We start from the raw sequence: 57671 nt of genomic DNA, 5'->3' as shown, positions 1-57671 counted from the left end.
TAGTACAAAAACGGAGGAGACGTTATTTAAGGACGTAAACCCAGTTGGACAAATTATTGAGATGAAGGGACAGCCAATGCAAATTATTGGTGTGTATACATCTGATAATGAGTTTATGGGATTTGAAATGGAAGAAGCGTTAATCCCTCTTACATTATGGCCTGTTTTATACGGAACAGATGATATTCAAAATATCGCCATTCAAGCTAAAAATGTAGACAATTTAGAAGCAGCAGGGAAACGAGCTGTTGATGTATTAAATAGTCGTAAGCCAAGTGAAATCCCAGGTAAATATGAACTGGTGAATTTAAAAGAACTCCAAGAAAATGTTTCTAAAGTAACTAGCATCATGACGATGATTATCGGTGGTATCGCTGGTATTTCATTAGTCGTTGGTGGTATTGGTGTTATGAATATCATGCTTGTATCTGTAACGGAGCGTACGCGCGAAATTGGGATACGTAAAGCGCTTGGAGCAACGCGTAGTAAAATTTTATTACAGTTTTTAATTGAAGCAGTTATGTTAACACTTCTAGGTGGTTTGATCGGAATTGGCCTTGGGTATGGCGGAGCATATATCGTTTCTACATTCGCAAAATGGCCACCACTCGTTTCATGGGAAGTTGTCGTTGGAGGCGTACTGTTCTCAATGACACTTGGTATTATTTTCGGATTAATTCCAGCAAATAAAGCTGCGAAATTAGATCCAATTGAAGCATTGCGTTATGAGTAATTAATAGTGTAGTAGAACTACACATTACCGTTCTAGTGGGCGGTTCGTAGCCTCTTGCATGAGGAAGTGAACCGCCCGTTAGAACGGGTTATATAAATAGAAGGAGGCGTTATAATGGAAGCTAATTTGAATACGCAAAAAGTTGGTGGAGAAAAGCCATCATTGTTCGGAATGATCACTTCTCCTGGAGTGCAGTTCGAAAGAATGAAAACGAGTAATGCAGTTTGGGGAGCGTTTTGGCTACTTGTTTTATTAGGTGGACTTATTGGGGGATTTGCTGCTTATGTATATTCTCTAACACCTGAAGCAATTGAGCTCAATAAGGAGTTAGGTGTTACTGTTTCAGCTGGAATGACATATGGTATGGGATTCGGTGTAGGTGCTCTTGGTATGGGATTTAGTTTCTTACTAAGTGCTGTAGTGTATAAAGTATTAATGGTGTTTATGAGCAATGATACTTCTTATAAAAAATTATTGGCGATTACTGTATATTCAAGTGTTATTTCATTAATTGGTGTATTAATAAATATAATTTTAGCTTATATTTTAGGTGGATCGGGTCAAGAAATGTACACTGGCCTAGGACCACTTTTCGCCTCGAGTAGTGGTGTTGTAAAAGGTATTGTAAGTAAATTTGAAGTGTTTACAATTTGGGGATATGTAGTTACATGGCTAGGTCTTCAAATTACAGCAGGTTTGACTAAAAAGCAGGCAACAATTATTACTATTGTTTTCTTTGTTTTAACTCTTGGAATCGGAGCTTTACAAGGTATGTTCCAATAAGGAAATAAGATAGAAAAGGTGGCTCTTCCAAGAGTCACCTTTTTTATTTTTACCCCTATTTCAAATACCACCAACAAAATTTCAAATACTATCTAGTGTAATTTCAAATTCCGTCGGTAGTATTTGAAATTACTCACAGTGAAATCTTTTCTTTATTTTTATATTGTGAAGGTACCGCGGAATACTAGAAAGGTATACCTTTTAGAAACGGGTACTGTGTGAAGCCAGCGACTTTTAAAGAGGCAGTTGTTTTGTATGAAGGGATGATTGTAAATCAAATAAAGAAATTAGGTATTCGTAAAGATTATGAAGAGTATTATCAATGTGGTTTAATCGGTCTTTGGCATGCGTATGAAAGATTTGATGAAAAGAAGGGGTATTTCCCTGCATATGCAGTTGTCACGGTGCGAGGTTATATATTAGAGAGATTGAAGAAAGAGTTCGCAGTGCAGGAGAGATGTGTATGTGTAGGAGAGTATGAGGATATCTTTCATTTTGAGGACGTTGAAATAAGAGTGAAGGATTTTATGAGCGTGTTAGATGAGAAGGAGAAGTATATTATTTTTGAACGTTTTTTTGTAGGGAAGACGATGGGAGAAATCGCTTTAGAGACGGAAATGACATATTATCAAGTAAGATGGATGTATCGGCAAGCACTCGAGAAAATGCGAGATAGTGTAAAAGGATAAAAATAGAAAATAGAATGGAAGGTAAGGAAATACTACCTTCCATTCTATTTGTTATTAAGGTGATGAATCTTGCATGTTCATTTGGGATAATACATATCCAGCTTTCCATAATTGCTGGCTTAACTTATGGGGACTAATTTGTATCGTTACGGTAGCTCCGTTTGAAAAATGAATTTTAGCTCGTTTAGCTTTTTTGAAAAACTCTATTGTATGAACATGTTTGAAGAAAAGCCAAATACAATTTGGAGAAGCAGGAGATTCTGTTGGGAAAGCACAAATATATTCTCTATGATTGATCGGAATTGGAACGTTTTGTTTAAATTTAAATTTTGTTTTTACAGCATTACGTCTCCCTTGATAAGTAGAATGAATATTTGTTAGACAAGATTTCTGTATAAGTTGGAGAGCAGTTTGACAGGAGTAAAGATGGTTTCCGCTACTGTCGATAAGTTTTGTACGATAATAAGGGTGATTGTATGGAACAAGCATCATAGTAGAACTAGAAATAATAATGTTATTTTCATCATTCATGATTTTAAGTCCTCCCTTGTGAAATTAATATTTCGAATATAATTATATACGGAATAAGTAAACTTGGTGTTAATATTTTGTTTTGTATTGTAAATTTTGGCTATTCGTTTACAATCAATAGGTGATAGTCTTTCTAATTTGCATCGCTTGTACATATATATGAAAATAGAAAAGAGTAGGCGGTGATATAGTATGAAGAAAAAGTATATTATTATGGCTTTAGTTGTCGTTCTCCTAGTATATTTAGCAAACAGTAATCCGAGTAAGGGCGAATATACAGAATGGGCAGCGAAGCAGTTTATGAAGCGTAATGATGTGAGTAAGAAGCTAGATGAAGTTCAAAAAGAGAATGAAGAGGGTCTCCTTGGCGACTTGGCATCGGCCGGTAAAAAGTTAGCGAAAAAGTATGTTGAGCCACAAGTTGGGTTATTAATTGATCATTATACGAAGCGAAATGATTATATATTCTTCTCAACATATACGACTGAGTTTGATATAGGTGAAGAACATTATAAGTACGTATGCGTCGGTTTCTCAAAGATTTTTATTCCGATTGAAATGCCGAAGAAAAAAGACGAATCTGCAAAATGATGCAGATTCGCCTTTTTCATTTTATAGAGTAATTGGAACTTCAGATACATTTTTTTCTACAAGGCGAGCTCCCTTTTTTCGTGTATTTTCATCAATGGATGAAAATACAGATGAGGCGAGGATTGTATCCATTACTTGATTTACGACTTGTGCATCGATTGGTGTGATGGGCGTATCGATAGAAAAAACGACTGTTTTTCCATCTTCTTTTGCGAAAATCAACTCTAGTACTTGCATGTGTTATTCCCTCCTTTGTATTTATCAAGCTATTTATGGGATTTAGGTCTGCCGGTTAAATTGCGGTCTAATACTCAGCGGGGATGAATAAAATCCCCACTGATCCGAGTTTTACTTTATAGTTTAGAAAGATCTGATGTGCTTACAAGTTGTACAGCGTGAAGTGGTGATGCTTGTAAGGAAGCTAGAGCATGAGCTACGTTGTGTACTTGATCTAAGCTCGCATTTGTTTTAACACGTTTAAATTGTTTGCTCTTGAAAACTGTTTTGCCGTTCTTATCTAATCCGTTGTTTAAGACAAGACGTAAAGTCAAATCCATTACGATTGTTTCAATTGCCATGTGTATCACCTCCTTTCACTTTATAAATAGGGTACAAATGTCATGTTTTGGCGTGAAATTTTTTCTTTTTTTTGGTACCCTTAAAAGATTAAGAGAGGAGAATTCTGGATAATGAATCGTAAATGGTTATTTTGGATTCCTGTATTACTATGGATGGGGCTGATTTTCTATTCTTCGGCACAACCATATAAAAAGCAGGATATGCGTTCAGATATTGAACAATATGTAAATGTTGAATTTGTGAAAGAGCATTTTTCATGGGTATCTATTGATTATGGTGGAGGAACCCCTGTTAGTATTGCGAATAAAGGTGTAGGCGGATTTATTGAGTTTTTCCTTCGTAAAGGTGCTCATTTTATGGTGTTCTTTATGCTAGGTTCATTGATTTATTACGCTTTTCATCGATCAGGTCATTCGAGGAAAAGATGTTTTATATATGCCCTTCTTTTCGTTGCGGGTTATGCAACATTTGATGAAATTCACCAATGGTATACGGGAGACCGCACACCAATGTGGCAAGATTCATTGCTTGATACGTGCGGCGGATTAACGGGAATTATAATAAGTAATTGGTTTTGGAATAGAAAAAAGCGCTAATCTCATTTCGAGATTAGCGCTTTTTTTGCGGGGAGTAAAACCTCCACTGATTAAAGTTTCACTTTATACACCAAGTAATTCTTTTAGTTCGTCTGTTGATAGTTCAGTCATCCAGCTATCGCTTGTGATGACCGCATTGTTTAGAGATTGTTTTCTTTCTAGCATTTCATCAATTTTTTCTTCTAATGTTCCTGTTGTAATGAGTTTGTGAACATGAACAAATCGTTTTTGACCAATGCGATATGCGCGGTCTGTTGCTTGATTTTCCACAGCTGGGTTCCACCAACGATCGTAGTGAATGACATGGTTGGCAGCGGTTAAGTTTAATCCTGTTCCGCCAGCTTTTAAGGATAAGATAAAAATGTCATACGTTCCGTTTTGGAACTCCTCAATCATCTTGTCGCGATCTTTTTTCGGTACACTACCGTTTAAGAAGAGGACACGCTGGCCGAATTTTTCTTCTAGCACACGTTTTAGCATGTTCCCCATGCCGATATATTGAGTGAAGATGAGGCAACTTTCATTTTGATCTTTTATATTTTCGATGAGCTCCATTAACGTTTTTGTTTTCATAGAGCGTTCAACGACATTTTGTGGCTCTTCTTCTTTTAAATAAAGAGCTGGATGATTACAAATTTGTTTTAGCTTGTTCAGCATAAGTAATATAAAGCCGCGTCTTTCAATTCCACTTAATCCTTCGACATTTTGCAGTGTATCTTGAACAAGTTGTTCATATAAGGAAGCTTGTTCACCAGTAAGAGGACAGTAAGCTTTTTGTTCTTGTTTATCTGGTAAATTTAATGCGACTGTTTGATCTTTCTTCGTTCGGCGCAGTAAAAATGGTGAGATAAACCGTTGAACTTGCTGGATTTTTCCTTCATCACGATCTTTTTCAATCGGTGTGACGAAGCGACGTTGGAATTGCCCTAAGCTTCCGAGATATCCATGATTAATAAAGTCGAAAATGGACCAAAGTTCAGCGAGGCGATTTTCCATCGGCGTACCAGTTAAAGCGATTTTGTGATTTGCTTGTAAGTTTCGTACTGCTTTTGACTGTTTCGTATGTGGGTTCTTAATATTTTGTGCTTCATCCAAAATAACAGCATCCCAGCATAATGAAGTTAGTTCTTCCTCATCGAGTTGAGCCAATGCATAAGATGTTAATACAACATCTGCCGATTGAAGGAAATCTTCAAAAGAATTGCCCTTATTTCTATTACTTCCGTAATGTAATTGAACACGTAAATTCGGTGCGAAACGCTCAAATTCTTTTTGCCAATTTCCAAGAACAGATGTCGGCGCTACGATTAATGCAGGGCCTGTTTTGAGATTATTTTCTTTTATATATAGTAAGTAAGAGATTGTTTGAATACTTTTCCCGAGTCCCATATCGTCAGCTAGCAATGCTCCAAATCCAAGCTTTCGTAAATATAATAACCATTCAATGCCGTGTTGTTGATATGGACGAAGTGTTGCGTTTAGTGAAGTAGGGACATCTACTTTTGGAATATCTCCAATATGAAGCAGCTTTTGGAATAGTTCCTCATAATATCCATCTAGTTCAATTTCAATATCAGTAAACGGACTATCATCTTCTACAATTTCTGTTTCAGCCGTATTTGATAAATGTTGCTGCAGGACATCTTTCATCTCTAGTCCGTATTTATCGGCACGGTTCATGAGTTTCCTTACTTCTTCGATAAAGGCTGGATCTAGTCGCATCCATTGACCGTTTATATTAAATAGACGTTTGTTTTGTTCAACAAGTTCAAAAAATTCGCTTTCTGATAAATCAATGCCGTTCGTCGAAATTCGCCAGTCAAAATTAACGAGCGTATTCATACCGAAGAACGATTGTGTTTGTACTGTATTTTGCTTCAGCTGGACACGTAATTTCGGTTTTGTTGCTTTTAAATTTTGCCACCATGATGGTAGTAAAATTGTAATGCCGGCTGCAAGTAATTCATCGCTTGCTTCTGTTAAGAAGTTCCAAGCTTCTGTTTCAAAGAGCTCATTTCGGAATGTATCTCCTTCTTTTAACCACGGTATGAGCTTACTAAAACCTTCTTGTGTTTCTGTAATCCGTTCTTCGTAATCGTGCCATCTTTTCGGTAAGGAATCGATGTTTTCATATACATATATGCGATGCGCCCCGCGCTTTGGTGTCACGATTGTTTCAAGTTTCCACATTTCAAATTCTTCTTGTGGTTCTTGCAGTCTTAGCCCGATTGTAAACGGAAGATCATCTTCAATATAACCAATTTTTCGAAGCCAATCTTCTTCATGTAGTGCTGTTTCCAATTGTCTTTTCGTAAAGTCGTAATGTTCATATAGTCTTTTAGCATCTTCCCAGCCGTCATTTGAACGATTATCTTGTAATATGCTTTCATTAACTGCTGCTGAGAAAAGAGATGCTAATGTGTCATCTTCAATTGGCGTATTTTGAACTTTCCAAGATGGTTGTTTGGGCCAGTGCTCCATATCTGGTACGAAGCTACCACTCGTAAAGGCATCCCATAATTCATTTGCATCTTTTGTAAGTGCTGTAATAGGGCCGTTCAGTTGAATATGTGCAAAGGAATTCATCGGTTTGTTTGCAATGTATTCAAAGGCTTGTGCATTTGTTAGCAGCACACCTTGTTTTCCTTCGAAGGTTGCTTCTTTTAGAAACGTACCGTAGAAAGAAGTGGAGTGCCATGTGAATGCATTTCGTTTCCAACTTGTTACGGATAATGGAGTACCGCTGTCATCTTCTCCCCAAAGGAACCAACCTTGACTAACATGCTGGAGCCTAATTGTTACTTCAGTTTGATTGATCATCGATTAATTTTCCTTTCCGTAATTCCTCTTGTAGTGCACGCAGACGTGAATGGAGATTGGCGATGTGAATAATGAAAGCATCCCATTCATCGGTGCGTTTTAATCGTTTATATAATGTACGTAATTTCTTTAAGTAACGAACTGCGCGTCTATATGATTTACGATTTCGTTCTTCAATTGCTTCTACAGCAGCAAGATGATAAAGAGGAAGTGCTGCTTCTGGCGCTTCTTTTTCAATATCTTTCAGTGGTTCTTTTAACAGTTCAATTGCTTCAAACCCATATAAGAGATGAAGCTCTGCCCATGTACGATACTGTTTTTTCGCGAGTACGTACTGTTCATAGTTTGTGAAACTATACGGTAATAGTTCCTGCAAGATCATTTCAAAACCAGCTTGTTCATTTGTATGTGTTGCATATGTTTCATACATGATTACAAATAGCCGAACGATATCTTTTATAAAAATCGTATTTTCGTGATCTTGGATTGTTTTCTTTACTTGTTTATACGTAAAGGAAAGCCAGTTTTTCGCACGATCCCACTGCATGGCACTTAATAGTTCTTCTAACCAATAGAAGTATAGACTCACAACAGAAGCAGGCTGTTTTTTTAGTAAGTCCATCGCTAGTAGATCTTCTTCATTTAAAAAGAGAAGGTGAGAAGACGCTAACGCTTTAGATAGTGGATTAATTTTCGTATCGATTCGTTTTTCTTCCTCTTGTATTTTCTCTTTATTGTTTAAAAGTTCACTCCATATGTGGCGATAAATGAAAAATCGCTCTTGCGTATAAGCGTCGGTAGAGAAGAATACTTCATGAACGAGACGAGCTGTTTCTTGCAAAATTATTTCAGACTCTGAAGGAATCGCTTCTGATTGTAAGTCCCGAACGATGGATTCCACTTTGTCTACAAATAGGCGAACGACATTAACAGGTTGGTGATAAGAATATGTTTTGTTTGCTTCGAATGCCTGGATTTCTTCTAATAATTTTTGAAAGCAGTAAAGTGCTGCATGTAACCTGAATAATTCATGTATGGCGATTACGCGCGGAGCTTTCCGCTCAAGTTTCGTATAGAAATCTGTAAAGATACTCATAAGAAAATACATTTGTTTATAAGTAAGGCGAGCTTGTTCTTTTTTAAATGATTCATATTCTTTTTCAAAATACGATTCCCAACTTTTATAATCCGTTTCTTCAAAAGCTGATGATTGCAATACTTGTCTTGCAGTTCGAATAGGAGGAAGGGAAGGTTTCGTATTATTTTTAAATAAAGTTAATACATCTCCTACTTGCCCGAAACTAGACGCTGCAGATAGTAATACAGCGAGCATATGCTCACATTGTGTTGGTGCGAAGCAATCACAATAACTTTCAGCGACATTACGAATCGGAATATGAACGCTATATACGTTGCCTTCCGCATCTACAGTTCCTGATAGTGTATAACCATCAAAGTCAACGTTGTAGACAACACCACTACGATATAGGTGCCGAGCTGTAGCGACATGTTCCTGATCAGCTGTTTGCTGTGGATCTAGTCCTTGAACGAACTCATTCGCAATCATCATAATTTCATCTTTCGTAATTGAGTGTTGCAGCATAATATTCCTCCGTACACATATTTCTTTCCTTTACCATTATAAACAAAAAATGCTCAAAACAGAAAAAATGAAATTTGGATTACATAACTTGAAAATCATGGTAATATATAAAATGTTAATTTCATATATGAATATATATGTATAGGAGGAGAAATGATTTGTCAGATTTACAGACGAAGTTAGGTAGTGGAATGAATAAGTTACAAGAAGGAATAGAACAAGGGAAAATGAAGTTGCAAGTTGCACAAGAAATTGCTCAATTGAAAAAGGGAATGCAAGTGCAAATGCAGAAAAAAGCAGAGGTTCTATTAGAGGTTGGACAGCAAGTGTATGTTCAATTAAGAGGAAGTGGAGTAAATGAAGCGAGCTTAAAAGAAATGATTGCTCCAGTTCAAGAATTTGATGTAGCTATTTATCAAGCAAGAAAGCGCATTGTTGAATTGCAAAAACAACAAGGTGAAAAAGCTACATGTGAATGTGGTGGACCTTTATCAATAAATGATAAGTTTTGTGGTTCGTGTGGAAAGCCTAACCCGATGTTAACAGTAGAAAATGAAGGTGAAACGGTAAATTGTATTTCATGTAATGAGCATATCGATAAAAACTCTACTTACTGTCCAGTTTGTGGAATTAAGCAAAGTGGGGAGTGAATTAAATGTATTGTCGCACATGTGGAAAACAACATGGTGAAGAAGTAAATTATTGCCCAAATGAAGGTAGTATGGAGATTGCAGGAGCTATAGATGCAGTAACATTAGAAAAAGATACTGCAAAATACTGCAGAGGTTGTGGCAGTGAAAATGCTCAAAAAAATTTATATTGTCAAAAGTGTGGGTATTCTTTATCTGTTGTGAAGAAAAAAGAACAAACTGTAAAATTGCCTACAATGGATGGTGCTCCTAAAGTTGAATTTAAAGCAGATAAAGCCGTTTTACAAAAAGGTTTTATTGGTGGGGCTGTTGCAAGTATTCTCATGTTAATTGCTGGTTGGATTGGTAGTTTATTATTCGCCTCTATGTTAAGTGAGATGTTTAGCAAATTTGCGAAAGAATTAGAAATGTTGCCAAGTTTTTATTCGAGTGCAACTTCTACGATGTTAAGTTACCATTTACTTGGTTTTACAGCTAACGATGATAGTGGATTGATATTTTCTTTATCTTGGCATACTCCATTTACATTATTATTAATCATTCCATTTATTATTTTCGCTGGTACAGGAATTTGGTTAGGGAAACAGCATGTTGCGAAAACGATTAAAGATCAAATCTTTATGGCAGCAACAGTTGGTATTATTTATGGAGTCTTTTTATTCATTATAAGTTTTATAGCATCACAATCTTTTGCAATCCCATTCTCAGAAGCAGGTAAGATTACGGTTGGCTATTCAGCGATGAAGAGTTTATTGAGTGGTTTTGTATGTGGGACATTATTTACCTTATTAGGATTTATTGCTCATACAAGCAAAAACAATATGGCAGCAGCATTTCAAGAGTTAATGCCATATGGAGCGTCTGTTTATTACGGTGTTTCGGCTATGATAAAAGGACTTTTAGTAACAGCAGTAGCGGTTTGTATTATGGCGTTAGTAAGTAAGGAAGACGGTATTGAACCATTAAAAGAAATAACAACTTTAAAATCTGAAAGTACATTATTAGCATTAGAGTTAACACCTCAATTATGGAGTATGGCTCATTTTGCGCCGTTAGAAGTATCAAGTCCAGCACTTAGTAAGGAATTTACTAGAATTGGTAAGAAATCAAATGCATATGAGAGCACACTATCGTTTTCATTTATATCAGGCGTCTCTGTAAATGGCGTAGAGCTTAGAGAGATATTGATTTCAAAAGGAGCAAATGAGGAAAGCCTTGCAGAATTTGATAGAGTGAATAACGTATTCCATTATGGTTTATTACTGCTTATTATTCCATTGTTCTTTATGTTTAGAGCGGGAAGAAAGTTAGCTAAATTACCGACTGCCAATATATATATTACATTAGCGGTATGCAGTGGTTCTTACACAATTATGATGATTGTAATGAATATGATTTCTAAGTTCCAAATTAATGTTTCAGGAACTGTAACAAGTTTATTTGGAACAAGCGGAACAGTACTATCTATGCAAAATTCATTTACATATTTAATTTTGTTTAGTTTTATTGTGACATATGTAGCGGCATTTGCGGGAATGAAATTAGCTGAAAAATAGGAGGAGAGCACGTTGAAGTTTTGTGGAACATGTAAAAAGAATGTTGCAGACCATTTGAACTTTTGTCCTGAGTGTGGGAGTAAAGTAGAAGTAATCGTTGATAACACTGCTGCTTCATATACAGAATTACAAAGCGAGACAAAACCAGTGAAAAGTAAGAAAAATTTATTTTTAATCATTGGTTTTGCCATTATTGCTGCATTATTATTTGGGGCATATAAATTTGGAGCATATAAGTTTTCAAAAGAAAAGCAAGTAAATGTAATGATTGAAGCATTCCAAAAGAAAGATATTAATGCAATTGATGAGTTTGTAAAAGCAAATGATTCAAGCTTAAAGATTAAGACAGAGGATATTAAAGCGTACATGCGTTATTTAAAAGAGAATCCTTCTTACAACAAACAATTACTGTCTTATTTACAGAAAGAGACAGTAGATCAAAAGTTACCAAAAGATAAACCTGCATTTAAAGACGGGGAAATAGTAGAAGAGGGAAAAGAGTGGTTCTTATATCCAAAGTATAAGTTCAGCATGAAATCTTATTATATGAATGTAAGTACAACTGCAAAGAATGCAGAAATATATGTGAATGACAAAAAAGAAACAGAGCTTTCTAGTGATAAAAATTCGAAAGAGTTGGGGCCATACTTCCCAGGTACATATGTTGTAAAGGCAACAGCGAAGACAGAACTTACTGAATTAGAAACAGAGAAAGAAGTAGATTTAGCGGATGAACAGAGCGAGAAGGTGAAAGTGGATTTATCGCTTGAAGGCAAGTATGTAAGCATTTCTTCTGATGAAAGTGATGCAACTGTATTTGTGAATGGGAAAAAACGTGGAAAATTAAATTATGGAAGTTATAAGCTTGGCCCTGTATCCACAGATGAAACAGTAGAAGTACATCTAGAGAAAACTACTGATTTTGGTGTGATGAAATCTGAAAGTGTTAAAATTGGAGACCAAAGCACATATTACTTAAAATTCCCGAAAGAAACATCAAGTTCAGCAGTGGGCGAATTTGTAAGAAATCATATTTATGATAACGTACGTGCAATTTCATTAAATGATTTTAGTTTAATTGAAAATAATTATGATAAGAGCGGGAAATCGTATAAGGAAGACCGTGATTATATACAGTATTTACACAAAAAAGGAATTACAGAAGACTTATTAACAATGGAAGTTCGTAATGTAGAGCGTCAAAGTGCTACGAAATATAAAGTAACGACATATGAAGAGTATCATATTCGTTACGGTGATGGATCTGTGAAGTTCAAAAGTTTTAATAACGAACATATTGTAACTGTGAATGGAAATGGAAAGATGTTGTATCATTCTCTTGGTGCAAATAATACGTTGAAATCAGAAGATGTATCTGGTCCAACTCGTTAATATGTGAGAAGCTGTTCAATATTTGAACAGCTTCTTTTTTGTAGCTAAATCGATATTTCATGTCGAACCGTTGATATATCGTAAGTTATGATAGATATAATCAAAAAATCGTTGATATATTGCGATTTATGATAGATATAATTGAAAAATCGTTGATATATTTTTTTACAATTATGAGTGTGTTTCCTTTAGTATCGCTTGTACATACGGATCATGTAATATTTGCTCTATAATTGGTAACATGTTTTGTTCAAATGGAATGTCGATAGGAAATGGCTTTTGAGAGCCTGGTTTTATTCCATATTGCACAATTTTGTAATGTGTATTGTTTTCAGACTTGAGCACAATTAACTTATAGCGGTTATCATCGCCAGCGAGTGAAAAATCAATAGAAGTAGCGTTATATGTCACTTCATCTTTATATATGTACGGTTTTGGCGTACCAATCCAGTCTACTTTTGCTTGTACATTCATGGGCATAGCCTCCTTATATGTATTATAAATAAATAAAAGCCAGCTCTCAATAAAGAGAACCGGCTTGTAATTTAGCAGTCATTGGTTATTTTAAAATTTTCACTTTAACAGTTTTGCGTCCCCATTTTTGAGCAGCGCTATCTGATCCAAGTAAGATATCGATACGGTTACCTTTAATTGCACCACCAGTATCTCCAGCGATAGCTTCTCCGTAACCTTCTACCCATACTTTAGATCCTAATGGGATTACTTTCGGGTCAACAGCGATCATTTTCATATTTGGATTCGCAGTTAAATCATGACCCATTGCAGTTAATACACGGCCGCCATATGTTCCACCGTTTTCGCTCGGATGAGCTGTATATGCTGTAGCTACCACTGTTAACTCACGACCACCAGAAGGTGTGTTAGTTTCAGCAGCTTTCACAGCAGGCTTAGCAGCTGGTTTTGCTTGTGCTACAGGTGCTTGAGCCTTAGCTGGTGCTGCAGCTTTAGCAGGAGCAGTTGTTTCTTGTTTCTCAATTACAGGTGCTGTACCTGTTAAGAAAGGAACATGAACATAAGCTGTTTTCCCGTTATATTCAAATTGTAACCACTCATTTTGTACTTGGTTCGTTGTTTCGATTACATCGTCTTTCTTCAACTTTCCAAGAACCTCTGAGTTTGTGTTCGCTTCAGCACGTACGTTTAATACGTTAGCTGTTACGTAGTAGATGCTTTTTGTGAACTCTGCACTTACGAATGCGTCTTTACCGTCTAAAGTAATTTTTGACCATCCGTTCTCTGTATTTTGAACATCTATTTTATTACCGTTTAGTAATTTACCGACAACTTTTGATTCAGTAGTAGGGTTTTCGCGTACGTTTAGTACGTCTGTTGTTACAACAGTTTCTGCATTAGCAGATGATGTGAAAATCCCAAGACCAAAAACTGCTGCTGTTGCTATACCAATTAATTTTTTCATGATAGCCTCCATTGCGTTTGTTTTCGTGTCCTCATTATAGCAACAGATTTTTTCGGATTTGGGGAAAACACACAATTACAAACCATTCGTAATAAGTCGTTAACATCCTGTAATATAACAAAAAATATAGGAAAGCGTTTTTCATTCTATATGACTCATAGGTTTCTAGTTATATTCAAAATATTTAATACAACATGTTTTTTTCGACGTAAATAAAAATATTACAGCAATGTTACATGATGTTTACTAAACGATTACATTCCTTGAGTATTTTACCGTTTTATGGGTAATATAGTTATATAAACATAAACATTTTGTTTGTGAAGCTATAAACACGTGCTATATACTAGCAAAAAAACCGCATAATTGTTACAAAACGAAAGGGTTGCAAGGAAGAACTTTGCCCTTTTTTACATATGTAACACATCCTTTTTTAGGAAAATACATTCCTATCCGCGTTTTTCTCACACAATTTGACAGCAGTATTTCTAACTTGTAGCTCTTGCAGAGTGAAAAGGTTATACGAAAGGTAAGGCTGTCCATAAGAATTCGAATTGGTGAAGGTGAAAGTAAGAAAATCACCGCAAAATTATAGTTTTCTATCCGATTTTACATATCGGAATTTATGTTTTTTACAAAAACGAAACCTACGAAGGGGGATTTGATGAGGAAACTGACAAAAACATTCATCGTTTCATTAACATTATGTATTGCATTTACAATTTGGGGGATTATTCCCGAATCTATTATTGGAAAAGGTAGCTTAGGAAATGTAACAACCGCAATTCAAACTGCATTAGTTAGTAAGTTCGGGTGGTTTTATATTATTTCCGTGTCTATTATTTTAGGTGTGTCTATCTTTTTAATTGTTTCGAAATACGGTTCTATTCGTTTAGGTAAAGATGATGACGAACCTGATTATAGTTATATGACATGGTTTGCTATGTTATTTAGTGCTGGTATGGGTATCGGCTTAGTTTTCTGGGGCGTTGCTGAACCATTAAACCATTTATACGCACCTCCGTTTGGAGATAGTGCAACTGAGGAAAGTGCGCGCCTTGCACTGCGTTTTTCATTTTTCCATTGGGGATTACATCCTTGGGGACTATATGCGTTTGTAGCGTTATGTATTGCTTACTTCACCTTTAGAAAAGGAAAAGCAAGTACGATTAGTGCGACAGTAGGACCGTTATTTAAAGGTGGGGACCACGGACGTATTGCTCATTTATTTGACGTGTTAGCTGTTTTCGCGACTGTGTTTGGTGTTGCAACGTCATTAGGTCTTGGTGCGAAACAAATTGCAGGTGGTGTTAGTTATTTAACATCTATCCCGAACTCATTAACCACTCAGTTAGTTATTATTGCAATCGTAACAGTATTATTTATGTTATCTGCGCAAACAGGTCTTGATAAAGGAATTAAATATTTAAGTAATACGAACATTATTTTTGCGTTTGCACTTATGATTATTGTATTATTTGCGGGTCCAACAAACTTTATTATGAATTACTTCACTTCAACAATCGGTTCTTACATTCAAGAATTGCCAAGCATGAGCTTCCGTTTAAGTCCATTAGACGAAGGTGGAAACCAATGGATTCAATCGTGGACAATCTTCTATTGGGCATGGTGGATTGCATGGTCACCGTTCGTAGGTACGTTTATTGCTCGTGTTTCACGAGGTCGTACGATTCGTGAGTTTGTTATCGGTGTGTTACTTGTGCCGACCGTAATTGGTGCACTTTGGTTCTCTGTTTTCGGCGGAACAGGTATTCATATGGAGCTGTTTGGTGATGCACATATCTTTGAAAAAATTAAAGAGATGGGAACAGAAGTAGGATTATTTGCTATGTTTGATCAGATGGGAAGCTTTGGATCAGCTTTATCTGTTCTAGCGATTCTTCTTATTTCTACATTCTTTATTACATCTGCAGATTCTGCGACATTCGTTTTAGGGATGTTAACGACACATGGTAGTTTAAACCCACCAAATCGTATTAAAATGATTTGGGGTATCGTTCTAGCCGCGCTAGCTTCTATCTTATTATATGTTGGTGGATTAGAAGCCTTACAAACGGCAGCTATCATTGCAGCATTCCCATTCGTCTTTGTTATTTTCTTTATGATGGCAGCATTATTTAAAGAGTTACAAAAAGAAGGACGTAGGAAGAGTCATTAACAATAGAAGGAAAAGAGCTGATTTCATATCAGCTCTTTTTTATTTCTCTATTTGCCTGTAAAAGTACGATTGGTGATGGCTAATGAAAGTTTCACTTTATATAGAAGGAATTTGAAATGCGGGTAGGGGAAATAAAATACTTTACCATATAAGTAGTATGCCTTTTATACGAAGAAAAAACGATAGGTTTCGACAATATTCGATATCTTACGAATTCTATTCGTATTTTTGTCAAAAATATGTCGGAAATGTGTTGTCACGTTTATATATATGTGCTATATTATTTCCTGTAAGCGATTTCAAATAGTTTTAAAGCGCATTCAAGGGGGACATCTAGAATAATGAAACGTTACGAAAGAAAGTGGAAGCATATTTGTTTGAAACGTGTGGCACATCGTAGTGTCCAAGAAAGCACGGAACCTAAGACTGAAACGCGCAAAGAACAGCAAGAGAAGCAATTGGTTCTACAAAAATAGCAATCACTTTTTCGTATATAAATGAAGGTCGATCGTTCGTTGGGGGATGGACGTGAAATTACTTTCAGCTAAGGGGTATTGTCTGATATATAATTTATACGGCAATAAATAAGCACAGAGCATACGGCGCTCTGTGCTTATTGTTATTATTTATCTTTTTTGAATCGAACTGTCTTATCCCAGCCAATGACTTGTTTCTTGCTCTTTGCACGTAAGTATAAGATTAAGCTACGAATAAATAAGTACGTAAAGAGCTGTGCGTACGTAAAGTACATAATAACGCTAATGAAAATATTAGTCGGTGTAAAGGTTCGTTCAACACTCTGGGCACTAAATAATTGAGAAACATATGTAATATATGCGACATACCACATAAATAGTAGCGGAATGCTATATTGAATTTGGAATATCCCGAGTAGCCCAATTACAAACCAAACGTTTGAAATGATTAGGAATAGCCAAAATACAACATACACTAGAACTTGTTGTAAGGAATGAACAAGCAGCTTTCCTTTAAAGAAACTTAATGATGAGAACATTTTTTCTAAAATGTATAAATTCCCTTGTAGCCAACGTGTACGTTGTTTAATAAGAATTTTTAAATGCTCTGGTTCTTGTTCCCAAGTAACTGATTCTGGGACGATTGGTAAGAGGTAACCTTTTTGTGTAATTCGTAATGTTAATTCAGCATCTTCTGCAATTGCGTAAGGGTCATAGCCACCAAGCTCTTCTAGTGCGGAGCGACGAAGAAGCATATTTGTTCCTGTCAGTGAGCCTGTTTGGAATAGTAACCAGCGTCCAGATTGCATAAGGAGCTGGAAGATTTGGAATTCCAGTGAAATCATTCGCGTCAGCCAGTTTCGCTTTTCGTTTACTGTACGAACATGTCCAACAGCTCCAACAGCATCTTCAGTTGTTTCAGCGTGCTCTACAAGCATTCGCAGTGCGTGTGGTTCAGGCTGGTTATCTGCATCGTAAACACAGAAGTATTCACCATCTGAAATACTAAGCCCATAGTTTAGTACACGTGATTTACCCTTCGGTTCACCGGGTGGAACACGAATATGGCGAATATGAGCATAAGCTTTGTCGAAATCATCGCCGATTTCAGGTGTTTCATCTTGAGAGTTATCATTTAATAAATAAATAGTTAGCTTTCCTGGATATTCAATCTTCGCCATCGCCTCTAAAGTATCTTTAATAACGACGCCTTCATTATGGGCAGGTATGAAAATATCGACGCTCGGATAATGTTCTAGCGTACGATCTTTTCGTTTGCTATTTCGGTGAATTAAGCCCGCAATTGTTAAGAAAGAGTAGTAAACGAGTAAGCCAGAGAATAGAAAGGCCGTAAAAATAAGTACATATTTAATTGAAAATGTGATACTAATCCAAAAAACGAGTACGCAAAACAGAAGGAATAAAAGAAGTATAACGAGAGTCATCATAACAGTGTCTGTCCTTTGTTTCCAATGTGCTCGCGTGAAATTTTTATATCTCGGATTGCTTCAGCAGCAAGCCATTGCTCCATTTTTGGCTTTAGGCGGTTCATTACAATGTCAGCACCAGCTTCATTTGTATTTTGTAATAAAATAACTAGCGTATTATTATCATATTCAGCAGCAAGGTCAAAATCATTCCTTACCGTTTCAACTAATAAGGAAGCTACACGGTCCATAACACTTTCCTTCGTATATTTACTAAAGGAAGTGAAATCAAAGTAAATGATAACGCCTGTTTCATTACGACGATTCATTGCAGTCGTTAATAACGCTTGGCGTCTCTCGAATTCTTGTCTTGTTAGTAATTTGGATTCTCCAATATATTGTTCCAATGTTCTCACACGCTCAGTTAAAGTTTTATTTTCATGAATCACTTTTTTCAATAGGTGAGTTGTTATATATACAATGAAGAAGTTAGCTGCCATCAGGAAGTGGGTAATCATATATTGCCATTGATCTGATGTACTCCATAAGTGAAGCCATGCTTGATAGAACAAATAAAATACGGAAATAGTGGTTCCTAGTATGAAGAAAACAAATGCTGTTTTGTCAGCTAAAAATAAGAATAGTACATTTACGATTACGTATATTATTGTAAAAATGAGAGCATGCTCATATTTCGTCACATGTACAGTAGTAAAATAAAATACAATTTGTAAAATCCACATAGAGAGGATTTTATAGAACTTATCTTTCACAAAACTTTCCTCCTTAAAGCTATTTCATCAATAGATACTTGTAGTATGCGCAATTATTAAGAAATTGACTATGTCGTTACATTCTTTTGAAGGGCAACAACAAGTAGTATCTCTATTTTCATAAGAAAAATAAAAAGACTTAAACATTATTGTATCATAATGTACTTATATTTAGGATAAATTGATTAATAGATACATAAAAGACGCTTGGATTGCATGAAAAAAGTCTCCTCTTGTAGAAAGAGAAGACTCTATATAAGTTTATAGGAACATCATACCTGCAACTGCTGCATTTAAGAAGTTCGCTAATGTACCAGCGATAACTGCTTTAATCCCTAATTGTGCAATTTGTTTACGGCGAGTAGGAGCTAGCGTTCCTGTTACACCTAATTGAATTGCGATAGAAGAGAAGTTTGCGAATCCACAGATTGCGAATGTTAAAATTAGATTTGTTTTGTCAGAGAACTCTGCCATGTGTGGTCCTAAGTTTGCGTATGCAACGAATTCGTTGATTGCAAGTTTTTGACCAATAAAGCTTGCTGCTTGTACAGCTTCACCAGGAGAAACCCCGATTAAGATTGCAAATGGTGATAATAAGTAACCGAAGATTAAATCAAGGCTAAGTTTAATATCGAACAGAGAACCAATCAATCCTAATAATCCATTTAATAAAGCGATTAATGCGATGAAAGCCATTAACATTGCTGCTACGTTAATAACAAGTTGCATACCTTCAGATGCACCGCGTGCAGCTGCGTCGATAACGTTTGCGTCTTCACGTTCTGTAGAAAGTTCAACGTTATTATCTACTTTTTCTGTCTCAGGCATAATCAGTTTCGCAATTAATAAGCTTGATGGAGCTGCCATTATTGCAGCCGCTAATAAGTGCTCTAACGGAATACCCATTGCTGCATAACCGACGAGAACAGATCCAGCAACAGCTGTCATACCGCTTACCATAATAGCGAAGAATTCACTATTTGTTAAACGTGCTAAGTAAGGTTTAATTAAAATTGGAGCTTCAGTTTGTCCTAAAAATACAGTCGTTACTGAGTTTAAGCTTTCTGCTTTAGAAGTTCCAAGAAGTTTACTTAATGCGCCACCAACGACGCTAACAAATTTCTGCATAATACCAAAATGATATAAGATTGCTACTAATGAACTAATAAATACGATTGGAAGTAGTGCTTGAATAAAGAATACAAATCCCCAAGGTCCTTTTGCGTTGACTAAATCCCCAGTAACGAACTTAATTCCCTCGTAAGAAAAATTAATTAATCCTTGAACACCGTCAGCAGCGTGTTTTAAACCTGCTTTACCAGCATCCCATCGTAATACGATAAATGAAAATGACATTTGTAATGCTAGCGCGATTAAAATTGTGCGCCAATTAATAGCTTTGCGGTTGGAAGATAGTAAGAATGCAATTGCTAATACTCCAATCACGCCGCCAATTCCCCATAAAAGATTCATGCAGTGTATGCTCCTTCCTCATAGTAAAAACAGTGTATAAACCAGTTGTCTATACGTTTACGAATATAACATCTTAAGTAACTTATCATAATGGACATCGGAGGTCAAACGTCTAATGAAAAGTTTAAATAAAAAGAAAATTCTTCAAAAAAACACATATGAAATAAATAGACATGAAATAGGTTATGTTTTTTATGGGAATATATACATTATGATAACGTTATGCATTGTTTTTGCAGAATAAAGTGTATGAAATAGAAGAATATATACATTATTTTTGTAGAGGGAAGCTAGGGGAAAGGGAGTAATATGTTGAACTCATAGCAAAAAGCCTTCTAGTAAACTAGAAGGCTTTGAAACTATTAATTAAGGTGCTTTCGTGTATCCTAAGAAGTGGCTCTTCCAATAAGAGTTACTTAATGAAGCGATTGCTACACCTTTATCTCCAGCTTGGATAAATGATCCGCCCCCAAGGTAAATACCCATGTGAGAAGGGCCAGATTTATAAGTGTTTTGGAAATAAATTAAGTCACCAGGTTGTGGACTTGAAGTTTTTGGTAGGCTACTCCAATATCCTGCAACACTTTGGCGGCTAATGTTATGACCAAATTTCTTAAATACGTGGTAGATGTAACCACTGCAGTCAACACCGTTAGCAGAAGTTCCGCCCCAAACGTATGGTACACCTTGCATTGATTTTGCGTATGCAAGTACGGAAGAACTGTCGCCGCTATTATTACCTGTATTATTATTGTTGTTGTTATTGTTTTGATTGTTATTTTGGTTATTGTTAGGCTTATTATCTACTGCGCCTCCAACTGGTGTTTTAGATAGGTAACGTGTTCCGATATAACCAGTTTGACCGTTGTAGTTAATTTTGCTCCATCCAGAGTTTTCAGAGATTACTTGAACCTTCTGACCTTGTGGAAGTGCGCCTATGATTCTATAGTTTGTACCTTCGCCGCTACGTACATTTAGTGCAGAAGCATTAATGTAGTAGTCACCAATTGCACCTTGGTTAGGTTTTTCAGGTTGTTTTGGTTGCTCAGGAGTAGTAGTGCCACCTTTAACGAATTTTACAAATTCGCTACTAACAAAGCCTGTTTTTCCTTGGTAATTTACTTTAAACCAACCGTTTTCAGATCCAACTACGTTTAATGTTGTACCGTTTAAAACGCCACCAATTACACTATGGTAAGCGGCAGGGCCTGTACGAACACGTAAAGATGTAGCGTTAACTACGTAAGAACCACCAGTTTGAATAGTTCCATTATTGTTTTGCTCTTGTTTGTTGCCTTCTGTAACGTTTTCGTTAGAACCGCCTTTTGTTACGTAGTCTTTGCTTATATAAGCAGTTTGTCCTGCGTAATTGATTTTGAACCAATCTTGAACTTCGCCAACAACTTGTACTACTTGTCCTTTTTTGACAGAACCTACAGTTGTGTGAGAAGTGCTAGGACCTGTACGAACGCGAAGGGAAGATACATTTACTGTATAATTTCCGCTTGCTGGTTTTACTTCTTGGTTGTTATTATTCGTATTGTTGTTTGAAGAACCCGCATTAGAAGAAATGCCAGATACGAATTCGCCACTTACATAACCTACTTGTCCATTATGGTTAATTTTCACCCAACCATTTTCTTGTCCAATTACGTTTAATGTTTGTCCTGCATATACACGTCCAGAAACAGAACTAGAAGTGTTAGGAGCTGTACGTACACGTAATACATCAGCGGTAACTTTATTGTTTCCACCTGTGCTTACATTGTTGTTTGCTGCTCCACTTTTTGATACAAATTCGCCACTAACAAAGCCTGTTTTTCCGTTAATGTTAATTTTGAACCAACCATTTTCTTCGCCAATCACGTTTAGTGATTGACCGTTATAAACACGTGAGATGATGTCGTGAGAAGTGCTTGATCCCGCACGAACATGTAAGACGCTCGCGTTTACCGTATAAGATGAGTTGTTTGACGCAGAAGCTTGGACAGTTGTAGCAGCTTTTTGTGTATTTTGTTCAGGTGCAGCTTGAACACTATCAAGTGTAGGTGCTGCTCCTCCTGCTACAGACACTGCCGCAAGACCGGCAAGATACTTTTTCATAATTTGTCGATTCCTTTCTGTCTGTAATGTAGTGAAGAAATATTTACCAACTGTTAAAAATTCTAAAGAGCATGTCGATTACTGTCAAGGCTTATGTGGGAATCTGAATATGACAAAAAGATTACAAGAAAAAATCAAGGCATAAATTTACACCTTGATTTCCATTTAAATGCATATATTGAATATAAAAGGACAGAAATTATTCGTGTTTAAGAAGATGACATATTGGATTGTAACAAGATTTTATTAAAAGATTTTTGCAGTTTTTTGGTGATAGGTCCAACTTGCCCATCTTGAATCGCGGTTCCATCAAGGTGGGTCATTGGTAAAATTTCAATTGTTGTGCCTGTAAAAAAGCATTCATCTGCTTGATAAACGTCACGAACGCTGAAAAGTTCTTCCTGTACAGGTATGTGAAGAGTATTCGCTAAAGAAAGGACATATTGACGAATAATGCCATTTAAAATAAGGTGATTGGCTGGATGTGTGTAAAGAGTTCCATTTTTAATTAAAAAGAAGTTGGAATGGCTTCCTTCCGTTACAATACCATTCCTTACGAGAAGTGCCTCTTTACAACCTTTCCGTTCAGCTTTCGTAGCAGCTAGTACGTTTGGTAATAAATTTAATGATTTAATGTCACAGCGTAGCCATCGAGTATCGGGTTCTGATATAGCGCGTATACCATATTCAATCCATAAGGCTGGTCTTTCTTTTTTTGTAATATAGGCATAAATTGTCGGAGGGGTGTCATATGAAAATACATGTGTGCGAGCTTGTACACCGCGAGATACTTGCAAATAAATTGTGCCATCTTCGTGGAAATGGTTTCGTTCAATTAATTTGTAAAGTAAAGTGATGAGCTCAGCTTTTGAGAAAGGGAGCGATAATTCTACTTCTTCCATGGATCGATATAATCTCGTTATGTGCGGATCTAATAAGTGAAAGTTCCCTTTATATAGGCGAATAACCTCGTAGACACCATCTCCAAACTGCAAACCTCTCTCTTCAAGTTCTATGTACGTTTGTTGTTTTGTTGTATCAATAACTTCATCATTCCAAAGTACAAATTTTTCGTATGCCAATTTCCGTCCCATCCTTTCGTAAGTACGTAAGTAACGTGAAACTTTCATTCATGCGAGATAAAAATCACTATAGTAATTTTTATGTAAGCAATTCTCTACATATGACCGTATATGTATTTGTAAATCATAGAGAAGTAAGGATGGTTTACCCCGCATTAACGGGCAGTAAAACTCCTACTTAAAAATTCGGGTGGAGCAAAGAAGTGAATTGGGCGAATAACTGCCCGTAGCTGCCCGATTGGTGAGGGCTGATTAAAGTTTCACTTTACAGCATTTTGTATATACAAATTCGAAAATAAGAATGAGAATCCTGCTTTTAAATAAAAAAAAGCAACATTCTTATGGAATGCTGCACAAGGAGGGTAGCTATCTTTCATAGGGACATTGTCTCGTTGAATGTTTTGTGTATGGAAACAAAACATGTTGAAAGACAATTATAAGAAAGTAGAAACAAAAGATTTACACACTTCTTTAAGGGATCTTACGAAAGATGAGAGATAAGAAATATGTAGAACCTCGTTTACATATTTTATTATAGAGATTCTTCATTAACACTATGTGAATATTTGGTAAAGGTTATGTAATTTTAAAGTTAATGAATATAAGTAGTTGTATGAAAGAAAATAAAAAAAGAGGCTGAGATTACTCAGCGCTCTTCTTTTCTTCTTTAATAACTGTTTTTACTTCACCAGTTTTGATCTTATTACTTTCAGAGAAGCGAAGTAAGTCACCTTCAATGATTTTATCAGACATGTTCAATTCATTTTGGGCGCGATCAATTAGTGGTTGAGATTCTTCTTTCGGTAATTGTACAACTTCGCCAGTAGCACGGTCATAGAATGTACTGTTTGTGTACATGTATTTATCTGTAACGAAGCTACCGTCACGAAGAACAACGAATCCTTTATTATCAGGTGAGAATACATCATGACCGAATCGAACGTCATTTGTAGAATCTACACCAAGTAAGTTTAGAATAGTTGGTTTAATGTCAATTTCACCAGTTGGTTTCGAAATTGTTTTACCTTCTTTTTGACCTGGAACGTGAATAAACATCGGTGTTTTTTGTAAGTTCATATGGTCAAATGCAGTGATTTCTTCTTTTCCTAAGAACTGTGCCATTGCACGGTTATGGTTTTCAGAAATACCGTAGTGGTCACCGTAGAATACGATTACTGAGTTGTCGTAAATACCTTCTGCTTTTAGACGCTCAATAAAGTGTTTCATTGCTTCGTCTAAGTAACGAGCAGTTACCATGTAACGGTCAAATACTCCATCACCAGAATTGTATTCGTCGATTAATTTTGTACTGTCATCGTAAGTGAATGGGTAGTGATTCGTTAAAGTAAGGAAGCGAGTATAGAATGGTTGCTTCACTTGTTTTAACATATCAATAGATTGATCGAAGTACTCGATATCTTTTAATCCCCAGTTTAATTTTGTTTCTGGCGTAATCTTGTAGTCAAGTTCGTTGTAGTAACGATCATAACCAAGTGCTGGATACATAATGTTACGGTTCCAGAATGTTGCGTTGTTTGCGTGGAATACCGACGTGTGATACCCTTGCTGACGTAAAATTTCTGGAGTTGCTGTATATTCATTGTTACCGTGTGTGAAGAATACAGCACCGCGGTCTAGTGGATATAACGAAGTATCTACTAGGAATTCAGCATCAGATGTTTTACCTTGACCAGTTTGATGGAAGAAGTTATCAAAGTAATAACTTTCTTTCGTAAATTGGTTTAAGAATGGTGTAACTTCTTGTCCGTTAACTGTTGCACCAATTAAGAATGTTTGTAATGACTCAAGAGAGACAACAATTACGTTTTTCCCTTTTGCAGTACCGAACATATTTGGATCTGGTTTACTTTGTGTTGTTTTTACGTAGTTTTCTGTTTCTTGTAATTTACTACCGTCAGCGAACGCTTTTTGTGAACTTGATTTTGCTTGTAAGCCAAGATCGTATACTTGGTGTACATATAATCCTAAGTTTTTAACAAGCATAACGCGGTCGAATGAACGTGTTAATAGTTCTGGGCGTTCAGCTTCTGCAAGTCCTAAGTTTGCGAAGAAAATAGCAACTGTTGATACGAAGTATAGAGAACGCATCGGGCGTGCTACACGCTCTGTAGGTGCAAAGTTCTTCATTTTCTTTAATAGAACGAAGAAAACGATAATGTCTGCAAATGCAAGGATAATTTTGTAGTTAAATAATTCTTTCACACTAGAACCTAAACTTCCGAAGTTAGATGTTTGTCCTAGCACCGGTAATGTAACGAAGTCATTGTAGAATCCGTAGAACATTACGTTACCAACAAGAACGATTGTTAAGACAAAATTAATTCCAAGTGCTATATAGTTACGTTTTTTCCCTTTTGCAAATAATGCAAGACCAACAAGCAGTAATGATGCTGCTAATGGGCTAAGGAATAAAATGAATTCTTGCATGAAAGATTCAAGTTTTAAGTCAAAGCTTGTGCGTGTAATAAGGTAAGTTTTTAGCCATAAGGCTAAAGCTACGAATACAGTGAAACGCACATTTTGAAATTGTGATTTCAAGGTTTCTTTCATTCATTTCCACCCTTTCTCTATCAGGCTTGGTCGATTTTGGAGCGAAAAATGCTAAAATAAAAAATACATAGTTTTCTTGGCCATAATTAAAGGTTCTATATTCACCCATATACGACTATAACTATGCATACCCTTTTGGTTTCTTTTGTTGCTCATAAGCATAACGTCATTTCTGTATTATACAACAAAATTCATTTCTGAGAAACACTATAACATTTTACATTTTTTGTATAAGATTTGTCACTACCAGAGAAAACTTTAACATTCGTTTATATGTCCGTCAACTAGAAAATATAACAAAGGTAGAGCAGAATGTTAAGTAGAAGTGAAAATTTTCTTTGTTGAGAAATAAGAAACGAAGATGGGTAAGGGTTATCTAGAAATCTATTATATGAAGGAAATCGTGTGAAAATTAACGAACACTTGTTCTTTTTTAGTTTGTTTGTTACAATAAAAGTTCATTGATAGGTTTTGTGTAATTTCCATGAACTTTTACTGATAACATATTGTAGCTTATTTCTTTTTAAAAATAGGGAGGCTTTTTACATGAAACAAAAATTTTCAGTTGAAGCGTTTTGGAAGAAAGTAAAACATGTTGCAAAGCAAGCTGGGCAGTCGGTCATTTATGCAAGTTTATTACTGTTTTACGTTTTGCAAAGACCAGATGTTCCAAAACGAGTGAAAATTATTGTAATTGGAGCACTTGCTTATTTTATTGCACCGATTGATGCGATTCCAGATTTCATTGCTGGAATTGGCTATACGGATGATTTAGGGGCGTTAACGGCCGCACTAATACAGGTGTCGTTATACGTCAATGAAGATGTGAAAGATAAGGCACGAGTGAAGTTGGCAGAATGGTTTGGTTCGGATATAGACACAACATTTATCGATCAGAAATTAGGTCAATAGGTGAAACCTGTCTGTTATAAGGTGACAGGACGAACGTAAGCGAGGAAGTGCATTATGCCATCAGGAAGAACGCATACGAAAATAAACTTAATATCCCTTCCGGTTGTTTTGTTTTTTCTCTTTTCGTATGGATTAACAAATTTTGATTTTTTATTAACTTTTGCAATTGGTTTTTTAGTAGGTACTTCATTTTTAACACCAGATTTAGATACGTACAGTAATGCTTATAACAAATGGGGTTTCTTACGTATATTTTGGTATCCTTATAAGAAAGTAATGCCACATCGATCTTTCTTTACGCATACGATTATACTTGGTGATGTGATTCGTATTGCGTACATGTTAATTGTCTTTTCTCCATTTTTATTACTATTAAATGTAATCGCACTGGATGGTAATTTAATAGAAATTGCGAAGAAACATGAGGTTGAAATTGTAACGTTCTTAATGGGAATTGTTGTGGCAAGTACGCTCCACATTATAGCGGATAAAGTGAATACACGCCGAAAGAAAATGATGAGAAAAAAGAAGAAACGCAGAAGATAAAGTGAACGAATTAGGAAAAGGGCCCCTTGCAATTTGCAAGGGGCCCTTTTTAAACAAACATTTGTTTAAAATTAAGCTTTCAGCACTTTAATTCCTTTTACAATGTTCCAGATGAAGTAGTATAAGCTGATGATTCCGCAAATAGCTAAGACAATCATTGATCCAATTCCAAGTGTTACATCTGGTTGATCAGATCCAAGACCCATAATTCCTAAAATAGTTACGCCAATGAATGTAGCGATACTTGGAATGATGTGTGTCCATAGAGCACGTTTTGCATGTGGTTTTGTTTCAGCGTCTCCTACAATCCAAACGATAATAGGGAATAAGATAGGGGCAAATAGTACACTAAAGTATGATAAAGCTGCTAATATTTTATTTCCGTTCATATATATCACCTCATAAATAATTTCTGTTGTTATACTATTATTATGCAATAATTTTGGCAAACTTCCTATCGATGAATATTACAAGAACATGACGATTTTGTAAGATTTTCTGTTAAATAATAAAATTTTCAAAAAAATCTTTTTTAATAGAAATTGTTATGGTACAGTATAAATGAAAGTTGTTGAAAACGTTTTCTTAAACGTTTTTTTATTTTAGACTTAAAGGTATGATGACCTGATAGTCTATTGATGAGGTTATTGTATTTAAAAGGGGATTCTTTAGGGGGAGAGAACAATGAACACATGGACACAAGTTTATGATCCATTCGGAAACATTTGGATTTCGGCAGCGGTCGCACTTATTCCGATTATCTTTTTTTTCTTAGCTTTAGCAGTTTTCCGCATGAAGGGGTATGTAGCAGGATTTATTACAGTTGTACTTACAATTTTAGTAGCGTTATTCGCTTATAAAATGCCGTTCACGATGGCAATGGCAGCGACCGGATATGGTTTCTTATACGGATTATGGCCAATTGCTTGGATTATCATTATGTCGGTATTTTTATATAAAATTTCTGTGAAAACAGGTCAATTCGATGTGATTCGTGCATCGGTATTATCGATTACGAACGATCATCGTCTACTCGTTATTTTAATTGGATTTTCATTTGGAGCATTTTTAGAAGGAGCGGCAGGATTTGGGGCACCAGTAGCGATTACAGCAGCACTTCTTGCGGGGCTTGGCTTAAATCCTTTATACGCAGCAGGTCTTTGTTTGATTGCAAATACTGCACCAGTGGCGTTCGGAGCGATGGGAATTCCGATTACAGTTGCTGGACAAGTAACAGGTATTGATCCACATAAAATTGGACAAATGGCTGGGCATCAATTACCGTTCCTATCATTATTTGTGCCATTCTTTATCGTATTTTTAATGGATGGATTTAAGGGGATACGACAAACGTGGCCTGCGTTATTTGTAGCGGGTAGTTCATTTGCGATTACGCAGTTCATTACAGCGACATTTTTAGGACCAGAACTTCCGGATATTACATCGGCACTTGTAAGTTTAATTAGTTTAGCGCTGTTCTTAAAAGTTTGGCAGCCGAAAGAAACTTATCAATCTGGGCAAGCAAATAGTGAAGTAGCAACAACGACAGCGGCATCGATGCCGAAATTAACGTTTGGAAAAGTAGTGAAGGCATGGTCCCCATTTATCGTATTAACGGTTATGGTAGTCATTTGGAGCCAAAGTTTCTTTAAGGCATTATTCACTCCAGGAGGGGCTTTAGAAAGTCTTGTATTTAAGTTTGAAATTCCAGGTCTGCATAATCTAGTAATGAAAGCAGAGCCAATTGTAAATAAACCAACGCCTTACGAAGCGATTCTGAAGTTTGATGTATTATCGGCAACCGGAACAGCGATTTTAATTGCGTGTATCATTTCCATGTTTATTTTGAAAATGAATGTAAAAGATGCAGTAGTGACATTTAAAGAAACGTTAAGCGAATTAAAAATGCCAATTCTATCTATCGGATTCGTACTAGGGTTTGCATTTATCGCAAACTATTCTGGTCTATCTTCTACGTTAGCGTTAGCATTAGCCGGAACTGGCGGACTATTCCCGTTCTTCTCACCATTCTTAGGCTGGATTGGCGTATTTTTAACAGGGTCTGATACGTCTGCGAATGCACTGTTCTCAAATTTACAAGCCATTACAGCGCAGCAAGTCGGCGTATCTGAAGTGCTTCTCGTTGCAGCAAATACAACAGGCGGTGTAACAGGTAAAATGATTTCCCCACAGTCGATTGCGATCGCTTGTGCAGCGGTTGGTCTTGCTGGAAAAGAATCGGATTTGTTCCGTTTTACAGTGAAGCATAGCTTATTCTTCATAATTATTGTTGGTATTATGACGTATGTACAGGCGTATTATTTAACGTGGATGATTCCATAAAGAGCGAAAGAAATAAACTTTGAATTTTTCAGATTATGGTGTATGATGGGAAAGTATTGAAAATTAAATCAGTGATAAACTAGGGGTGCCTAACGTATGCGTAGGCTGAGAGAGAAGCGCGTGAACTTCTTAACCCTTTGGACCTGATCTGGCTCGTACCAGCGTAGGGAAGTTAACGGCTTTACATAATGATGTCTTTATGAGCCAGGTCCTTATTTTTTTATGGACCTGGCTCTTTTTATTTTGGCATGCGCTGGCCATATCTCGTCCTTGTCACGAACAGGGGGGCAATAAAATTTATGAAACAATCTGTTTCAGCTGAGCAAATTGAATTGAAATCGAGTTTACCAGGGAGTAAGAAAGTATATGTGGATGGACCACGAGAAGGCATGAAAGTACCGATGCGTGAGATTGAACAAAGCGAAACGAATGGCGTTCCAAATCCGCCAATTCGTGTGTATGATACGAGCGGCCCTTATACGGATCCTGAGTATAAAGTGGAGTTAGAAAAGGGGATTCCAACGCCGCGCCACTCTTGGATTATGGGGCGTGGTGATGTAGAAGCATACGAAGGGCGTGAAGTGAAACCAGAGGATGACGGTGTGAAAGTGGCTTCGAAACATACACCTGTTTTCCCGCAGATGGATCGCAAGCCACTTAGAGCAAAGCAAGGTGCAAACGTTACGCAAATGCACTATGCACGTAATGGCATTATTACTTCTGAGATGGAATATGTTGCGATTCGTGAAGGGGTAGAGCCGGAGTTTGTTCGTAAGGAAATCGCAGAAGGCCGCGCTATTTTACCCGCGAATATTAATCATCCAGAAGCTGAACCGATGATCATCGGGCGTAACTTCCATGTGAAGGTAAACGCGAATATCGGAAACTCAGCTGTATCTTCTTCGATTGCAGAAGAAGTAGAGAAGATGACGTGGGCTACTCGCTGGGGTGCAGATACGATTATGGATTTATCTACAGGTAAAAACATTCATACGACGCGTGAGTGGATTATTCGTAACGCGCCTGTACCAGTTGGAACTGTACCGATCTATCAAGCGCTGGAAAAGGTAAACGGAATTGCAGAAGATTTAACGTGGGAAGTATATCGTGATACGTTAATTGAGCAGGCGGAGCAAGGCGTTGATTACTTTACGATTCACGCTGGTGTATTGCTTCGATACATTCCAATCACGGCAAAGCGTACGACAGGTATCGTTTCGCGCGGTGGTTCGATTATGGCGCAGTGGTGTCTATTCCATCATAAAGAAAATTTCCTATATACTCACTTTGAAGAGATTTGTGAAATTATGAAGCAGTACGATGTTTCGTTCTCTCTTGGAGATGGATTACGTCCAGGTTCGATTGCAGATGCAAATGACGAAGCACAGTTTTCTGAGCTTGAAACACTTGGTGAATTAACGAAGATTGCTTGGAAACATGATGTGCAAGTTATGATTGAAGGGCCTGGGCATGTACCGATGCATTTAATTAAAGAAAATATGGAGAAAGAGCTTGATATTTGTCAGGGCGCGCCGTTTTACACACTTGGGCCGCTAACGACAGATATTGCACCAGGTTATGATCATATTACATCTGCAATTGGAGCTGCTATGATTGGCTGGTTTGGAACAGCGATGCTTTGTTATGTAACGCCGAAAGAACATTTAGGTTTGCCAAACAAAGATGATGTACGCACGGGTGTTATTACGTATAAAATTGCAGCGCATGCGGCTGATCTTGCGAAAGGACATAAAACGGCTCATCAGCGTGATGATGCACTTTCAAAAGCACGCTTCGAATTCCGTTGGCGCGATCAATTTAATTTATCTTTAGATCCTGAACGTGCGATGGAATATCATGATGAAACGTTGCCTGCAGAAGGGGCAAAGACAGCTCACTTCTGTTCAATGTGTGGACCGAAGTTTTGTAGTATGAGAATTTCGCATGATATTCGTGAGTATGCAAAAGAAAATGATTTAGAAACGACAGAAGCAATTGAAAAAGGAATGAAAGAGAAAGCAGAAGAATTTAAAGAAGCTGGTAGTCATTTATATCAATAATATGTTACACCTCTTTACTTGATTGATCACACTGTAGTACCTAACTTTATTATAGAAGAAGCCCCATTTGCTAAGACGGCAGCAAATGGGGCTTCTGTTGTTTATAAGGCAAAGAAGAGATGTACCCAGTAGAATAAGAGGAATAGTGTGACGACTGTTGTGAGCGGGATAACGATAAGGGATACACTTAAATAGTCTTTCCATTTTACTTTAATTTTGTTTTGTTTCAGAATATACATCCAAATGAGTGAGGCTAGTGTACCAATTGGTAGTAATAGTGAACCGATGTCACTACCAATGATGTTTGCAAGATAGATTGTTTTTAATGTGACTGGATCTAGTCCCATTTCTGTTAATGTGATTGTACCAATCATAAGGGCAGGATGGTTATTGAAGACGTTAGAGAGGATGGATACAAGTCCGCCCATTGCAAAGCTAGCATAGAGTAGATGCTGATTCACAATTGGCTCGAGCCATTGTACAAGTGCAGCTGTTAATCCTGCGTTGTGGAGTCCGTAAATAATGACGTACATAGAGAAGGCGAAAATTAAAATGTGCCACGGTGTCTTTTTCAAAATGTCGACAGGATTTGTTCGTAAGTAGTACCATCTCCAAATGAGAAGAACGAGTGAACCAAGTACTGCAACGATTTCAATTGGGATGGATAAGAAGGATGCAACGAATAGAAGACAGCGCATCAGGAAGACGAAACCTAATACTTTTAACATGAATCTTGTCCGTTTTTGTTTCGTATCAACAGAATTATTTCCTTTTAGTGGATGGAAGTTTTTCGTGAAGAAAATTTCTTCAATATCATATGAAGAAACAGGTAATTTTTTCGGAAGTTTTTTCTTCAAAACTGTATACATGAGCCATGACATAAATAATAAGCCTAATGTTGCAGGTACAAACATCATAGCAGTATGCATATAAAGAGTCATATTAACGATATTTAATGCAATTAAGTTTACGATATTACTTACACCAATTGGTGCACTAGATGCGGTAGCGATTAAAGCTCCGCTTAATAAATAAGGAATTTGTTGATGTGGTTTTAATTGAAGGTTTTTTAGAAGAAGAATTAAAATGGGAGTTGTAATTAAAATACTACCGTCGTTATTAAATAAAAGAGTCATAAGAAAACACAATAATTGAATATACCAGTATAGACGGCGTCCAGAACCTTTCGCTAGATTTGCCAGTTTCGCTGCCGACCAATGGAAGAAGCCGAAGCTTTCTAATATAACTGCCATAACAATAGTGGCTAATATTGTTATGGAGGCTCCTCCTATTTTACTAACAATATCTATGACGTCTGGTTTTGACACAAGTCCAGTAATTAGGATAATGCCAGCACCGATTGCTGCTGGCCATGCCTCATTTAAGCCGTGGGGTCGCCAAAAGATAACGATCATCGTTAAGAAAAATACAATAATAGTAATCCATATTTCAATGCTCATATTTTGCCTACCTTTCTATTTTCCCTTGAACAGATGTAGCTTGTCTCAAGTTTATATTGGTAGTATATTCAGCAAAAATAAGAAGAACTAGACGTATAACGAGATGAAGCGAATATGTGTTTTTCATGCTAAAGGACAAGTGTCACGAATAGTGAAATAACTATTATGAGAGGAGTCTATAAATTATTGGGGCAGTAAGATAGTAAATGAAATTTATATGGGCGATTATGGAGATATATCAGCGCAACTTAAAATATATCAGCGATTTTTAAAATATATCGACTTATCGACAAAACATGAAAAAAGGAGCCCATGCCAAAATGCCTTTTGGAATAGACCCCAATGCTATATTATTTTTCCTTCAAAAAAGTACGATCCTTCAAGAATAAATTCCAGAAGAAAATAAATCCTGGTAATAAAATTGCAATCCCAATTGCGTATAGAATGAGCAGTGCATAGAACGTTTCTTTCGTTGTAAAGCTTGTAAATACAGTTACGTCAGGATAAATAATATAAGGTAAATGCGCGACGCCGTAAGCGTAGCTTGCAAATGCATATTGAGCGACGACAGCTAAAACGGCAATGCGAGGGTATCCTAGTGTATTGTATTTTTTGTTTGTCCACCAAAGGGATGAGTATCCGATAACGAATAAAACAATAGAAACTGTAAACCACGGGAATTGCTTTATTAATCCTTGCATAAGCCAATGTGTTTCTGGATCCATTACAACGAGAGCGATGATCGCTGTAACGAGTGTTGCAGGACCAAGGATGATGGCATTTCTTCTATAAATTCTATACGTATCTTCTGAACTTTGTTCTCTCGCAAAATCAGCGAGAAAGAGAGAGGAGAGAAACAGTTCAGACGTTAGTCCGAAGAGCATATAACAATAGATAACCGGGCTAGAAAGAAGTTTTCCATACAAGAGTACTTCTTTTCCTTCAGACATTGTAATATAGGCCCCCTCTGTAACGGGTAAAACGGTAATTAATAGTGCTGGAATTAAGAGACCAGTAATGCCTGAAATAACCCGAAGAAGGTACTGATATTTTGGTAAGGAGTAAGCAAATACCATAAACGTACTACGTACTGCAACGAGCACTAAAATTAACATAACTGGTACGAACATTACTGTCGCAAGAGTAAAGGCCGCTTTCGGAAAGAAGCCGAGAAATGCGACAACGACGAAAACAAGAAACGTATTTGTTACTTCCCAAGTGGGTGATAAGTACCGATTCGCAAGTTTGGCAGCGAGAGTTGGATGTTTGGCGTATACCATGCCCCAAAAACCAGCTCCAAAATCGATGGACCCTAATATACTGTATACGAAAATAAGGGCCCATAAGATGATGATTGCAATACTTTCCTCATGCATGAGAATCGCCTCCTTGGTGTTGTAAATCATTCTTTAATGGATGTCTTCTAAAGAATGTCCGTAGAACAATGACTGTTAAAATAGCGAGTCCAATATATAAAATGATGAACAAAACAAATAAAGGACCGACGAAATCGGCGCGTGTAGATGCATCGACGGTACGTTGCATACCATAAATTGTCCATGGTTGACGACCGCTACAACTGAAAATCCATCCGAATTCAATACCGAGCATCATAATTGGTCCGCATGCGGCAGCCCCCCAAAGTAGCCACTTCGGTAGTTCTGTTCCCTTTTTTCGGTAAACGAAGTACCAATATAAGAGTGCAATTGCTGCAACTGCAAAGGTAAACGCAGCAGTGCCTACCATTAAGTTGAATAGTGTATGTGTATAAAATGGTGGCCATGTTTCTTGTGGGAATTCATTTAGACCTTTTACGACAGTGCTAGGGTCTAGCCCCACTAGTAGGCTAAGCATGTTCGGAATTTCAAGTGCATAGTTTAGCTCAAGTGTATTAGGATCCACAACGCCGCCAATGGATAGCGGTGCGTGTGATGTCGTTTCAAATAAAGCTTCAGCAGATGCAAGTTTTTCAGGTGAGTGTTTATGTAAGGCAATCGCTGATTCATGTCCTGAAAGCCACATCGTAGCGCCTGTAATAAATGTAACGACAAGCCCTAATAGTAGCCCTTTTTTATGATAAGCAATTTCACGTGTACTTAAATTTTTCTTCAATAATTTAAATCCAGCGATAGAAGCAATGACAGCCGCACCAGTTGCATAAGCTGTAATAACGACATGGAATGCACTTGTGCCAAAGCTTGGATTGAAGAAAGCTTTCCACGGATCAACGTTAAAAACAGATCCATCTGGATTCATTGAAAATCCTGCTGGTGTATTCATCCATGTATTTGCTGATGTAATAAGTACGGCGGATGCAGTGGCACCAAGCATGACGAAAAATAGCGAGATTAATCTCATAAATGGAGGAAGTTTATCGGCTGCATATACGTAAATCGACATGAATAAAGCCTCCAAAAAGAAGGCGAAAATCTCAATTTGGAAGGGAACAGAGATAACTTGCCCAACAATTTTGGCGAAACCAGGCCAAAGAAGTGAGATTTGCACACCAACAATTGTTCCAGTTGGAATTGCTACACCAAGAAGAATAGCAAACGCCTTTGTCCATCTTTTCGCCATAATGGCATAGTCGGAGTCTTTCTTCCAGTGATAGAGTATTTCGCTTATAAAAATCATCAATGAAAGACCGACACCAAGTGTTGCAAAGATAATGTGGAATGCTAATGAAGAACCAAAAAATGCTCTTGCTAATGTTACCGTATCCATATGTAAACTCCTCTTCTTTTTTGCCATTATTTTCTGATTGAATTGGAAGATTTATTCAAAAAAACTACCAAAAATATATATGTATTTAAAAAGTGAATATGATAATATAATGTTGTAATATTTTGAATAGAAAGAAATAAATGGTTGGTCATGTTTTGTTTGTTTTTTGCTCAGGAATCTTTTATAATCTTTTATGCGAACATAAGTTCTGTTTTCGGAATCAAGAAGTTTATGTGAAATGGAGAGGGTGTTTTATGTATCCTGAAGTCATTAAAAAGATGGCATTTTCAAAAGAGCATAGAGATTTATTATTGAAGCTATATAATAAAGAAATTACACGTCGTGAATATGATCGACTTGTACAATCGCTATATAAACCTTCTAAAGAGGTTTGCGGGGGATAGAAATGCGGGAGACAATCTAATAGATTGTCTTTTTTAAATTTATGTATGTTCTGATAAAATTAAGGTTAGCCTTACTAGGGAGGTGAAAAGATTGCGGAAACGTTTATATATAGGGATTGGAGTTATCTTCTTAATCGCTTTAGGTGGAATTGTATTTTGGTCAGCTTTACAAGGAAACCGTACAGAAAATTTTATTTTAAGACATATGGTGAATGACAATGGAACACTTGCCACGTATCGTTTAGTAGATACTAAGGCAGGTACGGGTGAAGCTAAGGGACGTGAAGCTTTATCAGAATCGGCGGGATTATGGTTACAGTATACACTTGATAAAGATGATCAGGCGTTATTTGATGAGCAAGTAAAGGTTATTCAAGATAATTTTATATATAAGAATCATATCGTTTTATGGAAACTCTCTGAAAAGGGAGAGAGGCAGTCAGCTACAAATGCACTTATAGATGATCTTCGTATTATAGAACAATTATATCGTGCTTATGAAATGTATAAGGAAGAGCGTTATAAAAACCTTGCCGATCAATTAAGTGATGCTGTACTTCGTTATAATAAAAAAGATAATTATTATGTTGATTATTATGATGCAGATGCAGGAAAACAAAATAATTTTGTAACAACATCATACATAAATCCGCGTGCATTTTCCTATATGAAGAAGTACGGAAAAGTTTCTGCTCAGCAATATCAGGAAGTCGTTCAATTTTTAGCAGATTATCCAAGGCATGGCTGGGCATTCCCAAAAGAGTATAAAGAAGATGGTACATTTACGTACGATAAAGAAGTGAATCTTATTGACCAATCATACGTTGCATATCATCGAAGTTTAGGTGGTCTTTCATCAGCTGCTTATTTGGAATTTATAAAGAAGAAGTTTCAGGAGGATGGAAAGCTATACGGTCGTTACAATTTAGAAACGGGAAAACAAACTGTGAATTATGAATCGCCGGCCGCGTACGGACTAACGATTTTGTACGTACTACAAACAGGTGATACAAAGTTTGCGAAGGAATTGTATGATCATATGGCCACATTCCGAAATGACAACGTATTTAGTAGATATTACGGTGGATATGTAACAGGTGAAAATAATAATACGCATATTTTTGATAACGTATTGCCGCTTTTAGCTGAAATGGAATTAAAAAAGAGTGAACAATAAAAGGTGCCACCATATGAGGGTGGCACCTTTTATTTGTTCATATAATTTTATGTCCTAATATTAGAGAAGTAGTCAATCACGAATTCACGGAATTGCCGAGCTGTTTTTGATAAGTAGCGTTTTTTTGACCAACTTAATCCGATGGTTCGCTGACAAGTGGGTTCAATAATACGCAACTTGCTTGATGCTAAAGTAGAGTTTTTTAATAAAGTTAAACTTGGAACAAAAGCGATGCCGAGACCTTGCTTAATGAGGTCGCTAATCACGGTCGGTTCATCTACTTCAAAAGCAATATGCGGAGTGAAACCAGCTTCTTTACAAAATTCATCCGTTAAGTGTCGAAATCCATAGCCAGTGTTCATACTAATAAACGGTTCGTCTTTTACTTCATACAGGTGGATATTTTCTCGGCCTGATAAACGGTGGCCTGAAGGGACGACTAAGAAAATTTCTTCTGTAATAAGTGGTTCCCAAACAATTTCTTCTCCTTCAATTGGCACAGAGGAGATACAAAAGTCAATTTCTATATTATCTAGTTGTCGTTTCATAGAAGGAGTGGATGCCAGAAATTGTTGGAACCGAACGTTAGGATGTTCTAGTAAAAAAGAGCCAAGTAATTCTGGCAATATTCTCGGAATAGAAACGGCTAGTGTAATAGAGCTTTGTTGTAATTCGGCTAAATCTTTAATTTCTCGTTCCCCTTCGCTTAATTCATGAAAAATACGCTCTACTCGTTTCAAAAATACTTTTCCGGAAGAATTTAAAGTAATCTGTCGACCTTGGCGATCAAATAAAGGGACGCCTAAATCCTTTTCGAGTCTAGCGATTGTTTTGCTGAGTGAAGGTTGTGCGATATGCAATTCTTCAGCTGCCTTTGTCATATGTTCTAGTCGTGCCACTGTCTGAAAGTATTTTAACTGGAGCAGTTCCATTTCGAGTCTCCTTTCTATAGACCAAAAGGAATGAATTAATAATTAAAGATGTATTATACAGTATGGAAAGTGACGTGTATAGTAAATCTGTTAAACCATTTTAATGGTGTTAAATTCGGAGAAGGAGTATGTTTCATGAAGGGAATTCAACTTGTATTTAAAGATTGGAAAGCGATGTGGCACCATAAACATGGACGTATCGCTTTAATTTTTTTATTAATCGTTCCGTTAATTTATTCAGGATTCTTTTTAGCCGGATATTGGGATCCGTACGGAAAATTAGATAAATTACCTGTTGCGGTTGTGAATTTAGATAAAGGTGCTGCGATGGATGAGAAAACAATTCATGCAGGAGACGATTTTGTAAAAAATTTAAAGGAGAATAAGGAACTAGCTTTTCATTTCGTATCAGAAAAAAATGCAGATGAAGGGTTAAAAGAAGATAAATATTATATGGTTGTTACGATTCCAGAGAATTTCTCTAAAAAGGTAAGTACACTTATGGATGAGAAACCAGAGCCGGCAAAGTTGCAGTACAAAGTAAATCCAGGTAAAAACTTTGTAGCAGCTCAAATTGGAACGACAGCTGTTGAAAATATGAAAACAAAAATCTCGAATAGTATTACGAAATCTTATACAGAAGGTGTGTTTTCAAAGTTTCAAGACTTAGCACAAGGGTTGAGTGATGCAAGTAATGGTGCTGGGAAGTTACATGAAGGAACGACAGATGCAAGAAATGGGGCAAATCAGCTTGCAGATGGTATTCATCGTTTAAGTGACGGGACATCAAAAGTGAAAGAGGGAAGTGAAAAACTTGCTTCTAGCAAATCAGCCTTAACTGACGGAGCGAATGAGCTAAGTCAAGGAGCAACTTCACTTCATAGCGGTATGGAGTTATTAGCACAAGGTGAAAAAACGTTACAATCTGGGGTTAGTGAATTAAGTGCTGGTACAAATGAATGGATGAGCGGAAGTGAGAAGCTTGCTGAAGGCCAAGTAAAAGCGGATGGTGCAGCTAATAGTATAAAACAACAATTAGAAGAGTACGTGAAAAATCATCCAGAAGTGCAGCAAGATCCCGCTTTTCAAAAACTTGTTGCTACATCTAACGGACTAGCTAAAGCAACAAGTACTTTAAATAATAGCCAACAACAATTGACACAAGGTGCGAAGAAGCTTACTGACGGTCAACATAAGATTGAAGAAGGCATGAATACATTCGGAGTTAAGTTAAATGAAGCTACTGCTGGAACGAAAAAGATAGCAGATGGTGCATCGAATTTGGCTGATGGATTTACGAAGTGGGGAAATGGATTTACATCATTGCAAGAAGGTGTAAACCAGCTTGCGAGTGGTGGAACGGAGCTGAATAACGGTGCTAGTAAATTAACAAATGGACTTGTTAAACTGGATGATGGTGCGAAAGAACTTTCTGCGAAATTGGGAGAGGGTGCAGAGAAGATAGCGAATGTTCGTAATGATGATGCACGTAATACGATGTTCTCAGAGCCAGTTCAGTTAGTGAAGTCAACAGTTTCTGACGTTCCTAACTACGGTTCAGGCATTGCACCATATTTCCTATCGCTTGCATTTTATGTTGGCGGAATTATGGCATCGAATATTTTACCGCTTGGCCGCAGACAAAATATGAAGGTAAGCGGAACGGTACATTTTATTAATAAACTAGGATTGGTATATTTAATTGGACTTATTCAAGCGCTACTCGTAGATGTAGTTGTGCTAGGTGTTATGAAATTAGAAGTCGCAAGTGTGCCACTCTTTGTTTTATCAAGTATTGTTATTTCCTTTACGTTCATGACATTTATTCTTATGCTAGTAACAGTATTTGGTCTTGTTGGAAAGTTCTTAGCGGTAACCCTTCTTGTCCTGCAATTAGCGACGAGCGGAGGTACTTTCCCAGGAGAATTAAACATAACTGTTCTTAGCAAAATTGGACAATTTCTCCCAATGTCTCATTCTCTTAGAGGATTACAAGATGTTATCTCTTTAGGAGATTGGACACAATTACAAATGCAAATTTTAATATTGTTATGTTACCTCGTTGTTGCCGGTGGAATTGCTTGGATCACGAGTCATATACAGCATAGAGAAACGAATGCAGAACAAGTTTCTTAAAATGAAATAAGCTATCCGATTTTTTCGGATAGCTTATTTTTTATTTACGTTCCATTACTGCAAAGTAATTATTTTCATTATCAGCAAAGTTGAATGCTCTACCAGTAGGTAAATCTACAACCTGTCCAACTGTGACATTTTTCTCAGAAAGATCTTTATATAGACGGTCTAAGTCATTTGAGAAGAACATAAGTGAAGGTGTATTTAGGTTTAGTTCAGGTTGCAACTTCGCGATTAACGCTTTATCGTGAAGGACGATGCTTGTTCCTGCTTCTTTCGCCGGTGCAATTTCAATCCAGCGGAATCCGTTTCCGTTATTTTCTTCCCCAATGATTTGGAACCCTACTTTTTCTGTCCAAAATTGTACTGTTTCGTCTTGGTTATTTACATATAGCATAATTTGTCCAACTTGATTAATCATAGGTGTCTCTCGCTTTCTTTTTATATGCGTATCATTATATCAAATATATGGCTTGAATAGTTTTTTATGATTTTTTCGGAATACAACCTTCGTCCATTTCATCTTTGTTGTAGGAGAAGGACCTGTAATCCAAGTATGAAATGGTATTGTGCTACAAATGACCATTGTTGAAATAGAGATAATAGCCGTTAACACAAATAGTAATAGGCTATATAATATAGTATTTTCTTGCAGTGTGAATAAAGAAAGAAACTTTGTGCATAGTTGCAAGAAGAATAAATGAGCTAAATAAGCACCATACGTGTAATTTCCAATGAAACGTAACGTTTTATATAAGAAACCACGACGCTGTACTATCATAATAGATAACACATACAGTATGATAATTTCGCATACGATATATAAAAACATAGATGGTTTTAAATAGGTAGAAACAGTTAAATGAATAGAGTTTGCTCCGTAAAAACTAAACAACTCATAATTGATGAATAAAAATAAGATGAAAAATAATATTGTTATAAGCGGGATATGTTTCATGACGAATAGCCGCCAAGTTTTTAGTGCTACAGCGGCAATGCCGCCCATAACGAAATAGAATGAGTAGAATAGAAATGATCGATCTGTATAATATAAAATTGTTGAACTTGTTAATTTTTCTCCATTAAAAATATAGTGAGAAGAGAACCACATTAATAGAAAATATAGGCAAGCGAAAAAGGTCATATATTTATATATATCTTTTTTATTTTCTGTTCGTTTTTGAAACCAATAAAAAAGTGTGCATAGTAAAGGGAACAATAAGTGAATTTGGAACATCATAATAACGTACCAAAGATGGGGCGCGGCTGTTCCGAGTAATAAACTTTTTATTCCGCCTTGTAATGTAATAAGATCGTTTGTTGTTAATAAGTAAAGAATAGACCAAAAGAAATAAGGAATGAGTAAGTGTGTCGCTTTTTCAGAAATATATTCTTTATATACTAATTGCTTCGTATAGTGACGAATTAAGTGAAATCCAACGATAAATATGAATGCTGGTGCTGAGAATTTTGCAAGATTAAATAGCATACCCATAATGAGGGATTGCTCAAGTAAGACATTTCCTTGATTCATTGTATATAATAACGAACTTTGCAAAACGACAGCGAGAAATGCAATGCTTTGCAAAACTTTAAATTCAGGTGCGCTTTGTGTCATCGTGTTCATCTCCTTTTCCATACATGATTATAGTACGGAGAATGGATAATGGATGTGGAATATTTGTGAAGATTGTAACAAATTTGTGGCGAGAGGAAATATCAACTTATCAACAAATAAAGAAAGAGGATGCTCTAAACGAGCATCCTCTTTCTATTAAGCAAATTTGTTTTTGATCCAATTCTTACCTTCTACAAGGCGAGCTGTCATTACCGCACAAGCGTTATCTGCTGTTACGTTTAACATCGTTGCAGGTGGATCAATGATTGTACTAATTGCTGCGATAATTGGCAGTGCTTCTGGCGGGAAACCGTATAGAGATACGATTAACATTTCACCAATCATACCACCGCCTGGAATAGCACCCATTACTGTTCCTACTAATAAAGAAACAACAAGTGCGATTGCTAATGTTTTCGGTCCTTCGAATTCCATGTTGAAAATACCGAATAAGAAAGCAATTTTTAATACGCCACCTAAAACAGAGCCGTCTTTATGAAGTGTAGAACCAAGAAGGACAACTGTTTCACGAACGTCTGAAGAAATACCCATTTTCTTCGTTGCTTCTAAGTTCGCTGGAATACTTGCGGCACTACTACAAGTTGCAAGTGATGTAACTGTAGGAGAGACCATGTTCTTCCAAAATACTTGTACACCTTGCTTGCGACCTGCAAGGTATGCATAGAATGTGAAGAATACAAAGAAATAAATTAGAGAAGCTGGATAGTATACCATTGCTGCTCGGAAGTAAGTTCCAAGAAGTTGTGGTCCGAATTCACCAACTAATGCTGCGAAGTAAGCAGCAAGTCCGATTGGAGCGTAGTACATAATGAAAGATACAACCTTCATTGAAATCTCTGCACCAGCTTGTAGGAATGTAGCGAATGGTTTTCCTTTTTCGCCAACTGCTGAAGTTGCAATCCCCATTAAGATAGAGAAGAAAATAAGAGCTAACATATTTTCACGAGATAGTAACTTCGAGAAGTCAGATACTGTTAAAATGCCGACGATTTGATCTGCAACACTAACAGCTTTGCCGGCTTTGTCAGGTTGTGTTAGTTCTAGTACAACACCTTGTGCTGGCGGGAATACTTTCACGACAATAATCATAAAAATAGCAGCTAAAATACTTGTAAATAAGAAAGTCCCAGCCATACTAGACATAATTTTACCGAAACGTTTTAATCCATCCATATTAGCAATAGACGATGCGATGCTAAAGAACACTAGAGGTACAACAATCGTAAACATTAAGTTTAAGAAAATGTCACCAAGCGGCTTTAAAGCAACTGCATCGGCACCCATGAAATAACCAATGAAACCACCAATTAGGATAGAAGATAATAAAATAAGTGGAAAGCGATATGCCTTCATAAATATATCCTCCTATCAATTAAAAAAATCATACTGAATCATTATAGCGAGTTAGAGTCCTCTTTACTAGGAGAATACGGATAAATGGAATAGCGTGAAAACCAAGAAATTTTTGTTTTTAAGCTCGGCATACAGCAGGAAATCTAGACATATATATTTGTAACCTAGTGGTGGCAAGGGATGCACCATAACTTAGGTTTAGAAAAAGGGGGAGGGAAGCGGAATGAATATTTTGCTTTGCTGTGCAGCGGGAATGTCTTCCAGTTTGATTGTTACAAAGATGGAGAAAGCAGCAGAGGCAAGAGGGATAGAAGTGAAAATCTGGGCAGTATCAGGTTCTGAAGTGAATAGTCATATTGATAAAGCTGATGTCCTTTTACTTGGACCGCAAGTACGTTATTTATTACCGAAAATGAAAGAATTATGTAAGGATAAAGGGATACCTGTTGATGTCATTCAATCCGTTCATTACGGACTTTGTAATGGAGAAGCTATCTTGCAAGCAGCTTTGTCAATGAAACCATGAGGAGAGTGGGATAGATGATACGGTTTTTAGAGAAGTACGTGATGCCGGTAGCAGGGAAGGTTGCAGAGCAGAGACATTTGCAAGCAATTCGAGATGGAATTATTTTAACGATGCCTTTCTTAATTATTGGATCGTTTTTCCTTATTATTAGTGCACTGCCGATACCCGGATATAACGAGTTTATGGCAGGTTTGTTTGGTGAGAATTGGCAGAGAGCTTTAGGGTATCCAGTTAGTGCAACTTTTAATATAATGGCTTTAATAGCTGTTTTTGGAATCGCTTACAGGCTTGGAGAGTATTATAAAGTGGATGCTTTAGCATCCGGGGCATTGTCGCTTGTAACGTTTTTACTTGCGACTCCATTCCAAGTTGCATATATTATACCAAGTACAAAAGAAAGTGTACTTGTAGAAGGTGCTATCCCAGCTGCATTAATGGGAAGCCAAGGGTTATTTGTAGCAATGATTATTGCACTTATATCTACTGAACTTTATCGATTTATTGTACAAAAAAAGATAATTATAAAGATGCCAGAGACAGTTCCACCAGCTGTCACGCGTTCATTTGCGGCACTTGTTCCAGGATTTATTGTTGTAACAATTATTTGGATTTTACGCTTAATTATAGAAAATACTTCTTTTGGCAGTATCCATAATATTGTAGGACAAATTTTACAGGAACCACTTAGTGTACTTGGTGCTAGTCTTTGGGGCGCAATAATAGCAGTTATTCTCGTTCATGTTCTTTGGTCGTGTGGAATTCATGGTGCTACTATTGTTGGTGGTGTAATGAGCCCCGTTTGGTTGTCGTTAATGGATCAAAACCGAGTTGCTTTTCAAGCTGGGCAAGATGTACCAAATACGATTACGGCACAGTTTTTTGACTTATGGATTTATATGGGCGGTTCTGGTGCAACGCTTGCTCTAGTTGTTGGAATGTTACTATTTGCACGAAGTCAACAATTAAAAAGTTTAGGGAGATTGTCAATTGCACCTGGTATATTTAATATTAATGAGATGGTAACTTTTGGTATGCCGATTGTAATGAACCCACTTTTACTAATTCCATTCATATTAGTTCCAGTTGTGTTAACAATTGTTTCTTACTTTGCAATGGAATGGGGATGGGTCGCACGTCCGAGTGGGGCCGCTGTACCTTGGACGACACCTATTCTTTTTAGTGGATATTTAGGATCGGGCGGGAAAATTTCAGGTGTTATTTTACAACTTGTTAACTTTGCGCTAGCATTCTTCATTTATTTACCGTTCTTAAAAATATGGGATAAACAAAAACTGGCGGAAGAAAAGGGGGAGTAAAGAACTACAATGGATACGATAGAGACGAAAGCTTTTCATTTAATCTTGCATGGGGGAAACGCGAGAAGTTGTTCAATGGAAGCAATTGATTGTGCGAAGCGTGGGGAGTTTACAGAAGCTGAAGCTAAATTACAAGAAGCACTAGAGGAATTAAAAGAGGCGCACCGTGTACAAACGGAGCTTATCCAGAAAGAAGCTGGTGGTGAAAAGACCGAAGTTACTCTTTTAATGGTACACGCACAAGACCATTTAATGAATGCAATTACGGTGAAAGAATTAGCGAGTGAGTTTGTAGAGTTATATAGGAAGATGTCGGTGGATGAATGAACCTTGCTTATGCAAGGTTTTTTTATCGCGCATTAACGGGCAGTAAAACTCCCACCTCAAAATGTGGCTGGAGCAAGGAAGTTAGGAGGGAGCTTAACTGTCCGTAAAGGCCCGATTGGTTCAACTAATAATTAGTGGGAGATGAACAAAACCCCCACTAATTAAAGTTTCACTTTATGTATATGCCTGTACCATCAGTGGAATGTTCATCCCACTGATGGTATTTACAATCCTCCTTTTCTCGGATGAGTAAGAGTTATAATTAATCGGTAGTAACAATTTCTCCTATACCACGAATTAATTTTTTTATATGCATCCGCTCCGGTTTTAATATATTTACGATATAATCAATCGCTATTTGCGGTTCAACGGTCGTACCGCAAGTATAACAGTCGATAGCTGCAAAGTTTTTTTCTGGATAAGTGTGAATAGAAAGGTGGCTTTCTGATAGTAAAACTAAAATAGTAACACCATGCGGATCAAATTCTTTTGTACTTACGTTTAAAATGTGGGCACCAGATTGATCAGCAGCGTTAACTAAATGATGTTCTAAAAAGTACATATCATCTAGTAGGGAAAAATCCACTCCCCACAAATCTACTATTATATGCTTGCCAAAAGTAGAATATTCCATAAGGTAGTACTCCTTCCTGTGATATCGTCAAAACTCCATTTCCTTTTTGTAACATTGGTGTAGGATAAGGTTTGATTCTGAGTTTAGAAGAGCGAAATTACGTTGTTCTAGATGTTCTTCTTTAAATTGAAATAAAGGAAAAAGAAGAGAAGGCAATGTTCGAGGAGTTGGTACTACATATAATTGTTCAATTTGATCGAGTACATGTGCAGAATTAGTAGCAATATGAAATCCCCAGTCAGTTCCGAAAGAAGGAACGATTGTATGATAACTTTTCACAGTTAATCCCGCATGTTCAATTGTGTTACCGATACTCCAATATACTAAAGGTGCATCAGCAGGTGAATTAGATTGGCAGACGAATGCGCCATCTTCTGTTAAGAATGTAGCTATACGAGCAAAAAGTTCGCTTGTATATAAAGTACTTAACAACTCTGTCGCTGGGTCTGGAAAATCAATAATGATTACATCGTATAAAGAGGAAGGAGAGCTTAAAAATTCTTTTGCATCACATACGTGTGTATTTACACGATTATCAAAAAATGCACTTTTGTTTAAAGAAACTAATTCAGGAACATTACGAGCCATATCAATCATCAATCCATCTAAGTCAACAAGGTCTACATGTAGTACAGTTTCATATTTTAAAACTTCTCGCAGGGCAAGACCATCGCCACCGCCTAATATGAGAACACGTTTTGGATCAATTACTTTTGACATAATTGGATGTACAAGTGCTTCATGATAAATTTGCTCATCGACGGAGCTGAATTGTAGTTGCTTGTCCAAGTATAAGCGGACATCGTTTACTTGGACTAAATTAATATTTTGATAATCACTCTTTTCTTTAAATAAATTTGTATGTTCACCAGCTTGTATTTCCTTTAGAGAAATTTCATCCCACACATCTAAGTTGTGTGAATCTGTGGGTACTATGACTACATTTTCCGATTGTACTTGCTTGTCCTGCTTATTTTCTATTTCCTGCTGTTCTAGTTCAAATTTGTCAGAGTCTAATTCAGAGCGCTTGTCTTTTTTATAGCTTGTTATTCTATAAATCTTTATTTTGCTTTGTTTTCTATGTTTTGGCATAGGAATCCCCTTTCGAATTTTGTTATTTTATTCTATTCTATGTAATTTAGTAGAGTTTGCTTGGACAATAGAATAGATAGAAGACTGAGCCCAAGAAAATGTTGTTTTTTACTAGATTCCTACGATAAAAAAGTTTTTTTAGTGTTTTTTCATATTAAACACAACTAGACAACTAAACACTAATCTATTTTCATACAGTTATGTGTTAAAAGCGTGTTGTTTTATAACACACTGTGTGTGTTTTGATCGACACACTAATTGAAAGCGTTAACACACAAAGAAAACAGTCGAAAAAGTGCTGATTTTAGTGATTTTAAAAAGTTGGCACGCTAATTGCATTAATAAATAGCGTAAAGAAAAATAAATAAAACATAAACTTTTTATACTACACAAGGGGGATTTTCAAATGAATATTTTATTATGTTGCTCAGCAGGGATGTCTACAAGTTTACTAGTTACAAAAATGGAAGCGGCTGCAAAAGCTCGCGGTCTAGAAGGAAAGATTTGGGCTGTATCTGGGGATGCAGTAAAAACAAATATCGATCAAGCAGATGTGTTATTACTAGGACCACAAGTTCGTTACATGCTTTCTTCAATGAAAACGCTTGCTGATGAGAAAAACGTTGGAATCGACGTTATCAATCCAATGCACTACGGCATGATGAATGGAGAAGCAGTTTTAGATCACGCATTAACACTTAAAAAATAATTAGGGGGGAAGCGAAATGCAAAAGTTTATTGCATTTATGGAGAAATACATGGTTCCGATTGCTGGTAAAATCGGGTCGCAACGTCACTTAGCTGCGATCCGTGACGGATTTATTGCAGTTATGCCACTTATTTTAGTGGGTTCTATGGCAGTACTAGTTAATGGTTTACCAATTCCAGCATTCCAAGATTTTATGAAAGATTTATTCGGTGAAACTTGGACACAAATTGGTGGTGGCATGTGGACAGGATCCTTTGGGGTATTAGCTCTGATGGTTGCGGTTACCACAAGTTATAACTTAGCAAAATCTTACGGTGTTGATGGATTGTCAGCTGGTATTATTTCATTTGGTGCTTTAGTTATTCTTACACCAACAACACCAAAAGAGGGCGGTTTAAACTTAGCTTGGACTGGTGCACAAGGTTTATTCGTATCATTAATTGTTGCAATCTTAGTTACAGAGGTATTTAGATTCTTCGTACAAAGAAACATTACAATTAAAATGCCTGACGGTGTACCACCAGCAGTAATGAAATCTTTCGCTGCGTTAGTTCCAGCATTTGTGATTTTAACAGGTGTTGCAAGTATTCAATTAGCAGTAAAACTAGCAGGTACAAGTGTTCATGAGTATATCTTTAATACGTTACAAGTCCCATTACAAGGTTTAGCGGGTACGTTACCAAGTGCAATTGTTATTGCATTATTAGTACATGTACTTTGGTTCTTTGGTTTACATGGTCCAAATATTGTTGGGGGTATTATTGAGCCACTTTACTTACCGGCATTAGAGAAAAATATTAAGTTATTCCAAGATGGTACATCTGCATTTGATGTTCCAAATATTGTTACAAAACCATTCTTTGATACTTTCGTATATCTTGGTGGTTCTGGTGCAACATTAGCATTCTTAGTTGTTGTATTAATTGTAGCGAAAAGTGCACAATTACGCGGTGTATCTCGTTTATCAATTGGTCCAGGTGCGTTCAACATTAATGAACCAGTAATCTTTGGTACACCAATTGTTTTAAATCCAATTTTATTCATCCCATTCGTATTAACACCTGTTGTGTTAGTTATTACATCTTATACAGCAATTTACTTAGGATGGGTACCAAAAACAGTAGCGATGGTTCCATGGAACGTTCCACCAATTATTAGTGGATATCTTGTAACAGGTTTACATCCTTCTGGTGCGATTTTACAATTATTCAACTTTGTTATTGCAATGGCGATTTACTTCCCATTCGTTGTCGCATGCGATCGCTCAGTTATTCGTACTGAAAAAGCAGCACAAGGAAATAACAATTCTGTACCTATGTAACATAATAATTGTTCTCACAGACAACATGATCTGTGAGAACAATTACCTTTATATCATGTTCAAAAAGATGAAACTCATCTACAAGAACACCAAACTATCATTCATAAAATAATAATGTAATAGAAATGTTCAAACTGAAGGGGTATTTAAATCGGTTGAACCTTATAGAGAGGGCGGTAATTATGATGACTACAGCAGAACAAATTCCATTCCAATTGATTTTAAATAGTGGTAACGCACGAAGCTTTGCGATGGAGGCACTTCAATTTGCCAAACAGGGGAAAATGGTAGAAGCAGATGAAGCGATGGTAAAGGCAAAAGAAGCGATTAATGAAGCGCATCATTTCCAAACAGAGCTCATACAATCAGAAGCAAGAGGAGAAAAAACAGAGGTTAGTGTTCTTTTAATTCACGCACAAGATCATTTAATGAATGCGATTACAGTGAAAGAATTAGCAGCAGAGTTTATCGATCTTTATAAAAAGCTTGAAGCGAAAGGGGAATAAAGCATGACTGGAATTAAAATTGCTACAATCGGCGGTGGATCTAGTTATACACCAGAGTTAATTGAAGGATTTATTAAACGTTATGATGAGCTTCCTGTTCGTGAAATTTGGTTAGTAGATATTGAGGCAGGAAAAGAGAAGTTAGAAATCGTTGGTAACTTAGCGAAACGTATGGTGAAAAAATCAGGTTTACCAATCGAGGTACATTTAACACTTGATCGTCGCGAGGCATTAAAAGATGCTGACTTCGTAACAACACAACTTCGCGTTGGTTTATTAGAAGCACGTGCAAAAGATGAAGCAATCCCATTAAAATATGATGTAATCGGTCAGGAAACGAATGGTCCTGGTGGTTTATTCAAAGCGTTGAGAACGATTCCTGTTATTTTAGATATTTGTAAAGATATGGAGGAGCTCTGTCCGAATGCATGGTTAATTAACTTTGCAAATCCAGCTGGTATGGTAACAGAAGGTGTTCTTCGTTATACAAATATTCAAAGAGTAGTTGGTCTATGTAACGTTCCAATCGGAATTCGTATGGGTCTTGCAAAATTACTTGAAGTAGATGCGAGTCGTGTTCACGTTGATTTCGCAGGTTTAAATCATATGGTATATGGATTAGACGTATATTTAGATGGCGTGAGTGTAATGGACCGTGTGTTAGAGCTTGTGACAGATCCAGAAAAGCAAATTACGATGGAAAATATCGCAGCGCTTAACTGGGAACCAGACTTTATTCGAGGACTTCGTGCAATTCCATGTCCATACCACCGTTACTACTACAAAACACGTGAAATGTTAGAAGAAGAGAAAGAAGCTTCTGTTGAAAAAGGTACACGTGCAGAAGTAGTAAAACAATTAGAAAATGATTTATTTGAGTTATATAAAGACCCGAACTTAGATATTAAACCACCACAATTAGAAAAACGTGGCGGAGCTTATTATAGTGATGCAGCATGTAGCTTAATTACGTCTATTTACAATAATAAAGGTGATATCCAGCCTGTTAATACACGAAACAACGGAACAATTGCAAGCTTACCACATGATTCAGCTGTTGAAGTGAACTGTATTATTACGAAAGAAGGCCCAAAACCAATTGCAGTTGGAGACCTTCCAGTACCAGTTCGCGGTTTAGTACAACAAATTAAATCATTCGAGCGCACAACAATTGAAGCTGCTGTTACAGGGGATTATCATAAGGCGCTGCTTGCTATGACAATTAATCCACTTGTACCATCAGATAAAGTTGCAAAACAAATTTTAGATGAAATGTTGGAAGCACATAAAGAGTATCTTCCGCAGTTCTTCAAAAAGGTAGAGAAGTAAAAGCGGCGCTATTTAGCCCGCTTTTTTTATTCTATTAGGAGGTATTATGATGATTAAGTTAATTGTAAATGCAGATGATTTCGGTCTTACAGAAGGTACAAATTACGGCATTATTGATGGGCATATAAATGGACTTGTAAATTCAACGACGATGATGATGAATATGCCAGGAACAGAGCATGCGGTACGCTTAGCGAAAGAGTACAACCTACTCGGAGTAGGCGTACATCTCGTATTAACGGCAGGAGAACCACTGTTAAAGGATGTACCGTCACTTGTAGGGGAAAACGGATCGTTTCATAAACAAAGTGTTGTAAGGGAAGGGAATATAAATCCAGAAGAAGTTGAGAGAGAATGGACTGCTCAAATTGAGAAGTTTTTATCTTACGGATTAACACCAACTCATTTTGATAGTCATCATCATGTGCATGGTTTACCGATCTTGCACGATGTTCTTGAGAGATTAGCGGCTAAATATAATGTTCCAATTCGTCGTTGTGAGGAAGATAGAGCGGTGCATCCATTTTCTGATGTGTTTTACAGTGACTTTTACGCAGATGGTGTGACGGAAGATTACTTTGTGAAGTTAAAAGAAAGAGTACAAGGTGAACAAACGGTAGAAATTATGGTTCATCCAGCATATATTGATCCAGAGCTTGTGAAGCGTTCTTCTTACGTAATGGATCGTGTGAAGGAATTGCGTATTTTAACAGAGAGTGAGTTACCAGAAGGGGTAGAGCTTGTAAAGTTTTAATAGAAAAAAAGACGGCTATATCATGCCGTCTTTTTTTCTATTTATAAAATGGACAGAATATATCCGCCAAAGGCTCCGAGTATAACGATAACCCAAGGTGGCGTTTTCCAAAAAGCTAGTAAGCAAAAAAGAAGCGAAGCGAAAACGAAATCTGAAGCATTTATAATTGTACTCGTCCAAATAGGATCATAAAAAGCGGCAATTAAAATACCGACAACAGCGGCATTGACTCCAAGTAGTGCGCCTTGTATGAAAGATATTTTTCTCACACTGTTCCAAAATGGTAAAACACCAATAACGAGTAAGAAAGCAGGGAGGAAAATCGCAATTGTTGCGAGTGTTGCCCCAAGCGTCCCGTTTAACACTGCTCCTATATACGAGGCGAATGTAAATAGTGGTCCTGGTACTGCTTGTGTTAATCCGTATCCAGCTAGGAACTGTTCTTTCGTCATCATCCCGTTTTGTACGAACTCACCTTCAAGAAGGGGCAGCACGACGTGTCCTCCTCCAAATACAAGTGCGCCAGAGCGATAGAAACTATCAAATAAAGCGATGTAGTAAGAGAACGGTCTTAATATTGGTAGCAGTAGTAATAGTCCAAAGAATAAGACGAGACAAGAAACTGCTATTTTTTTTGAAATAGGTACTTTTATATTTTGAGATTGGCTAATTGGTTGGTTGCGATATAAAAACCAGCCGATAAAGCCACATATTATAATGAGGATCACTTGCGTCCAGCTACTTGGCCATAATAAGGCGATTGCGGCAGTTACAATCGCAATCGTCGCACGGTTGCGATCTGGAGTTAACTTTTGCGCCATTCCCCATATGGCATGAGCGACAATAGCGACTGCTACAAGTTTGAGTCCATGAATCCAGCCAGCACTTCCAAGATCGAACTGATTAAGGAATGAGGCGAAGAAAACCAAAACAAGGACAGACGGTAAAGTGAATCCAATCCATGAAATAATAGCTCCTAAAAGCCCGCTCCTTAATAATCCAACGCCCATACCGACTTGACTGCTGGCAGGACCAGGAAGGAATTGACATAATGCTACTAAATCTCCATAGCTTCGTTCATCCATCCATTTTCTTTTTTGCACGTATTCGTGGTGGAAATAACCGAGATGAGCGACAGGACCGCCGAATGAAGTAAGTCCTAATTTAAATGAGACGAGAAAAATCTCTAATAATGTGTGAAAGGTGTGTTTGTTTTTTTTCAAAATAACCTCCTATAATGTTTTTCTATGTGCATTATACAAGAAGTGGTAAAGCAAAAGGAATGATTCTAATGTAAAGATTTTGTGAATCTTTTCTTTGTAATTAAAATTGAAAAAGTCATAAATGATTATGTCTAAACCATAAAGTAGTAGAAGTAGTGCTGGGAAATTTATATAAGGAGAATGCCTTATGACAACACATTTCTTTGCCAGGTTAACAGGTAAGAGGGAAGTGCCTCCTGTAAATACAGAAGCTTTTGGGGTAGCAGAGTTTATTTTTAGTGATGATTTAACGAAATTGCATTACAGAGTAATACTAAAAAATATAGAAAAGGTTACATCGTGTCAAATTCATTTAGGGAAGTCTACTCAAATTGGTCCTGTTGTTTTATATTTGTATGGTCCACTGGAGCAAGGGATTAGCTTGAACGAGGGAAGTGTTACTGGTGTAGTGAATGTAGAGGATTTTGAGGGACCTTTACAAGGGAAATCATTTGTACATTTACTTCAAGAAATTATTCAAGCAAATGTATATGTTAATGTCCATACGAAATCACAAAAAAGGGGAGAAATAAGAGGGCGAGTTAGAAAAGTAAAGAAGTAGAGGAAAAGGCTGTCCATATGTTGGAACAGCCTTTTCTTATTATATAAGGTGCTAGTTTTAGCGATTATTGTCGGTAAATCGATATGTTTTGAAAATCGCCGATATAACTCACGTTACGGTCGATATTTTTTAAAAACGGCCTCAATTAATTTTTAACAGGCTGATTTTTAATAAAGAAGTCCATAACGTAAAATACTTCGTCATCGGGTATTTGTATTTCAAATGTATTTTCAATTGGTTGCAATGCTTTTTTCACTTTCATATACATCCAGTATTCATCTTGTCTTCTTTTCTCTTTATCAGGGTGAGGAAGAAGGTTTTCTCCTTTTTGAAGACGGTCAACCATACAGCTCATATGCAGAATAACACCCATTAAGCTATCAGGAGTTAGCTGTAAGGAAATTAATTCTTGAATTGTATTTAATGCGTAACGAATTGTTTTGATAAGTAATGCTCCATCGTTACGCTGCATTTGTTGTTCAAGAATATCCGCCATTTTTGCATATGTTTCTTCATACGTAATTAATTCTTGAATCGGCTGAATCGCTGTGTAGTTTACGATGTCTTGGAAATGATATGTTAAGCACGGCACTTGCACATCGAAATTCGTGACGATACAAATGATGTTACGCTCTTTTTTTATGTTCTCGATCATTTTCGTCAAATCTTTTTCATGGACGATACTAATCGGAATAATTTCAATTAAGTCTTTATCAAATCGTAAATAGTTCTCTAACATTTTTTGAATAGCTAAAGCACTTCCTTCACCAGTTAAACAAGCTGTTAAAATAACAGATTTCATTGGAGAGAGAGGTTTTTTCTTTTCTTCTTGTACGTTTAAGTAAAACGGTGTTAAATTTTTTACTGTTTCATATAGCGCATCTAATGAATAACCGAGCTGGGCTTTTCGAGCTGCTTCTAGTGCGTGTGGTGTGCTCGTCATCGAGAGAACACGTACAGGGATTTTGAACTCCGTTTCTAATATGTCACCGATATAAGCAAGTGACCCCATATCAACGAGTAAGAGAAGCCCATTTACATTTTGTAGTGTTTTCATATACACTTTCACACGTTCTAAGAAATCTTTCGGTGATTCGTGTAACGGCATATCAATACCGGTTACTTCCTCAATGCCGAGAAGTTCGTTTGCAACGTTTGCCATTTCAGTTGCGATGCCATTACCGTGTGCTAATATTAATACTTTTACTTCTGTTTGTGAGGCAGGAATTGGATCAACAACGAAGAACATTGTTAAAAAGCCAGCTTCATCAATAGGCATTGTTATTTGTAATTCTTCCTCCAGTAGTTGAATGCATTGCATAGCTACGGAAAAAGCTTCTTTATATTTCGTACGAATTTGATTTAATTGTGGGTGATGTATTTGTTTTCCGCTTTGTAAACGTTGTAGAGTTGTCTGTACATGTAAACTTAAAGCAAGAAATACTTTTTCATCAAACGTCTTAGATAAATGCTTTTCAGCAAGTTCCGCTATTTTTTCACATACGGAAACGATATTACGATCCACAATTTTAAAAACATTTTCATGGCTTGTTTTTTTGGATATTTGATTAAAATATTGTACGAAAAAGCTTTGAACATCATTTTCTATTAGTAATTCTAATTCTTCCTCTTCAATACCACGTGCTTGAAGTTCTTCGTATTTATAGTCAATATAATCGTAAATAGAAGAGCGTTTTTCATCTTCTGTTTTATGATTACTCCAACCTTCCTCACCTGTAAATACAAATGTTTCATTTGGTATTTGGTATAAGTGACGGCTCTTCCTTTCAATGAACAACCCTTCTTTCATATACCAAGGTAAATCTGTACTTGAAACATAGACAGAATCACGTTTCTTTGTGACCAAATCAGAATAGGCTTTCGCACAGGCAATTTGAACATCTGTTTTTAATTGACCGATGTTATTGGGACAATTGTAAAAGACGAAAGCACGCATTGCATTTGGGCTAACGTGAATGTCTTTTCGCAGCCGAATTGCTTCATTTGTGAAAAATAGCTGTAGTAAAGCAAAGCGCTCTTTATGTGTACGCTCACGAAGTGGTGGCAGCGTAACAGTCATCGGTATACGTCTTGTAAATGTTTTTAATAAAAATGAATTTGGTTCTTCTGTTGTTGCAGTAATGATTAATACTTGTGCTTTACGTTCGTTCTCTGTTTCTCCAAGGCGGCGGTATACTCCGCGGTCAATAAAGGTGAAAAGCATTTCTTGTCCCTCTGGAGGCAGGCGATGTACTTCATCTAAGAAAAGAATTCCTTCATGTGCTTTTTCAATTAACCCTTTTTGATCACTTGCTCCTGTATAAGCTCCTTTTTTAATCCCAAATAATTGCCCGAGTAGTAACTGGGGATTATTTGCATAATCAGCACAGTTAAAGACGATAAATGGTGCATCTTTGGGAAGCTGTTCAACTTCAATTGCATATTCGTGCATTAAAGAAGCAAACATAGACTTTCCGACCCCTGTTTCTCCCAGTAGTAAAGTATGCATACCGTTTGGAGGATAGAGAATAGAAGCTTTCGCTTTTTCAATTGCAATTTTAAGGCTCGTATTTTCAATTGCAAATGTATCTAATGAAGTTATGTCTTTTGAATGCGTTTCCAACGAAGTGTTCGTTTCTATGTAAAAACGAACAGGTCGCGTATTTGTTTTTAATAAACGTTTATCTTTTACAAGTTTGTTTAAATCGCTACTTACATTGGCGCGATCTAGTTGCAGAAATGTAGCGAGTTCTGATGCGGTTACACCTTCTGTATAATTGCCTTTTTGTATTGCGTTAAAAATGAGATCTATTCGTTTCATTTCTATTCACCTCGAAACTTCATCACTATTTAAAATTTTACACAAAAATGGGAAGGGTGGGAAGAGAAAAATAAAACAGCTTTAGCACATAGGCACTAAAGCTGTTACAATCTTGTGTCTTTCCAAAAATTCACCTTGAGATGAGAAGAAGGATTATAGGGAAGAAGTTTGTATCCTTGTGACTGTAAATAATCAATTACTTTTGGCAGTATTTGTACGGTTACACTCGAATCATGCATTAAAATGACTTCGACTTGTTCATCACTTTGATTACGTACTCTTTCGAGTATGGCAGAAGGATTGTCATAGCTTTTCCAATCGTATGTATCGATCGTCCAATCCCACATTTTATACTGGGCCGATACAAGTGCGTCACGGTAATTCTTTTTTAAGTAAGGCATACTACCATATGGAACGCGAACGAGATGTGTATTTAATTTCGTAACTTGCTGGACAATGCTTTGTGTTTGCTCCATTTCTGCAATTAAAGTGGAGGGGTCACCAGTGTAAAGGCGTTTTACATCATGTGACATACTGTGGAGCCCGATATAATGTCCTTCTTTAATTAATCGTTGCATCGTTTTTGTGTAATGCGGCACTTTTCCGCCAATAACAAAGAAAGTTGCTTTGCCGTTCTTTTCTTTTAAGATGTTTAAAATTTGTGTAGTATATTTGTTTGGCCCGTCATCAAATGTTAAGTACGCAATTTTTTGTGTAGGAGAAGTTGTTTCAGTATTTGGATGATATTCAGCAGGAATAACAGTTGTTGCTTCAGTATTAG

General features: G+C 36.7%; 51 protein-coding genes and 1 riboswitch (2 of these 52 only partly in view). Of the genes, 25 read left to right on the top strand and 26 right to left on the bottom strand.

Translation table 11 applies throughout. The features are described from left to right. The 3 genes from MR136_RS09375 to MR136_RS09365 all read left to right on the top strand — a co-directional run. Window positions 1–733 carry the 3' portion of an ABC transporter permease gene (locus tag MR136_RS09375; protein WP_078420882.1) on the top strand. It extends 470 nt beyond the left edge of the window, so 733 of the gene's 1203 nt are visible here — the last part of the coding sequence; the start codon falls outside the window, past its left edge; its stop codon occupies window positions 731–733. 114 nt (window positions 734–847) lie between these two features. Continuing rightward, window positions 848–1516 (top strand): YknW family membrane protein, encoded by a 669-nt coding sequence (gene yknW, locus MR136_RS09370; protein WP_242259345.1) that lies wholly within the window; start codon window positions 848–850, stop codon window positions 1514–1516. 218 nt (window positions 1517–1734) lie between these two features. Continuing rightward, the gene (locus tag MR136_RS09365) at window positions 1735–2205 is read left to right on the top strand and encodes a sigma-70 family RNA polymerase sigma factor (protein ID WP_002025078.1); all 471 of its coding nucleotides are present in this window, start codon (window positions 1735–1737) and stop codon (window positions 2203–2205) included. Window positions 2206–2259: 54 nt separating this feature from the next. Here MR136_RS09365 and MR136_RS09360 read toward each other — a convergent pair whose 3' ends face one another. Next, window positions 2260–2736, bottom strand: coding sequence for a competence protein ComK (locus MR136_RS09360; RefSeq protein ID WP_000997461.1), 477 nt, complete (start codon window positions 2734–2736; stop codon window positions 2260–2262). Window positions 2737–2928: 192 nt separating this feature from the next. Here MR136_RS09360 and MR136_RS09355 point away from each other — a divergent pair, with 192 nt between their 5' ends. After that, complete coding sequence (locus MR136_RS09355; protein ID WP_000731405.1) at window positions 2929–3327, top strand: DUF4359 domain-containing protein; 399 nt, start codon at window positions 2929–2931, stop codon at window positions 3325–3327. Between the two features lie 21 nt (window positions 3328–3348). On the opposite strand, the gene MR136_RS09350 is transcribed toward MR136_RS09355, so the two are convergent. Continuing rightward, a complete protein-coding gene (locus MR136_RS09350) occupies window positions 3349–3564 on the bottom strand; it encodes a DUF2922 domain-containing protein (RefSeq protein WP_001197593.1) in 216 nt (71 codons plus the stop codon). Between the two features lie 116 nt (window positions 3565–3680). After that, window positions 3681–3905 carry a DUF1659 domain-containing protein gene (locus tag MR136_RS09345; protein WP_000963861.1) on the bottom strand — a complete coding sequence of 75 codons (225 nt, stop codon included), beginning with the start codon at window positions 3903–3905 and terminating at the stop codon, window positions 3681–3683. 111 nt (window positions 3906–4016) lie between these two features. On the opposite strand from MR136_RS09345, the gene MR136_RS09340 reads away from it, so the two are divergent. Further along, a complete protein-coding gene (locus MR136_RS09340; RefSeq protein ID WP_001080707.1) occupies window positions 4017–4502 on the top strand; it encodes a VanZ family protein in 486 nt (161 codons plus the stop codon). A gap of 63 nt (window positions 4503–4565) precedes the next feature. Here the strand turns inward: MR136_RS09340 and MR136_RS09335 are convergent, their stop codons facing one another. Then, window positions 4566–7322: a DEAD/DEAH box helicase gene (locus MR136_RS09335; protein WP_078420883.1), complete on the bottom strand. Its 2757-nt coding sequence runs from the start codon at window positions 7320–7322 to the stop codon at window positions 4566–4568. After that, window positions 7306–8925: an SWIM zinc finger family protein gene (locus tag MR136_RS09330; protein WP_000939139.1), complete on the bottom strand. Its 1620-nt coding sequence runs from the start codon at window positions 8923–8925 to the stop codon at window positions 7306–7308. The genes MR136_RS09335 and MR136_RS09330 overlap by 17 nt, the downstream gene beginning before the upstream one ends. A gap of 158 nt (window positions 8926–9083) precedes the next feature. Between MR136_RS09330 and MR136_RS09325 the strand changes: the two genes are divergently transcribed. The 3 genes from MR136_RS09325 to MR136_RS09315 are packed head-to-tail and all read left to right on the top strand — an operon-like array spanning window position 9084 to window position 12523. Then, window positions 9084–9575: a zinc ribbon domain-containing protein gene (locus tag MR136_RS09325; RefSeq protein ID WP_001281754.1), complete on the top strand. Its 492-nt coding sequence runs from the start codon at window positions 9084–9086 to the stop codon at window positions 9573–9575. Between the two features lie 5 nt (window positions 9576–9580). Next, on the top strand, window positions 9581–11131 hold the full coding sequence (locus MR136_RS09320; RefSeq protein WP_000271648.1) for a zinc ribbon domain-containing protein: 1551 nt from the start codon (window positions 9581–9583) through the stop codon (window positions 11129–11131). 12 nt (window positions 11132–11143) lie between these two features. Beyond that, on the top strand, window positions 11144–12523 hold the full coding sequence (locus tag MR136_RS09315; RefSeq protein WP_017674432.1) for a zinc ribbon domain-containing protein: 1380 nt from the start codon (window positions 11144–11146) through the stop codon (window positions 12521–12523). Window positions 12524–12694: 171 nt separating this feature from the next. Here the strand turns inward: MR136_RS09315 and MR136_RS09310 are convergent, their stop codons facing one another. Next, window positions 12695–12997, bottom strand: coding sequence for a DUF3910 family protein (locus MR136_RS09310; protein WP_001102539.1), 303 nt, complete (start codon window positions 12995–12997; stop codon window positions 12695–12697). Between the two features lie 85 nt (window positions 12998–13082). After that, window positions 13083–13961, bottom strand: coding sequence for a cell wall-binding protein EntA (locus MR136_RS09305; RefSeq protein WP_000733326.1), 879 nt, complete (start codon window positions 13959–13961; stop codon window positions 13083–13085). 664 nt (window positions 13962–14625) lie between these two features. On the opposite strand from MR136_RS09305, the gene opuD reads away from it, so the two are divergent. Beyond that, on the top strand, window positions 14626–16140 hold the full coding sequence (gene opuD / locus MR136_RS09300) for a glycine betaine transporter OpuD (RefSeq protein ID WP_242259344.1): 1515 nt from the start codon (window positions 14626–14628) through the stop codon (window positions 16138–16140). Between the two features lie 622 nt (window positions 16141–16762). Here the strand turns inward: opuD and MR136_RS09295 are convergent. The 6 genes from MR136_RS09295 to MR136_RS09270 form a co-directional block, all read right to left on the bottom strand. After that, window positions 16763–18064, bottom strand: a complete 1302-nt coding sequence (locus tag MR136_RS09295) for a glycosyltransferase family 2 protein (RefSeq protein ID WP_000988751.1) — start codon at window positions 18062–18064, stop codon at window positions 16763–16765. Continuing rightward, complete coding sequence (locus tag MR136_RS09290; protein ID WP_242259343.1) at window positions 18061–18816, bottom strand: GGDEF domain-containing protein; 756 nt, start codon at window positions 18814–18816, stop codon at window positions 18061–18063. Before MR136_RS09290 ends, MR136_RS09295 begins: the two co-directional genes overlap by 4 nt. A gap of 261 nt (window positions 18817–19077) precedes the next feature. Beyond that, window positions 19078–20289 carry a NupC/NupG family nucleoside CNT transporter gene (locus MR136_RS09285; protein ID WP_088338267.1) on the bottom strand — a complete coding sequence of 404 codons (1212 nt, stop codon included), beginning with the start codon at window positions 20287–20289 and terminating at the stop codon, window positions 19078–19080. Between the two features lie 366 nt (window positions 20290–20655). Further along, window positions 20656–22392 carry a C40 family peptidase gene (locus MR136_RS09280; protein WP_242259342.1) on the bottom strand — a complete coding sequence of 579 codons (1737 nt, stop codon included), beginning with the start codon at window positions 22390–22392 and terminating at the stop codon, window positions 20656–20658. A gap of 209 nt (window positions 22393–22601) precedes the next feature. Next, window positions 22602–23486, bottom strand: coding sequence for a D-amino-acid transaminase (locus tag MR136_RS09275; RefSeq protein WP_078420886.1), 885 nt, complete (start codon window positions 23484–23486; stop codon window positions 22602–22604). 630 nt (window positions 23487–24116) lie between these two features. Next, window positions 24117–26045, bottom strand: a complete 1929-nt coding sequence (locus MR136_RS09270; protein WP_000665358.1) for an LTA synthase family protein — start codon at window positions 26043–26045, stop codon at window positions 24117–24119. 546 nt (window positions 26046–26591) lie between these two features. Here MR136_RS09270 and MR136_RS09265 point away from each other — a divergent pair. Continuing rightward, window positions 26592–26957, top strand: a complete 366-nt coding sequence (locus MR136_RS09265) for a YkvA family protein (protein WP_000810369.1) — start codon at window positions 26592–26594, stop codon at window positions 26955–26957. Window positions 26958–27011: 54 nt separating this feature from the next. Further along, window positions 27012–27503, top strand: a complete 492-nt coding sequence (locus tag MR136_RS09260; RefSeq protein WP_001139057.1) for a metal-binding protein — start codon at window positions 27012–27014, stop codon at window positions 27501–27503. A 71-nt stretch (window positions 27504–27574) separates the two neighbouring features. Here MR136_RS09260 and MR136_RS09255 read toward each other — a convergent pair whose 3' ends face one another. Next, complete coding sequence (locus MR136_RS09255) at window positions 27575–27892, bottom strand: magnetosome magnetite crystal formation protein family (protein ID WP_001014099.1); 318 nt, start codon at window positions 27890–27892, stop codon at window positions 27575–27577. A 295-nt stretch (window positions 27893–28187) separates the two neighbouring features. On the opposite strand from MR136_RS09255, the gene lldP reads away from it, so the two are divergent. Next, window positions 28188–29846, top strand: coding sequence for an L-lactate permease (lldP, locus tag MR136_RS09250; RefSeq protein ID WP_061457890.1), 1659 nt, complete (start codon window positions 28188–28190; stop codon window positions 29844–29846). A 71-nt stretch (window positions 29847–29917) separates the two neighbouring features. Next, window positions 29918–30033: riboswitch (TPP riboswitch) on the top strand. 112 nt (window positions 30034–30145) lie between these two features. After that, on the top strand, window positions 30146–31906 hold the full coding sequence (gene thiC / locus MR136_RS09245; protein ID WP_000814484.1) for a phosphomethylpyrimidine synthase ThiC: 1761 nt from the start codon (window positions 30146–30148) through the stop codon (window positions 31904–31906). Between the two features lie 101 nt (window positions 31907–32007). On the opposite strand, the gene MR136_RS09240 is transcribed toward thiC, so the two are convergent. From MR136_RS09240 to cydA, 3 genes are all read right to left on the bottom strand, one after another. After that, window positions 32008–33366, bottom strand: a complete 1359-nt coding sequence (locus tag MR136_RS09240; RefSeq protein ID WP_061457889.1) for an arsenic transporter — start codon at window positions 33364–33366, stop codon at window positions 32008–32010. Window positions 33367–33716: 350 nt separating this feature from the next. After that, window positions 33717–34742 (bottom strand): cytochrome d ubiquinol oxidase subunit II, encoded by a 1026-nt coding sequence (locus tag MR136_RS09235; protein ID WP_000544186.1) that lies wholly within the window; start codon window positions 34740–34742, stop codon window positions 33717–33719. Then, window positions 34735–36090 carry a cytochrome ubiquinol oxidase subunit I gene (cydA, locus tag MR136_RS09230; protein ID WP_000381985.1) on the bottom strand — a complete coding sequence of 452 codons (1356 nt, stop codon included), beginning with the start codon at window positions 36088–36090 and terminating at the stop codon, window positions 34735–34737. Before cydA ends, MR136_RS09235 begins: the two co-directional genes overlap by 8 nt. 254 nt (window positions 36091–36344) lie before the next feature. Between cydA and MR136_RS09225 the strand changes: the two genes are divergently transcribed. Both MR136_RS09225 and MR136_RS09220 read left to right on the top strand, forming a co-directional pair. Then, window positions 36345–36494 carry a hypothetical protein gene (locus MR136_RS09225; RefSeq protein ID WP_000283180.1) on the top strand — a complete coding sequence of 50 codons (150 nt, stop codon included), beginning with the start codon at window positions 36345–36347 and terminating at the stop codon, window positions 36492–36494. A 91-nt stretch (window positions 36495–36585) separates the two neighbouring features. Next, window positions 36586–37671: a hypothetical protein gene (locus MR136_RS09220; RefSeq protein ID WP_001231662.1), complete on the top strand. Its 1086-nt coding sequence runs from the start codon at window positions 36586–36588 to the stop codon at window positions 37669–37671. A 47-nt stretch (window positions 37672–37718) separates the two neighbouring features. On the opposite strand, the gene MR136_RS09215 is transcribed toward MR136_RS09220, so the two are convergent. Beyond that, on the bottom strand, window positions 37719–38603 hold the full coding sequence (locus MR136_RS09215) for a LysR family transcriptional regulator (protein ID WP_000421944.1): 885 nt from the start codon (window positions 38601–38603) through the stop codon (window positions 37719–37721). Between the two features lie 135 nt (window positions 38604–38738). Here MR136_RS09215 and MR136_RS09210 point away from each other — a divergent pair, with 135 nt between their 5' ends. Continuing rightward, the gene (locus tag MR136_RS09210; RefSeq protein ID WP_061457888.1) at window positions 38739–40739 is read left to right on the top strand and encodes a YhgE/Pip domain-containing protein; all 2001 of its coding nucleotides are present in this window, start codon (window positions 38739–38741) and stop codon (window positions 40737–40739) included. A gap of 40 nt (window positions 40740–40779) precedes the next feature. Here MR136_RS09210 and MR136_RS09205 read toward each other — a convergent pair whose 3' ends face one another. From MR136_RS09205 to MR136_RS09195, 3 genes are all read right to left on the bottom strand, one after another. Continuing rightward, complete coding sequence (locus MR136_RS09205) at window positions 40780–41160, bottom strand: VOC family protein (RefSeq protein ID WP_017674316.1); 381 nt, start codon at window positions 41158–41160, stop codon at window positions 40780–40782. Window positions 41161–41199: 39 nt separating this feature from the next. After that, a complete protein-coding gene (locus MR136_RS09200; protein WP_242259341.1) occupies window positions 41200–42357 on the bottom strand; it encodes an acyltransferase in 1158 nt (385 codons plus the stop codon). 156 nt (window positions 42358–42513) lie between these two features. Continuing rightward, window positions 42514–43731, bottom strand: a complete 1218-nt coding sequence (locus MR136_RS09195) for a dicarboxylate/amino acid:cation symporter (protein WP_000649376.1) — start codon at window positions 43729–43731, stop codon at window positions 42514–42516. Window positions 43732–43954: 223 nt separating this feature from the next. Between MR136_RS09195 and MR136_RS09190 the strand changes: the two genes are divergently transcribed. Genes MR136_RS09190 through MR136_RS09180 form a run of 3 tightly spaced genes read left to right on the top strand, consistent with a single transcriptional unit; the run spans window position 43955 to window position 45900 of the window. After that, complete coding sequence (locus MR136_RS09190; RefSeq protein WP_001023543.1) at window positions 43955–44257, top strand: PTS sugar transporter subunit IIB; 303 nt, start codon at window positions 43955–43957, stop codon at window positions 44255–44257. Between the two features lie 14 nt (window positions 44258–44271). Next, window positions 44272–45573: a PTS cellobiose transporter subunit IIC gene (gene celB / locus MR136_RS09185; protein ID WP_242259340.1), complete on the top strand. Its 1302-nt coding sequence runs from the start codon at window positions 44272–44274 to the stop codon at window positions 45571–45573. A 9-nt stretch (window positions 45574–45582) separates the two neighbouring features. Next, the gene (locus tag MR136_RS09180; RefSeq protein WP_000379645.1) at window positions 45583–45900 is read left to right on the top strand and encodes a PTS sugar transporter subunit IIA; all 318 of its coding nucleotides are present in this window, start codon (window positions 45583–45585) and stop codon (window positions 45898–45900) included. 262 nt (window positions 45901–46162) lie between these two features. On the opposite strand, the gene speD is transcribed toward MR136_RS09180, so the two are convergent. Both speD and MR136_RS09170 read right to left on the bottom strand, forming a co-directional pair. Then, window positions 46163–46534 (bottom strand): adenosylmethionine decarboxylase, encoded by a 372-nt coding sequence (gene speD, locus MR136_RS09175; protein ID WP_242259339.1) that lies wholly within the window; start codon window positions 46532–46534, stop codon window positions 46163–46165. Window positions 46535–46561: 27 nt separating this feature from the next. Beyond that, on the bottom strand, window positions 46562–47626 hold the full coding sequence (locus tag MR136_RS09170) for a polyamine aminopropyltransferase (RefSeq protein WP_088338274.1): 1065 nt from the start codon (window positions 47624–47626) through the stop codon (window positions 46562–46564). A gap of 406 nt (window positions 47627–48032) precedes the next feature. Between MR136_RS09170 and MR136_RS09165 the strand changes: the two genes are divergently transcribed. From MR136_RS09165 to chbG, 5 genes are all read left to right on the top strand, one after another. Beyond that, on the top strand, window positions 48033–48335 hold the full coding sequence (locus MR136_RS09165) for a PTS sugar transporter subunit IIB (protein WP_001023567.1): 303 nt from the start codon (window positions 48033–48035) through the stop codon (window positions 48333–48335). Window positions 48336–48351: 16 nt separating this feature from the next. Then, entirely contained in the window at window positions 48352–49656 is a 1305-nt protein-coding gene (gene celB / locus MR136_RS09160; protein ID WP_001168855.1) for a PTS cellobiose transporter subunit IIC, read from the top strand. 182 nt (window positions 49657–49838) lie between these two features. Then, window positions 49839–50162 (top strand): PTS lactose/cellobiose transporter subunit IIA, encoded by a 324-nt coding sequence (locus tag MR136_RS09155; RefSeq protein ID WP_000989059.1) that lies wholly within the window; start codon window positions 49839–49841, stop codon window positions 50160–50162. A 3-nt stretch (window positions 50163–50165) separates the two neighbouring features. Further along, a complete protein-coding gene (gene celF, locus MR136_RS09150; protein ID WP_242259338.1) occupies window positions 50166–51491 on the top strand; it encodes a 6-phospho-beta-glucosidase in 1326 nt (441 codons plus the stop codon). A 49-nt stretch (window positions 51492–51540) separates the two neighbouring features. Then, window positions 51541–52245, top strand: coding sequence for a chitin disaccharide deacetylase (gene chbG / locus MR136_RS09145; RefSeq protein ID WP_061457884.1), 705 nt, complete (start codon window positions 51541–51543; stop codon window positions 52243–52245). Window positions 52246–52286: 41 nt separating this feature from the next. Here chbG and MR136_RS09140 read toward each other — a convergent pair whose 3' ends face one another. Beyond that, complete coding sequence (locus MR136_RS09140; RefSeq protein ID WP_061457881.1) at window positions 52287–53468, bottom strand: chromate transporter; 1182 nt, start codon at window positions 53466–53468, stop codon at window positions 52287–52289. A 187-nt stretch (window positions 53469–53655) separates the two neighbouring features. Here MR136_RS09140 and exsM point away from each other — a divergent pair, with 187 nt between their 5' ends. Next, window positions 53656–54069, top strand: coding sequence for an exosporium regulatory protein ExsM (gene exsM / locus MR136_RS09135; protein WP_000207047.1), 414 nt, complete (start codon window positions 53656–53658; stop codon window positions 54067–54069). A 145-nt stretch (window positions 54070–54214) separates the two neighbouring features. Here the strand turns inward: exsM and MR136_RS09130 are convergent, their stop codons facing one another. Both MR136_RS09130 and MR136_RS09125 read right to left on the bottom strand, forming a co-directional pair. After that, window positions 54215–56890 carry a sigma-54-dependent transcriptional regulator gene (locus MR136_RS09130; protein WP_061457880.1) on the bottom strand — a complete coding sequence of 892 codons (2676 nt, stop codon included), beginning with the start codon at window positions 56888–56890 and terminating at the stop codon, window positions 54215–54217. Between the two features lie 104 nt (window positions 56891–56994). Beyond that, window positions 56995–57671 carry the 3' portion of a polysaccharide deacetylase family protein gene (locus MR136_RS09125; RefSeq protein WP_017674311.1) on the bottom strand. 61 nt of this gene lie beyond the right edge of the window, so the window shows 677 of its 738 coding nt (coding positions 62–738); the start codon falls outside the window, past its right edge; its stop codon occupies window positions 56995–56997.

Origin of the sequence: Bacillus cereus group sp. BfR-BA-01311 (assembly GCF_022664295.1) — a bacterium.
Lineage (GTDB): Bacteria > Bacillota > Bacilli > Bacillales > Bacillaceae_G > Bacillus_A > Bacillus_A cereus.
Note: the sequence above shows the minus strand (reverse complement) of the source record. Positions and strands in the feature narration are given on the sequence as shown.

Bases quoted from the DNA above. Each gene is read 5' to 3' on its own strand.
- yknW (WP_242259345.1), top strand. From the start codon at position 848: ATGGAAGCTAATTTGAATACGCAAAAAGTTGGTGGAGAAAAGCCATCA.
- MR136_RS09360 (WP_000997461.1), bottom strand. From the start codon at position 2,736: ATGAATGATGAAAATAACATTATTATTTCTAGTTCTACTATGATGCTT.
- MR136_RS09355 (WP_000731405.1), top strand. From the start codon at position 2,929: ATGAAGAAAAAGTATATTATTATGGCTTTAGTTGTCGTTCTCCTAGTA.
- MR136_RS09350 (WP_001197593.1), bottom strand. From the start codon at position 3,564: ATGCAAGTACTAGAGTTGATTTTCGCAAAAGAAGATGGAAAAACAGTC.
- MR136_RS09345 (WP_000963861.1), bottom strand. From the start codon at position 3,905: ATGGCAATTGAAACAATCGTAATGGATTTGACTTTACGTCTTGTCTTA.
- MR136_RS09340 (WP_001080707.1), top strand. From the start codon at position 4,017: ATGAATCGTAAATGGTTATTTTGGATTCCTGTATTACTATGGATGGGG.
- MR136_RS09335 (WP_078420883.1), bottom strand. From the start codon at position 7,322: ATGATCAATCAAACTGAAGTAACAATTAGGCTCCAGCATGTTAGTCAA.
- MR136_RS09330 (WP_000939139.1), bottom strand. From the start codon at position 8,925: ATGCTGCAACACTCAATTACGAAAGATGAAATTATGATGATTGCGAAT.
- MR136_RS09320 (WP_000271648.1), top strand. From the start codon at position 9,581: ATGTATTGTCGCACATGTGGAAAACAACATGGTGAAGAAGTAAATTAT.
- MR136_RS09310 (WP_001102539.1), bottom strand. From the start codon at position 12,997: ATGAATGTACAAGCAAAAGTAGACTGGATTGGTACGCCAAAACCGTAC.
- MR136_RS09305 (WP_000733326.1), bottom strand. From the start codon at position 13,961: ATGAAAAAATTAATTGGTATAGCAACAGCAGCAGTTTTTGGTCTTGGG.
- opuD (WP_242259344.1), top strand. From the start codon at position 14,626: ATGAGGAAACTGACAAAAACATTCATCGTTTCATTAACATTATGTATT.
- MR136_RS09295 (WP_000988751.1), bottom strand. From the start codon at position 18,064: ATGATGACTCTCGTTATACTTCTTTTATTCCTTCTGTTTTGCGTACTC.
- MR136_RS09285 (WP_088338267.1), bottom strand. From the start codon at position 20,289: ATGAATCTTTTATGGGGAATTGGCGGCGTGATTGGAGTATTAGCAATT.
- MR136_RS09280 (WP_242259342.1), bottom strand. From the start codon at position 22,392: ATGAAAAAGTATCTTGCCGGTCTTGCGGCAGTGTCTGTAGCAGGAGGA.
- MR136_RS09275 (WP_078420886.1), bottom strand. From the start codon at position 23,486: ATGGGACGGAAATTGGCATACGAAAAATTTGTACTTTGGAATGATGAA.
- MR136_RS09270 (WP_000665358.1), bottom strand. From the start codon at position 26,045: ATGAAAGAAACCTTGAAATCACAATTTCAAAATGTGCGTTTCACTGTA.
- MR136_RS09265 (WP_000810369.1), top strand. From the start codon at position 26,592: ATGAAACAAAAATTTTCAGTTGAAGCGTTTTGGAAGAAAGTAAAACAT.
- MR136_RS09260 (WP_001139057.1), top strand. From the start codon at position 27,012: ATGCCATCAGGAAGAACGCATACGAAAATAAACTTAATATCCCTTCCG.
- MR136_RS09255 (WP_001014099.1), bottom strand. From the start codon at position 27,892: ATGAACGGAAATAAAATATTAGCAGCTTTATCATACTTTAGTGTACTA.
- lldP (WP_061457890.1), top strand. From the start codon at position 28,188: ATGAACACATGGACACAAGTTTATGATCCATTCGGAAACATTTGGATT.
- thiC (WP_000814484.1), top strand. From the start codon at position 30,146: ATGAAACAATCTGTTTCAGCTGAGCAAATTGAATTGAAATCGAGTTTA.
- MR136_RS09240 (WP_061457889.1), bottom strand. From the start codon at position 33,366: ATGAGCATTGAAATATGGATTACTATTATTGTATTTTTCTTAACGATG.
- MR136_RS09235 (WP_000544186.1), bottom strand. From the start codon at position 34,742: ATGCATGAGGAAAGTATTGCAATCATCATCTTATGGGCCCTTATTTTC.
- cydA (WP_000381985.1), bottom strand. From the start codon at position 36,090: ATGGATACGGTAACATTAGCAAGAGCATTTTTTGGTTCTTCATTAGCA.
- MR136_RS09225 (WP_000283180.1), top strand. From the start codon at position 36,345: ATGTATCCTGAAGTCATTAAAAAGATGGCATTTTCAAAAGAGCATAGA.
- MR136_RS09215 (WP_000421944.1), bottom strand. From the start codon at position 38,603: ATGGAACTGCTCCAGTTAAAATACTTTCAGACAGTGGCACGACTAGAA.
- MR136_RS09210 (WP_061457888.1), top strand. From the start codon at position 38,739: ATGAAGGGAATTCAACTTGTATTTAAAGATTGGAAAGCGATGTGGCAC.
- MR136_RS09205 (WP_017674316.1), bottom strand. From the start codon at position 41,160: ATGATTAATCAAGTTGGACAAATTATGCTATATGTAAATAACCAAGAC.
- MR136_RS09200 (WP_242259341.1), bottom strand. From the start codon at position 42,357: ATGACACAAAGCGCACCTGAATTTAAAGTTTTGCAAAGCATTGCATTT.
- MR136_RS09195 (WP_000649376.1), bottom strand. From the start codon at position 43,731: ATGAAGGCATATCGCTTTCCACTTATTTTATTATCTTCTATCCTAATT.
- MR136_RS09190 (WP_001023543.1), top strand. From the start codon at position 43,955: ATGAATATTTTGCTTTGCTGTGCAGCGGGAATGTCTTCCAGTTTGATT.
- celB (WP_242259340.1), top strand. From the start codon at position 44,272: ATGATACGGTTTTTAGAGAAGTACGTGATGCCGGTAGCAGGGAAGGTT.
- MR136_RS09180 (WP_000379645.1), top strand. From the start codon at position 45,583: ATGGATACGATAGAGACGAAAGCTTTTCATTTAATCTTGCATGGGGGA.
- speD (WP_242259339.1), bottom strand. From the start codon at position 46,534: ATGGAATATTCTACTTTTGGCAAGCATATAATAGTAGATTTGTGGGGA.
- MR136_RS09170 (WP_088338274.1), bottom strand. From the start codon at position 47,626: ATGCCAAAACATAGAAAACAAAGCAAAATAAAGATTTATAGAATAACA.
- MR136_RS09165 (WP_001023567.1), top strand. From the start codon at position 48,033: ATGAATATTTTATTATGTTGCTCAGCAGGGATGTCTACAAGTTTACTA.
- celB (WP_001168855.1), top strand. From the start codon at position 48,352: ATGCAAAAGTTTATTGCATTTATGGAGAAATACATGGTTCCGATTGCT.
- MR136_RS09155 (WP_000989059.1), top strand. From the start codon at position 49,839: ATGATGACTACAGCAGAACAAATTCCATTCCAATTGATTTTAAATAGT.
- celF (WP_242259338.1), top strand. From the start codon at position 50,166: ATGACTGGAATTAAAATTGCTACAATCGGCGGTGGATCTAGTTATACA.
- chbG (WP_061457884.1), top strand. From the start codon at position 51,541: ATGATTAAGTTAATTGTAAATGCAGATGATTTCGGTCTTACAGAAGGT.
- exsM (WP_000207047.1), top strand. From the start codon at position 53,656: ATGACAACACATTTCTTTGCCAGGTTAACAGGTAAGAGGGAAGTGCCT.
- MR136_RS09130 (WP_061457880.1), bottom strand. From the start codon at position 56,890: ATGAAACGAATAGATCTCATTTTTAACGCAATACAAAAAGGCAATTAT.